The following is a 56,581-nucleotide window of genomic DNA, read 5'->3' on the forward strand; positions in this document are numbered from 1 at the left end:
GCCCAAGGGCAGCGAGCAGAAGGTCATCGGCGACAAGGTGATCAACACCACGCCGCTGACCCAGCGGCGTATCGACAAGGTGCTGGTGCTCAAGTCGAGCCGCCAGTTGCAGCTGATCAGCGAAGGCGAGGCGCTGAAGACCTACCGCATCTCGCTGGGCAAGAACCCCAAGGGCGCCAAGTTGCAGGAAGGCGACAAGCGCACGCCAGAGGGCTTCTACTGGCTCGACTGGCGCAAGCCCAGCAACAAGTACAACCTGTCCATGCACATTTCCTACCCCAACGCCGCCGACAGCGAACGCTCGCGCCGTGAAGGCGTGAAGCCGGGCAGCATGATCATGATCCACGGCACGCCCATCGACGAAGAGTACCCGGAGTGGTACTTCCATACGCTGGACTGGACAGAAGGGTGCATCGCGATGAAGAACAACGACATGCGCGAAGTCTGGGACTTGGTGAAGGACGGGACGCTGATCGAAATCAGACCTTGATGGGGTGATCGCTTGGTTGAAGCGAGATCAATCAAGCACATTCGGACTTTGTTGGAGCGAGCTTGCTCACGAAAAGGCCGAACGATTCACTGAATGTGTGACGAAACCATCGCGAGCAAGCTCGCTGCAACGGACAAACCGATAGTTAGAAGTCTTCCAGGCGCCAGACTTCGTAGGCTGGCGTTTCATACGGGTGGCTGTGCTTGAGGGCCGCCACTGCCGCACGAATCAGCTCGTCGGCGACGACCAGCTCGACCTTCCACTCCTCGACCTGTTCAACCACTCCGCTCTGCCCGATGAACGGCTGGCTGCCGTCCAGCGGGCGGAACTGGCCAAGGCCCAGCACCTGCCACGCACAGTGGTCGTAGTCGCCGATCCGGCCGCCACCGGCGGCGAATACGGCGGCCTTGACCGGCTCCAGGTGGCTGGTCGGGACGAAGAAGGCGAGCTTGTACACCCTGTCAGTCGACCCAGACGCGGGCGTTGCGGAACATGCGCATCCAGGCGCCGTCTTCGTTCCAGTCGTCCGGACGCCAGGAGTTCTGCACGGCACGGAACACCCGCTCTGGGTGCGGCATCATGATGGTCACGCGACCGTCACGAGTCGTCATGCCGCCGATACCGCGTGGCGAACCGTTCGGGTTGGCCGGATAGGTCTCGGTGGTCTTGCCGTGGTTGTCGACGTAACGCAGCGCCACGGTGCCCGAGGCGTCGGCCTGTTGCAGCGCGCTGGCACTGGCGAACTCGGCATGGCCTTCGCCGTGGGCGATGGCGATCGGCATACGCGAACCGGCCATGCCCTGCAGGAAGATCGACGGCGACTCCTGGATCTGCACCAGCGCCACACGGGCCTCGAACTGCTCGGAGCGGTTGCGCACGAAGTGCGGCCACAGCTCGCTGCCTGGAATCAGTTCGTGCAGGTTGGAGAGCATCTGGCAACCGTTGCACACGCCCAGGGTGAAGCTGTCGCTGCGCTCGAAGAAGCCCTGGAAGGCATCACGGGCACGGGCGTTGAACAGCGCCGACTTGGCCCAGCCTTCGCCAGCGCCCAGCACGTCACCGTAGGAGAAGCCGCCACAGGCGACCAGGCCCTTGAAGGTGTTGAGGTCGACACGACCGGCAAGGATATCGCTCATGTGCACGTCGACGGCATTGAAGCCGGCGCGGTCGAAGGCTGCCGCCATCTCGACCTGACCGTTGACGCCCTGCTCGCGCAGTACCGCGACCTGTGGACGCACACCGGTCTTGATGTACGGCGCGGCGATGTCTTCATTGACGTCGAAGCCCAGCTTCACGTTCAGGCCCGGGTTGTCTTCTTCCAGCAGCAGGTCGAATTCCTGGTCGGCGCACTCCGGGTTGTCGCGCAGGCGCTGGATGCGATAGCTAGTTTCAGCCCAACCGCGATGCAGCTGGTGGCGCTGACCGCTGAACACGGCCTGGCCCTGGTAGCTGATGGACACTTCGTCGTTGTTCAGCGGCTTGCCGATCACCGACACGCAGTTGGCCGACAGGCCGGCAGCGCTGAACTGGGCCAGCACACCGGCGGTGGCGTCCTGGCGAACCTGGATCACCGCACCGAGTTCTTCGTTGAACAGGATGCCGGCAACTTCGCTGACGTTCTCGGCCAGACCGTCGAGGCACAGTTGCAGGCCGCAGTGGCCGGCGAAAGCCATTTCCAGCACGGTGACCAGCAGGCCACCGTCGGAACGGTCGTGGTAGGCCAGCAGGTGGCCGTCGGCGTTCAGGCCCTGGATGACCGCGAAGAACGCCTTGAGGTCTTCGGCGTCGTCGACGTCAGGGGCGCTGCGGCCCAGCTTGCCATGCACCTGGGCGAGGATCGAACCGCCCATGCGGTCCTGGCCACGGCCGAGGTCGATGAGGATCAGGTCGGTTTCGCCCTTGTCCATGCGCAGTTGCGGGGTCAGGGTCTGGCGAATGTCGGTGACCGGGGCGAAGCCGCTGACGATCAGCGACATCGGCGAGGTGACGCTCTTGTCGACGCCCTCGTCGCTCCAGCGGGTCTTCATCGACATGGAGTCCTTGCCCACCGGAATGGTCAGGCCCAGCTCGGGGCACAGTTCCATGCCGACGGCCTTGACGGTGTCGTACAGGCGGGCATCTTCACCCGGGTGGCCAGCGGCGGACATCCAGTTGGCCGACAGCTTGATGTCGGACAGCTTGCCGATACGCGCGGCGGCCAGGTTGGTCAGGGTCTCGCCGATGGCCATGCGGCCGGAGGCCGGGGCATCGAGCAGGGCCAGCGGGGTGCGCTCGCCCATGGCCATGGCTTCACCGGTGTTGACGTCGAAGCTGGTGGCGGTCACGGCGCAGTCGGCGACCGGCACCTGCCACGGGCCGACCATCTGGTCACGGGCCACCAGGCCGGTGATCGAACGGTCGCCGATGGTGATCAGGAAGCTCTTGCTGGCTACGGCCGGGTGATGCAGCACGCGCTGCACGCTGTCGGCGATGTCCAGGGTGCTCGGGTCGAAGTCGTCGCCCAGCTCGGCTTCACGCTGCACAGAGCGGTGCATGCGTGGCGGCTTGCCAAGCAGCACTTCCAGCGGCATGTCCACCGGACTGTTGCCGAAGTGGCTGTCGGTGACGGTCAGGTGCGGTTCGGCGGTGGCTTCACCGACCACCGCGAACGGGCAGCGCTCGCGCTCGCAGATGGCCTTGAAGCGCTCGAAGTTTTCGGCGCTGACGGCCAGCACGTAGCGTTCCTGGGATTCGTTGCTCCAGATTTCGTGCGGCGCCATGCCCGGTTCGTCGTTGGGCACGTTACGCAGCTCAAAACGGCCGCCACGGCCACCGTCGTTGACCAGTTCAGGGAAGGCATTGGACAGGCCGCCGGCACCGACGTCGTGGATGAACGCGATCGGGTTGGCGTCGCCCAGTTGCCAGCAGCGGTCGATGACCTCCTGGCAGCGGCGTTCCATTTCCGGGTTCTCGCGCTGCACCGAAGCGAAGTCGAGGTCTGCCGAGCTGCTGCCGGTGTCGACCGACGAAGCCGCGCCGCCGCCCAGGCCGATGAGCATGGCCGGGCCGCCGAGGACGATCAGCTTGGCACCGACTTCGATTTCGCCCTTCTGCACGTGCTCGCCACGGATGTTGCCCAGGCCGCCGGCCAGCATGATCGGCTTGTGGTAGCCGCGTACTTCGCTGCCGCGCGGGGTGTCGATGGACTGCTCGAAGGTCCGGAAGTAGCCGGTCAGCGCCGGACGGCCGAATTCGTTGTTGAACGCCGCGCCGCCCAGCGGGCCTTCGATCATGATGTCCAGGGCGGTGACGATGCGCTCGGGCTTGCCGTAGGGCTTCTCCCAGGGCTGTTCGAAGCCGGGGATCTGCAGGTTGGACACGGTGAAGCCGGTCAGGCCCGCCTTGGGCTTGGAGCCGCGACCGGTGGCGCCTTCATCGCGGATCTCGCCGCCGGAACCGGTGGAAGCACCGGAGAATGGCGAAATGGCGGTCGGGTGGTTGTGGGTCTCGACCTTCATGAGGATGTGCACCGGCTCCTGCACCGCGCCGTACTGGCGGGTCTCAGGATTCGGGAAGAAGCGCCCGGCCACGTTACCGACGATCACCGAGGCGTTGTCCTTGTAAGCGGACAGCACGCCTTCGCTGTGCATCTGGTAGGTGTTCTTGATCATGCCGAACAGGCTCTTTTCCTGGCTTTCGCCATCGATGTCCCAGCTGGCATTGAAGATCTTGTGGCGGCAGTGCTCGGAGTTGGCCTGGGCGAACATCATCAGCTCGATGTCGTTCGGGTTGCGGTTCAGGCCGATGAAGCTCTTCACCAGGTAGTCGACTTCGTCTTCAGCCAAGGCCAGGCCCAGGTCGACGTTGGCCTTTTCCAGGGCCGCACGACCGCCGCCGAGCACGTCGACGCTGGTCAGCGGTTTGGGCTGGGCGTGGCTGAACAGGCCGGCGGCCTGCTCCAGGTCGCTGAGCACCACCTGGGTCATGCGGTCGTGCAGTACGGCGGCGATGGCCTGCTGGTCGGCTTCGGCGAAGTCGCCCTGTACATAGAAGGCAATGCCCCGCTCGATGCGCTGGATCTTGTCCAGGCCGCAGTTGCGGGCAATGTCGCTGGCCTTGCTGGACCACGGCGAAATGGTGCCGAAGCGCGGCATGACCAGGAACAGCCGGCCGACCGGCTCCTGTACCGCAACGCTCGGGCCGTACTTCAGCAGACGGTCGAGGACCTGCTGCTCCTGGTCGCTCAGGGCGCCGGAGACTTCAGCGAAGTGAGCGAATTCGGCGTACAGGCCATGAACAGCTGAAACTTTTTGTTTCAGTTGTTCCAGCAATTTGCTGTGGCGAAAGGCAGAAAGGGCAGGAGCACCACGCAGGATCAACATCGTCGGGACAGCCTCGGGAAGGGGGGTGTACTTTGAGGCCACGCATTCTAGCCTAAAGCAGCCTTTCTAGCATCCAAAACGGCGGCCGGACTGTCGCAGGACGGATGATCGGACACGTAATGCCAATTTGCTTATCAGACGCGGGCTCTGCTGTCGATATATGGCGCTCGTTGTGCTTTGCGTATACTGCACCGATGTTCTCCCGACCTGATTTTCGCACTCGTTGCGTCAGATGGCTCATCGCAACCGCACTCTTCCTGATGCTCGGCGCCTGTGTGGATAAACCCAACACACTGGAGCGAGTCAAGGAGGACGGTGTCCTGCGCGTCATCACCCGCAACAGCCCGGCGACCTACTTTCAGGATCGCAACGGCGAGACCGGCTTCGAATACGAGCTGGTACAGCGCTTCGCGGAAGATCTGGGCGTGAAGCTGGAGATCGAAACCGCCGACAATCTCGACGAGCTGTTCGACCAGTTGCACAAGCAAGGTGGCCCGGTACTGGCCGCCGCCGGCCTGATCGACACGCCGACCCGCCGCCAGCAGGCGCGCTTTTCCCACCCTTATCTCGAAGTGACCCCGCAGGTGGTGTACCGCAACGGCCAGTCCCGCCCTACCGAACCTGCCGATCTGGTCGGCAAGCGCATCATGGTGCTCAAGGGCAGCGTGCATGCCGAGCAACTGGCCGAGATCAAGAAGCAGTATCCGGCGCTGGCGTACGAAGAGTCCGATGCCGTCGAGGTGGTTGACCTGCTGCGCATGGTCGACGAAGGCCAGATCGACCTGACCCTGGTGGACTCCAACGAACTGGCGATGAACCAGGTGTACTTCTCCAACGTGCGCGTGGCCTTCGACCTTGGCCAGGCCCGCGAACAGCGCTGGGCCGTGGCGCCGGGTGAAGACAACAGCCTGCTCAACGAAATCAACGCCTTCCTCGACAAAGCCGAGAAGAACGGCACCCTGCAGCGCCTCAAGGACCGCTATTACGGCCATGTGGACGTACTGGGCTACGTGGGCGCCTACACCTTCGCCCAGCACCTGCAGGAGCGCCTGCCCAAGTACGAGAAGTTCTTCAAGGCCTCGGCCAAGAAGGAAGAAGTCGACTGGCGCCTGCTCGCGGCCATCGGCTACCAGGAATCGATGTGGCAACCTACGGTCACCTCCAAGACCGGCGTGCGCGGCCTGATGATGCTGACCCAGAACACCGCCCAGGCGATGGGCGTGTCCAACCGTCTGGATGCGCGGCAGAGCATCCAGGGCGGTTCCAAGTACTTCGCGCAGATCAAGGAACAGCTCGACAGCGACATCCAGGAGCCGGACCGCACCTGGCTGGCGCTGGCAGCCTACAACGTGGGCAGCGGCCACCTGGACGATGCACGCAAGCTGGCGGCCAACGAGGGGCTCAACCCCAACAAGTGGCTGGACGTGAAGAAGATGCTGCCACGCCTCTCGCAGAAGAAGTGGTACAGCAAGACCCGCTACGGCTATGCCCGGGGCGGCGAGCCGGTGCATTTCGTGGCCAACATCCGCCGCTATTACGACATCCTGACCTGGGTGACCCAGCCGCAGCTGGAGGGCAACCAGGTGACTGACGGCAACATGCACGTGCCCGGCGTCGACAAGAACCCGCCACCCAACCAGCAGCAGCCACAGCCCGGCTCCTGAATCCCCTCTCTCAACACTGCGCCCCTGCAGGACCGGCTTCAGCCGCGAAAAGCTTCCCGGCTGAAGCCGGTCCTACAAGGTGCAGGTGGCAGGACCTCAGCCCCGTGCTGCGGCGACGATCAGGGCTTTCATTTCGGCCACGGCGGCCTTGAAGCCAACGAACAACGCATGGGCCACCAGGGCGTGACCGATGTTCAGTTCATTGATGCCCTTGATCGCCGCCACGGCCTCGACGTTGTGGTAATGCAGGCCATGCCCGGCGTTGACGATCAGCCCCTGCCCCACCCCGAACGCCACGCCATCGGCGATGCGTTGCAGCTCTTCGGCGACTTCGGCAGGGGTTTGCGCATCGGCGTAGCGGCCGGTGTGCAGTTCGATGGCCGGGGCGCCGACCCGCCGGGAGGCTTCGATCTGCCGCTCATCGGCATCGATGAACAGTGACACTTCGCAACCGACCTTGGCCAGGCGCTCCACCGCCGCCTTGATGCGCGCTTCCTGGCCCGCCACGTCCAGACCGCCTTCGGTGGTCAGCTCCTGGCGGGTTTCCGGCACCAGGCACACATGCGCAGGGCGCAGGCGCTCGGCGAATGCCAGCATCTCCTCGGTCACGCCCATCTCGAAGTTCATGCGCGTCTGCAGCACTTCGGCGAGCAGCAGCACGTCACGGTCCTGAATGTGCCGGCGGTCTTCACGCAGGTGCACGGTGATGCCGTCGGCGCCCGCCTCTTCGGCGTCCAGCGCGGCTTTCACCGGGTCCGGGTAGCGGGTGCCACGAGCCTGACGCAGCGTGGCCACATGGTCGATGTTCACGCCAAGAAGGATGCGAGAGCTGTGCGTCACGGGTGTCTCCTGAAAAATAGAGCGAAGCGGGCCGCAGAGCATAAAGCCTGTTCAGCGCTTGCGAAACAGTTCCCGGCTGACCAGCGGGCGCCCACCCAAGTGCACGGCCAGGGCCTGGCGCATCAGGCGCTTGGCGGCAGCCAAAGCGCCCGGCGCGCTCCAGTCGGCTTCGGCCATGGCCAGCAGCTCCGCGCCATGGAACAGCCCCGGTTGCAGCAGCCAGACCCGCTCCAGGCCCGCATCGACCTGCAAGCGATAAAGACCAGCGGCGTCCAGCGGTTCGCCATTGATGTCGGTATCCAGCGCGAAACCGTAGCCGAGATCATCGAGCAGGCGCCATTCGAATGCGCGCAGCAGCGGCTCCAGTGGTCGGCCCTCGGCCAGGGCCAGAAGCGTGGCGGCATAGTGATCGAACACCGCCGGGTGCGGGTCTTCGGCAGGCAGCAGACGAATCAGCAACTCGTTGAGGTACATGCCACTGAACAGCGCTTCACCGACCATCCAGCGAGCCACCCCGGCGCTTTCCATGCGTGCCACCGTCTTGAGTTCGCCACGCCCGCGAAACTCGGCCTCCAGCGGCACGAAGGGCCGTGCCAGGGTGCCGGCCTTGCCACGGGCATTGCGCAGCACCGCCCGTAGACGGCCCTGGGGCGTGAGGAAATCGACCAGTGCGCTGTTTTCGCGATAGGCCCGGCTGTGCAGCACATAGGCAGGTTGAGCGGTTGGCGTGCTCATCGGCGGGGCTCGCAGAACGAAGGATGGCGCCCGGCGCAGAACCGGGCGCCCGTGGCTCAGAGCTCGTTATAGCCCAGCGAACGCAGGGCGCGTTCGTCGTCGGACCAGCCGCCCTTGACCTTGACCCACAGGTTGAGCATCACCTTGGAGTCGAACATCACCTCCATGTCGCGGCGCGCATCGCTGCCGATGCGTTTGATGCGCTCGCCCTTGTCGCCGATGATGATCTTCTTCTGGCCATCGCGCTCGACCAGGATCAACGCGTGGATGTGCAGGGTATGACCCTGCTGCTTGAACTCTTCGATTTCTACGGTGATCTGGTACGGCAGCTCGGCACCCAGCTGACGCATGATCTTCTCGCGTACCAGCTCGGCGGCCAGGAAGCGGCTGCTGCGGTCGGTGATCTGGTCTTCGGGGAAGAAGTGCTCGTTCTCGGGCAGGTTCTTGGCGATCAGGGCTTCGAGTGCTTCGAGGTTGTGGCCGTTCTGCGCCGAGATCGGCACCACCGAGGCGTTGGGCAGCTGCTCTTGCAGCCACGACAGGTGCGGGATCAGCTCGGCCTTGTCTTCCAGACGGTCGGTCTTGTTGATCGCCAGGATCACCGGGCCCTGGATGTACTGCACGCGCTCCAGGACCATCTGGTCTTCGTCGGTCCAGCGGGTGCGATCCACCACGAAGATCACCACGTCGACATCTTTCAACGCCGCCGAGGCGGTCTTGTTCATGTAGCGGTTCAGCGCCTTGTCGCTGTTCTTGTGCATGCCGGGCGTGTCGACGTAGATGGCCTGCACTTCGCCTTCGGTCTTGATGCCCAGCATGGTGTGCCGGGTGGTCTGCGGCTTGCGCGAGGTGATCGCCAGCTTCTGGCCGAGGATGTGGTTGAGCAGCGTGGACTTGCCCACGTTGGGGCGGCCGACGATGGCCACATAGCCGCAGCGGGTTGGGGTTGTTTCAGTCATTGCCATTCTCCACGCCCAAGGCGATAAGGGCCGCAGCAGCGGCGACCTGCTCGGCGATCCGTCGGCTGACACCCTGGCCGCGGCTCTTCTCGTTCAGCAGGGTGACTTCACACTCGACGAAAAAGGTCCGGCAGTGCGGTTCGCCCTGGATATCCACCACTTCGTAGCGTGGCAGTTCGCAGGCCCGGGACTGCAGGAATTCCTGCAGGCGGGTCTTGGGGTCCTTGTTGGTGTCGACCAGGGTCAGACTGTCGAACTCGTTGGTCAGCCAGGCCAGCACGCGCTCACGGGCGGTGTCCATGTCCGAGTCGAGGTAGATGGCCCCGATCAGCGCTTCCAGGGCGTCGGCAAGAATCGACTCGCGACGGAAGCCACCGCTTTTCAGTTCGCCGGAGCCCAGACGCAGGTACTCGCCCAGGGCAAAGCCCTTGGCCAGCCGGGCCAGGGTCTCGCCCTTCACCAGACGCGCACGCAGGCGCGACAGCTGGCCTTCGCGGGCCTGCACGAAACGCTCGTAGAGCGCCTCGCCAGCGACGAAGTTGAGGATGGCGTCACCCAGAAACTCCAGGCGCTCGTTGTTACGCCCCGCGTAACTGCGATGGGTCAACGCCAGGATCATCAGGTCCTGGTCCTTGAAGGTATAGCCGAGCTGGCGCTCGAGGCGGCTCAGGGATGCACTCACGGTTTGGCCACGCTGAATTGCTCGTCGAACGTCATGATCAGATCGACATTGAAAAACAAGTGTTCACGCTGTTCGTAGTTCAAGTGCGCCAGGAACTTGCCGTCCTCGCTGCGCACGGTTAAAGCCTTTTTCAAATCCACGTCCCGGATGTTGTTGACCTGCATGTTCTTACCGACATAACTGTAGAAATCATCGACCGTGTCCACGCCCAATGCCTGGTTGTGTCCGGCGAGCTGGATACTTTGCTTGATTGAAAAGTAGTCCATGTAGTGCGGGATCATCTTGACTGCCAGGGTGATCACCAGGCCGATAGCGCCCAGCAACAGCAGCAGCCCAATCAGCGACATGCCCTTCTGCCTGCGTTCCAATGCCATGGTGTTCCCCAGCAATGGCCGGCGACCCGGGGGTCGGCGACCGTCTCAAATGACATACGGCGCTGCCCGAGCAGCGCCGTATCGATTACTTGATCAGCCCGACCCGCGAAAAGGTCGGGAAATGGCTGAGCTTCGGCTCTGGCCAGCTCATCCACACAGCGAAGGCCTTGCCGACGATATTGCGGTCGGGAACCATGCCCTGCTCGTCCTTGGGAATATTGGGGTCATCCCAGTAACGGCTGTCGTTGGAGTTGTCGCGGTTGTCGCCCATCATGAAATAGTGCTCGGCCGGCACGGTCCACTCGGTATCCGGTGGCGTGCGGTAGCGGCTCATTTCCTGGCGGATCTGGTGCTCGACCTCACCCAGTTTCTCCATGTACAGCTCGGCGCTGCCCAAGGTGCCTGGTTCGCTGCCGACCAGGGTCTTGGCGACCAGTTGGCCGTTGACGAACAGGCGCTTGTCGCTGGTGTAGCGGATGCGGTCACCCGGCAGGCCTACCACGCGCTTGATGTAGTTGACGCTTGGGTCGCTGGGGTAGCGGAATACCATCACATCGCCGCGCTGCGGGTCGCCGACTTCGATGACTTTCTTGTCGAGCACCGGCAGGCGGATGCCGTAGGAGAACTTGTTGACCAGAATGAAATCGCCCACGTCGAGGGTCGGTTTCATCGAGCCTGACGGAATCTGGAACGGTTCGACCAGAAACGAGCGCAGCACCAGCACGATGAACAGCACCGGAAAGAACGACTTGCCGTATTCGACCAGCAGCGGCTCCTTGCTCAGTCGCTCGACGACCGCCATGTCCGGTTGCCCGACGCTGCCCTGATAGCTGGAAATGGCCGCCCGGCGCCGCGGCGCCAGGAATACCAGATCGATCAGGGCCAGCAGACCGCATACGAATACAGCGATGACCAACAACAGCGGGAAATTTAGTGACGACATAGGACCCTGACTATTCCAACCTGAGCACTGCGAGGAAGGCTTCCTGTGGAATCTCCACGTTGCCGACCTGCTTCATGCGTTTCTTACCGGCCTTCTGCTTCTCCAGCAGCTTGCGCTTACGACTGACGTCACCGCCATAACACTTGGCCAATACGTTCTTCCTGAGTGCCTTGACAGTGGTACGCGCGATGACCTGGCCGCCAATGGCTGCCTGGATCGCCACGTCGAACATCTGCCTCGGGATCAGCTCTTTCATCTTCTCGGTCAATGCGCGGCCTTTGTAGGCAGCGTTGTCGCGGTGCACGATCAGCGCCAGGGCATCGACCTTGTCGCCGTTGATCAGCACATCGAGCTTGACCAGGTTGGCCGACTGGTAACGATCGAAATGATAGTCCAGCGAGGCATAGCCGCGGCTGGTGGACTTCAGACGGTCGAAGAAGTCCAGTACCACTTCGTTCATCGGCAGGTCGTAGCGCACTTGCACCTGGCTACCGAGGAACTGCATGTCGCGCTGGATGCCGCGCTTCTCGATGCACAGGGTGATGACGTTGCCCAGGTGCTCTTGCGGTACCAGGATGGTGGCCTGGACGATCGGCTCGCGGAAATCCTCGACCGACGAGACATCGGGGAGCTTGGACGGGTTGTCGACGTAGATGGTTTCGCCATTCTTGAGCTTGAGCTCGAAGATCACGCTGGGCGCGGTGGTGATCAGGTCCAGGTCGTATTCGCGCTCCAGGCGCTCCTGGATGATCTCCATGTGCAACATGCCGAGGAAGCCGCAACGGAAGCCGAAGCCCAGGGCGTCGGAGCTTTCCGGCGCATACTGCAGCGACGAGTCGTTGAGGGTCAGTTTCTGCAGGGCGTCGCGGAAATCCTCGAAGTCGTCGGAACTGACCGGGAACAGGCCGGCATAGACCTGCGGCTGAATACGCTTGAAACCTGGCAGCATGTCGACTTCAGGGGTCGTGCTCAGGGTCAGGGTATCACCCACCGGGGCACCCAGGATTTCCTTGATGCTGGCAATGATGAAGCCCACTTCACCGGCCTTCAGGTCGGCGGTGACCGTATGTTTGGGGTTGAACACGCCAACGCTGTCGACCAGGTGCACCTTGCCGGTGGACTTGACGAGAATCTTGTCGCCTTTCTTGACCCGGCCCTGACGGACACGAACCAGCGACACCACGCCGAGGTAGCTGTCGAACCAGGAGTCGATGATCAGGGCTTGCAGCGGTGCGTCGATATCGCCGGTCGGCGCCGGAATGGTCGTCACCAGACGCTCGAGCACCTCGTCCACGCCCATGCCGCTCTTGGCACTGCAGGCCACGGCATCGGTGGCATCGATACCGATGATCTTCTCGATCTCGTCCTTGACGCGGTCAGGGTCAGCCTGGGGCAGGTCCATCTTGTTGAGGACCGGCATGACCTCCAGGCCCTGCTCGATGGCGGTGTAACAGTTGGCCACGGACTGGGCCTCGACGCCCTGGCCGGCATCGACCACCAGCAGCGCACCTTCGCAGGCCGCCAGCGAGCGGCTGACTTCGTAGGTGAAGTCGACGTGGCCAGGGGTATCGATGAAGTTCAGCTGGTAGGTCTTACCGTCTCTGGCCTTGTAGTACAGCGTGACGCTGTGCGCCTTGATGGTGATACCGCGTTCACGCTCCAGGTCCATGGAGTCGAGCACCTGCGCTTCCATCTCGCGATCAGACAGACCACCGCACATCTGAATGAAGCGGTCGGCCAGGGTCGATTTGCCATGGTCAATGTGGGCGATGATGGAGAAATTGCGGATATGACTCAAATCACTCACGGATCAACACTCGAAAAGGTCGCAGGCACGTCGCCCGCCGAAAAATAGCCGGGAATTGTACCTGAAGCGAAGCCGGGGCGTCACGCTTGCCGCAATGGCCCGGCGTGCCTCACCCGACAGGCACGAAAAAGGGCGGCCATGCCGCCCTTCCCGCTTCAAGCCAGACGGATCACTCCGCCAATTTGAAAGTGATGAAGCTCGCTCGCCCCTGGCGCAGCACGCGCATGGATACCGAGCGGTTCTTCGGCAGGTTCTTGGCCACTTCGGTGAACTGCTTGGCCGAGACGATTTCCTGGTTGTTCAAATGGGTGATGACGTCACCGCTCTGCAGGCCGATCAGCGCCGCCGGGCCACCCTGCACTTCCTTGATGACCACACCACCCTTGAGTTCCAGGGTTTTCTTCTGCTCGCCGGTCAGCTCGGCCACCGAAACACCGAGGCGGTTGCTGCTGCGCTCGGCACCCGCCCCTGGCACACCCGCCTCGTCGCCTTCGTCTGGCAAGGCTCCGACAGTCACGGTGAGCTTCTGGCGCTTACCGTCGCGGATCACTTCCAGCTCGGCCTTGCTGCCATCCTTGAGGTTACCGATCAGGTGCGGCAGGTCGGCGGACATGACGATCGGCTGGCCGTTGGCGCTGAGGATCACGTCACCTACGCGCAGGCCACCTTTGGCTGCCGGGCTGTCTTCCAGTACCTGGGCGACCAGCGCGCCGGCCGGGCGGTCGAGACCGAAGGATTCGGCCAGGTCCTTGTTGACCTCCTGAATGACCACGCCGAGCCAGCCCCGATCGACCTTGCCGTTGGCCTTGAGCTGATTGGCGACATCCATCGCGACATCGATCGGGATGGCAAACGACAGGCCCATGAAGCCGCCGGAACGGGTGAAGATCTGCGAGTTGATCCCCACGACCTCGCCCTTCATGTTGAACAGCGGGCCACCGGAGTTACCGGGGTTGATCGCCACGTCGGTCTGGATAAACGGCACGTAGGTGTCGTTCGGCAGGCTGCGCCCCTTGGCACTGACGATACCCTTGGTCACCGAGTGATCGAAGCCGAACGGCGAACCGATGGCCAGCACCCACTCACCCACCTTGAGCTTGTCGGTGCTGCCCAGCTTGGCGGTCGGCAGGTCTTTGCCGTCGATCTTCAGCAGCGCCACGTCGGTGCGTGGATCGGTGCCGACCAGCTTGGCTTTCAGCTCGCTGCGGTCGGACAGACGCACGATGATCTCGTCGGCACCATCAACCACGTGGTTGTTGGTCAGCACGTAACCATCTGGGGAAATGATGAATCCCGAACCCAGTGACTGGGCTTCGCGCTGGCGGTCACCACGGCCGGGGGCGCGCGAGCTTGGCGGCATGCCGCGCTCGAGAAACTCCCGCAGCATCGGCGGCAGGCCTTCCAGGTCGGGCATCTGGCTGGCGACGGCACGGTCAGGCAGCTTCTGGCGGGTACTGATGTTCACTACCGCTGGCGAAGCCTGCTCGACCAGCCCGGTGAAATCGGGCAGATCCTCGGCCTGGGCCGTCGCGATCTGGCCAAGCATCAGCACGGCAGCCACCAGTGAGAAATAGGATTTCAAGCGTAATATCGACATACGGCTCCCGTTTGTAACGAGCGAAGTTAAGCATTACCAATGCGACCGACCTTTGCACCTGGAAAGTTCATTGGAAGTCTCCAATGGCACCCAATGGCTTCTTGTTTCCAGAAACAACAAAGGTCATAGCTGTCAGGCTGTGACCTATAGAAAAAAAAGCGCGGGCTTGCAACTTTCAAAGCACACCAAAGATTTCAAGATCGGCCGCCGAAGCCAGTAAAACCGGGGCTTTCAGGGCGGCCGCGAACTATATGAAACCTTTTACATTCACCCGTATGGACGTTCTGCCAATCATTTACCGGCAGCGGCACTGACCGGACGCATGGACAGGGCGATGCGCTCGGCAGTCCCGACGGGGATTTCACCCACGACGGTAATCATGGCGTCGTTCTGACCCGTTGCAAGCCGCCTGGACACCACGGCGGTGGGCCCGAACTGGGTGCGGATATCGGATGCTTGGCTTTTGTCCAGCGGCTCGATGAACACCGAGAAGCGGGTCAAGCCATCGCCATACAACTGGCTGGTGATCAGCGCACTGGAGTCATGATCCTTGCGCACTGACTGGTTGGTCAGCTCGAACCCCGAAGGCAGCCAGTCGGAGCGCCAGGTTTGCCCGGCCGGGCTCTTGTCCGCGGGTTTGCTGCGCGAAGCCTGCACCGGCTTGCAATCGGCGCTGGCGCTGAGCAGGCTCTGGTCGGAAGGCGCCGAAGGATCGAAGTCGACGAACTGGAAACGCTCCAGAAGAACGCCCCGCTCGCTGAGCAACAGGGATTTGAGGACCATGCCGGTCTGATCGTCCAGGTGCATTTCCACACCATAACGATGCTGATCCTTGGGAGACATGACCAGAATGGTCGCGGGGCGGCCTGCCACGCGAGACTTGCCCGCGACCTTGAGGTCGTACCAGGCGGAAAGCTTGTGGGCATCAAGTATGCGTCCGGCAGGATCCGGGAGATTGGCCAACCCTTCCACCAGCGTGCCGCTGACACATTGAGTCAGACCATCGACCCGGACAATCTCCTGTGCCGAGCCATCGAGCTGCAGCAGGCGCTCGCGCACCTTGCCGTCGAGGACTTCATGCCAGATCCGGTGAGTGGAGAAACTGCCGTTTCTCTCGTAGATGAACGCACCTTGAAAGCTTTGCTGCTGCTCGGCTTGCGCAAGACGCTTTAGCAGGTCTTGCGCATCGTCAGCATGTGCGGGAACGGCTAGCCATCCACTGAACAACAAAAACCATAGAGGAGTGGCTCGCATACTCGTCCTTTATTAGCGGTTTTCCAAGCTCGCAGCACGTGCGTAAGGCAGTGCGCTTTCGGTTTCTTTCAGCGCAGCCTGCTGGGCATGCTGACGCAGGTAACCGGGCACACGCTGGTCATCGACACCGGCCTGGCCTTGTACGGCGCCACCGGCGGCAGGACCGGCCTCTTCACTGGTGTTGTAACCCGCCAGCACGGCAGGGCCCTGAGGCTGAGCTACCGAGAGGTTGGCGGGCTGCTGGCTTTGCTGGGCCAGCTGGGCGCCGGTGATTTCGTCCTGATTGTACAGGCGCACACCAGCCAGCACTGCCACGGTGACCGAAGCGGCTACCGCCAGGCGACCCAGGGTGCGCCATGGACCACGACCAGGCTTGAGAGGCGAGGCTTCATCAGCAATCGCCGCCGACACAGCAGCAGAGATATCCAGATGAGGAACCAGCAGCTCCTTGTGCATGGCTGCACGCGCTACTTGGTAACGCGCCCAGGTGGCCCGTGTATCGGCGTCGTCGATGGCGTTCAATACACGACGTAATTCCAGTTCGTCCGCTTCGTTATCCATCACCGCGGACAGCGATTCCTGCAGGGCTTCACGACTCATGGCGGGTTCCTCTCTTGGCTATCGCCGCTGTCTCAGGTTTCCTGCAACAACGGCTGCAGGGCTTTATCGATGGCTTCCCGAGCGCGGAAGATCCGAGAGCGCACGGTACCCACCGGACACTGCATGACGCTCGCAATGTCCTCATAACTAAGACCGTCGAATTCGCGCAAAGTTAGGGCCGTGCGCAAATCTTCCGGGAGTAGCTGGATGGTTCGATGGACAGTCCCTTCGATTTCATCCCTCAACAATGACCTCTCCGGAGATTCGATGTCCTTGAGGCCATGGTCGCCGTCGTAGAACTCTGCATCTTCGGACTTGACATCGCTGTCTGGCGGCCGCCTTCCACGGGACACCAGATAGTTTTTCGCCGTGTTGATGGCGATGCGGTACAGCCACGTGTAGAACGCGCTGTCGCCGCGAAAATTGCCGAGTGCGCGGTAGGCCTTGATAAAGGCTTCCTGCGCGACATCCTGAGCTTCATGGGTGTCGTGCACGAAACGCACGATCAACCCGAGAATCTTGTGCTGGTACTTCAGCACCAACAGATCAAATGCTCGCCGGTCACCGCGCTGCACGCGCTCGACCAGCTGCTGATCCTCTTCCTGGGTTAGCATGAACACTCCTCGTTGAGCCTGAAGGAGTGTTGCATCTGCCATCGCTCAGGCTTGCAAACATAGACTCGGGCTTTTGGCAAAAGTTCTCCCCCTTCAGGCAAGTTTCCTGCAGACATTGAACCAGCCTGCACGAAAAACGCAGCTCGAACGAAGCTCGGCTGCGTCAATAGTCTTTTCGTCGGATCGGCCGCCGATGATCGCTGCGTACGGCCGATACGCTCCCTTTATCAGGTATCCCGCTATTGAGTTTTGGGCTTGCTGAAAAGTTCCCGCACCCCTGTATACACAGGCCGAAACTCCCCAGTGGATCCGATCACCGCCCTCCCCGGCACACGCACCGAAAAACGGTAGGCATCATCCCGGTGAGTGGCGCACAATCCGATCCCGCTCCTGGTCTCACAGTGCCACTAACTACGTGGATATTGTGCCGTCCCCCCCTTACTTATACTAGGGGGCCGTCCAGGTTCCGGCGGCGACAAGACTGAACTTCCATGGCACGCGATGCCTGGTCTAAGCGGATTTGATGAATGAGCCTACATTTTCAGCATGATGTCCTGGTTATCGGCAGCGGCGCTGCCGGGTTGAGCCTGGCCCTTACCCTGCCAGGACACCTGCGCATTGCCGTTCTGAGCAAGGGCGACCTGTCGGACGGCTCGACCTTCTGGGCCCAGGGTGGCGTGGCGGCGGTCCTCGATGACAGCGACACCGTGCAATCCCATGTAGAAGACACCCTCAATGCCGGCGGCGGCCTGTGCAACGAAGAAGCCGTACGCTTCACCGTAGAGCACAGTCGCGAAGCCATCCAGTGGCTGATCGACCAGGGCGTGCCCTTCACCCGCGGTGACGAGGACCCCGAACAGGCCCAAGGCTTCGGCTTTCACCTGACCCGCGAGGGCGGCCACAGTCATCGACGCATCATCCACGCCGCCGACGCTACCGGCGCGGCCATCTTCCGCACCCTGCTGGCTCAGGCTCGCCAGCGTCCGAACATCGAGCTGCTGGAGCAGCGCGTGGCCATCGACCTGATCACCGAGCCGCGTCTGGGCCTGCCGGGCCAGCGCTGCCTGGGCGCCTATGTGCTGGACCGACATACCGGCGAAGTCGATACCCACGCCGCGCGCTTCACGCTCCTGGCCTGCGGTGGTGCGGCCAAGGTCTATCTCTACACCAGCAACCCGGACAGCGCCTCCGGCGACGGCATTGCCATGGCCTGGCGCGCCGGTTGTCGGGTCGCCAACCTGGAGTTCAACCAGTTCCACCCCACCTGCCTGTACCACCCGCAGGCCAAGAGCTTTCTGGTCACCGAAGCGCTGCGTGGCGAAGGCGCCGTACTACGCCTGCCCAGCGGCGAGCGCTTCATGCCGCGTTTCGACGAGCGCGCCGAGCTGGCGCCCCGGGACATCGTGGCCCGCGCCATCGACCACGAAATGAAGCGCCTGGGTATCGACTGCGTGTACCTGGACATCAGCCACAAACCGGCCGAGTTCATCAAGGCGCACTTTCCCACCGTCTACGAACGCTGCCTGGAATTTTCCATCGACATCACCCGCGAGCCGATCCCCGTGGTGCCCGCAGCGCACTACACCTGCGGTGGCGTACAGGTCGACAACCACGGTCGCACTGACGTGCCCGGCCTCTATGCCGTGGGCGAAACCAGCTGCACCGGCTTGCACGGGGCGAACCGCATGGCCAGCAACTCGCTGCTGGAATGCTTCGTCTATGCCCGCTCCGCCGCCGCCGACATCGTCGCGCAGCTTGACCAGGTTGACATGCCAAACCACCTGCCCACCTGGGACGCCAGCCAGGTGACCGACTCGGACGAAGACGTGATCATCGCGCACAACTGGGACGAACTGCGGCGCTTCATGTGGGACTACGTCGGCATCGTGCGCACCAACAAACGCCTGCAGCGCGCCCAACACCGGGTACGCCTGCTGCTCGACGAAATCGACGAGTTCTACAGCAACTACAAGGTCAGCCGCGACCTGATCGAACTGCGCAACCTGGCCCAGGTCGCCGAGCTGATGATCCGCTCGGCCATGGAACGCAAGGAATCGCGCGGTCTACACTACACCCTGGACTATCCACAGATGCTGCCCGAGGCCACGGACACCGTACTGACGCCGGAACATCACGCCCGCTGACCACCCCGCAAGCGGTTTCAGCCATGCCGGGCAAAACGCAGGCGCACCCGCAGACGCCGGTGCGCATCGGCCGGCAAGGCGTCGCGGGGGATGCACAGGGAATGGGTGAAGCGAAGAAAACGCCGCTCGTCGGCAAGCTTGAATCGCACCACCACCAGCCAGGGGATGACCAGGCTGTCGGCGCATATGCGGGCGGGTCGCCAGCGGCCATCATCGCCACCGACCTGCCAGCCATCGGGGCCATGACGCAAGGCGCGAAAGGCTTGGTGATGGGTGAACAGAATGCAACGCGGCAATACCCAGGCGGCATGGCCCAGGCACAGCAGCCAGCCAGAAAGGGCCAGCCAGGTGGGAATCGACAGCAGCCCCAAGGCCACCCAGGCCAGGACCTGGGCCGTCAGATAGACCGCCAGCAGCGTCCTGGAGGGCCGCCAGCGGCATTCGAAGGGATCACTTCGGCTGGACACGGTCCAGAATCATGCGAACCATGCGCTGCAGCTCGGCGTCTTCGGATTCGCCACGCTGCATGAACCAGACGAACATGTCCTGGTCTTCACAGTCGAGCAGACGGCGATACAAGGCGCGGTCTGTATCGTTCAGGCTCGGGTAAACCTCCCGCACAAAAGGGACCAGCAGCACGTCCAGCTCCAGCATGCCGCGGCGGCTGTGCCAGAACAGACGATTGAGTTCTACTTCATCGACCATGGATCGCTCCTCGAAATCAGGCGGCGAGTATACAGGCTTTGCCGCCGTGCTCGAATGGCAGGCTGTGACAAAGGCTTGCGTATACCTTTCTTCCCGGTACATCACTATGATGTACGACATTTCTTTCTGATCTTTGCGATGACCATGGCCGACCCAGCTTTCTTCTGCACGTTGTCTCACGAAGGCGTCCTGGCCGTACGCGGCGTAGACGCTGGCAAGTTCCTCCAGGGCCAACTGACCTGCAACATCAACTACCTGAGCGAAACCCGCTCCGGCCTGGGCGCACGCTGCACCCAGAAAGGCCGCATGCAATCGAGCTTCCGCATCCTCTTCGAAACCGACGGCTGCCTGCTGGCCATGGCCAGCGAGCTGATCGAGGCGCAACTGGCCGACCTGCGCAAGTACGCGGTGTTTTCCAAGTCCAAGCTCACCGACGAAAGCGCCGCCTGGGTACGTTTCGGCCTGCAGCAGGGTGACAGCGCACTGGCCACGCTGGGGCTCGACCTGCCAGCGGAAACCAACAGCCTGGTGCGCCACGCCGGGCTGCTCGCCACCCGGGTCAGCGCCGGACGCGCCGAGCTGTGGGTGCCTGCCGCACAGGCCGAAGAAGTGCGCGCCAGGCTGGCCGCACACCTGCCCGAAGCGCCGCTCAACGACTGGCTGCTGGGACAGATCCGTGCCGGCATCGGCCAGGTGCTGGGTCCCACCCGCGAAGAGTTCATCCCGCAGATGATCAACCTGCAGGCCGTGGATGGCGTGAGCTTCAAGAAAGGCTGCTACACCGGCCAGGAAATCGTTGCGCGCATGCAGTACCTGGGCAAGCTCAAGCGCCGCCTGTACCGCCTCAGCCTGGCTGGCGACACCCTGCCCGAGCCAGGTACGCCACTGTTCTCACCGGTGCATACCAGCGCCGTGGGCAATGTGGTGATCGCTGCGCAAGCCGACGACGGCATCGAACTGCTGGCCGTGCTGCAGGACAACGCCATCGAAGATGGCCAGGTACATCTGGGCAGCGCCGAAGGACCGCAGCTGCGCCTAGAGGATCTGCCGTACACCCTGGACAGCAAGCTGGAAATCCAGCGCTGAGCCGAACCGGCAGGCCCATGGCCTGCCGGCCCCTGACAAGAGCCCACAGCTACGAGACTTAACATGAGCAAGATGGCTGCTGAGGTACAAAAAGACCTGATCAAGGCCATTGATCGGGACGCACTGTTTTTGCCTACCCTGCCCGAAGTTGCCCTCAAGATCCGCCAGGCCGCCGAAGACACCGAGATCAGCGTCGCCGCGCTGAGCCGGGTGATCGGTCACGACACCGCCCTGTCCGCACGCCTGATTCGTATCGCCAACAGCCCGATGCTGCGCGGCAGCGTCGAAATCAGCGACGTCGGTTCCGCCATTCGGCGCCTGGGCATCAACTACACCAGCAACCTGGCCATCGGTCTGGTGGTGGAACAGATGTTCCATGCCAAATCGCCGGTGATCGAGCAGAAAATGCGCGAAATCTGGCAGCAGAGCCTGCAAGTGGCGGGCATCAGCTACACCCTGTGCCAACGCTACACCGCGCTCAAGCCTGACCAGGCCACCCTGGCCGGATTGGTCCACCTGATCGGCATCCTGCCGATCCTGACCTACGCCGAAGATCACTTCGACCTGCTGGCCGACCCGATCAGCCTCAATCACGTCATCGACAACATCCACCCGACCATTGGCGAGCGCCTGCTGCACACCTGGGATTTCCCGGAAGCCCTGGCTGCCGTGCCCAGCCAGTTCCAGATACTGGACCGGCCGCTGCGCAAGGCCGACTACGTCGATCTGGTGCAGGTGGCCAGCGCACATATCAACAGGGGCACTCCCCACCCGCTGGGCCAGGTCGACATCATCGACCTGCCGGCCTTCACTCGTCTGGGCCTAGACCCGGCCGGCGGTCAACTGGCCATTGATATGGATGAAGCCAGCCGGCTGTTCTACTAGCGTTCAGCGCTGTTTCCGCATAGCGGCTTCAGCCGGGCGGCTTTCCCAGCGCGGTGACTTGGACACTCAGGAAAACCGCACCCGCACTTTCAGGCCTCGTTCGGCCCCATCATGCAACGAGATCTGCGCCAGGTGAGCGCGACAGATCTCGCCCACGATCGCCAGCCCCAGGCCGGTCCCGGTGCCATGCGGCTGGCGCGTGTAGAAGCGCTCGAAGACCCGCTCGCGGTCCTCGGGCGCAATGCCGGGGCCGTCGTCCTCGACCTCCAGGATGCCCGGCTCCAGCACCCGCAAGACCACGTTTCCGCCAGAAGGGGTGTGGGCCAGGGCATTGTCGACCAGGTTGCTCAACAGCTCGTTGAGCAGCGTCGGTTCGCCGCGCAACCACACCGGCTCGTCAGCCTCAAGCGCCAGGCTGACGCCGCGAGCGTAGGCCAGCGGCGCCATGGCCATGCCCAGGTCGCGGGCCAACTGGCTGAGGTCCAGGCGCTGCGCGCCGCCCTCGGCGATGGCGCGCGCACCGTTCTCGATGCGTGCCAACGACAGCAACTGGTTGGCCAGGTGCGTCAGGCGGTCGGTGCTTTGAGCCACCGACTCCAGGGTGTGTCGCCACTGCAGCGGGTCGCGTTCACGCAGCCCCAGCTCGACCCGCGCCTTGAGCGCCGCCAGCGGCGTACGCAATTCGTGGGCCGCATCGGCGATGAACTGCGCCTGACGTTCGAACTGATGGCGCAGGCGCTCGGTGAAGTGGTTCAGCGCACTGACCAGCGGCCGCAGCTCGTGCTGCACCTCGACCATCGGCAAGGGCCGCAGGTCATCCGGCCGACGTTCTTCCACGGCGCTGCGCAAACGTTCCAGCGGGCGCAGCGCGCCGCTGACGGTAAACCACACCAGCAGCATCGCACCGGCGCCCAGCATGCCCAGGCGCAGCAGGGTGTCGGCCATCAGGCTGCGCGCCATGCCCACCCGCGCATCGTCGGTCTCGGCCACGCGGATCTCGGCAATACCGTTCATGCCCGGTTCGCTGACCGGCTTGAGCAGGCTCACCACGCGCACGTTCTGGCCGCGATAGACGCCGTTGTAGAAGGTCGCCAGGGCTGGGTAGTCATCGGTACGCGCCGTGCCCGGCGGTGGCGAAGGCAGGTTCTCGTAGCCGGATATCAAGCGCTTGTGGATGTCGTTGACCTGGTAATAGATGCGCCCCTCGCTGTCGTAGGCGAAGGTGTCCAGGGCCACGTAGGGAATGTCCGCGCTCAACGTACCGTCGCGTTGCGCCAGGCCCGCGGCGATGGTACGTGCCGAGGCCAGCAGGGTGCGGTCGTAGGCGGTGTCGGCAACCTCGCGGCCATTCCAGTAGGCACTCATGCCACTGGCCAGCATCAGCAGGGTGAGCAACAGGCCGAGGGTCGAAAGCAGGCGCCAGCGCAGGCTGTCATTGCGCATCGCGACTTTCCAGCAGGTAACCCAGGCCACGGAAGGTCACGATGGCCACCGCGTGCCCGTCGAGCTTCTTGCGCAAGCGGTGGATGTAGATCTCGATGGCGTCCGGGCTGGCCTCTTCGTCCATGCCGAACACCTGCCCGGCCAGTTGTTCCTTGCTCATCACCCGTCCGGAGCGGGCGATCAGCACCTCCAGCACCGATTGCTCGCGGGAGGTCAACTGCAGGGGCTCACCCTGCAAGCTGAAACGCCGGGTGTCGAGGTCGTAGACCAGCGCGCCACAACGCTGCTGGCGCTCGCCGCCCAGCACGCTGCGACGCAGCAGCGCCTTGACCCGCGCCTCCAGCTCGGAAAGCTCGAACGGCTTGGCCAGGTAGTCGTCGGCCCCGAGGTTCAGGCCATGCACGCGGTCCTTCACGTCGCTGCGCGCGGTGAGCATCAGCACCGGCAGGTTCTTGCCGCGCCCGCGCAAGCGCGCCAGCACTTCGAAGCCATCCATGCGCGGCAGGCCGACGTCGAGAATGGCCACGGCATACTCTTCGCTGCTCAAGGCCAGGTCGGCGGCGACCCCGTCATGCAGCACATCCACGGTCAGACCGGCGAGCTTGAGCGCCTGGCAGACACTTTCGGCCAGTTGCAGGTGATCTTCGACGAGCAAAACACGCATCTCGGCCTCCGGGCATGGGGGGATGGGGGGGAAGAAACCGCAGAAGTGTTACAGCACACCCAGCCTCTGTGAAGCCCCGAAACAAATTGCCGCCAAACCGTCCCGCGAAGCTTTCAGAACTGAAAGGTTGCTGAAAGGTTGATGTTTTAGCATCGAGCAAACGCCCGAAAACAGGGCTTCTGCCACTGCGCATCAGCGCGCGGGCACACATAACAACAATAAAAGGATTTTCAGCCATGACCGATGCCCATCGGACCGCCTTGCTTTCTCTCTCGCCCCGTCTCGCGAACCACTCCCCTGCCCGAGCGGCCAATGCGCCGTGACCTCGACTGGCCTCGCACACCCATTTTCGCTCCGACGTCGCTGAACGCGCCGGCGAATACGGCTGCCCGATCGCTCATCGGCAGCCCACAGCTTCCAATCAACAAAAATAACGCTCAAAGGAGACTGTCCCATGAAACGATCCCTGCGCCATCTTGCCTTGGCCGCCAGCAGCCTGCTGCTGGCCACCCAGGTCTTCGCCGCCGAACCCAAGCGTCCGGAATGTATCGCTCCGGCCTCGCCGGGCGGCGGCTTCGACCTGACCTGCAAGCTGATCCAGAGCGCGCTGATCAACGAGAAGGTGCTGAGTTCGCCGATGCGCGTCACCTACATGCCGGGCGGCGTGGGCGCAGTGGCGTACAACGCCGTGGTCGCCCAGCGTCCGGCCGATGCCGGCACCCTGGTGGCCTGGTCCAGTGGCTCGCTGCTCAACCTGGCGCAGGGCAAGTTCGGTCGGTTCGACGAGAACGCCGTGCGCTGGCTGGCCGCCGTGGGCACCAGCTATGGCGCCATCGCCGTGAAGAGCGACTCGCCGTACAAGACCCTGGATGACCTGGTCAAGGCACTCAAGGAAGACCCGAGCAAGGTGGTGATCGGTTCCGGCGGCACCGTGGGCAGCCAGGACTGGATGCAGACCGCGCTGATCGCCAAGGCCGCCGGCATCAACCCGCGCGCCCTGCGCTACGTGGCCCTTGAGGGTGGCGGCGAGATCGCTACCGCACTGCTGGGCGGCCACATTCAGGTCGGCAGTACCGACATTTCCGACTCCATGCCGCACATCCTCAGCGGCGACATGCGCCTGTTGGCGGTGTTCGCCGAGAACCGCATCGACGAGCCGGAGATGAAGAACATCCCCACCGCCCGCGAGCAGGGCTATGACATCGTCTGGCCAGTGGTACGCGGTTTCTACCTGGGGCCGAAGGTCAGCGACGAAGACTACAAGTGGTGGAAAGACGCGTTCGACAAGGTGCTGGCCTCGGAAGACTTCGCCAAGCTGCGCGACCAGCGCGAGCTGTTCCCCTTCGCCATGACCGGTGAAGAACTGGACACCTACGTCAAGAAGCAGGTCGTCGAGTACAAGAAGCTGGCCAAGGAATTCGGCCTGATCCAGTGACCGCCACCGCCTGACTGACAAGGGCCGTCGCCTGGCAAAGGGCGCGGTCCGGGAGACTTCCATGGTCTTGCAACGACTCTTCGCCGCCGCGCTGCTGCTGGTCTGCGCCGCGCTGGCAATCATGGCCTGGCCCTACCAGGCACCGTTTTCCTATGAGCCGGTCGGCCCGCGTGCCTTTCCGCTGCTGATGCTCGGCCTGATGGGCGTGGCGCTGCTGTACATGCTGTTTCGTCCTACGCCCATCGTGCACTCCGAAGACGAGCCGCCGCTGGACCGCGAAACCCTGATCAAGATCGGCGCCTGCATCGGCCTGCTGCTGATCTTCGCCGCCACCTTCGAAACCCTGGGGTTCATCCTCAGCAGCATTCTCATCGGCGTGCCCATGGCCCTGCTCTATGGTGGCCGCGCAGTGCCCGGCACCGTGGTAGTAGTGCTGATGAGCATCGCCCTGTACGTGCTGTTCGACAAAACCATGGACGTGCCGCTGCCCATGGGCTGGCTCAGCGTCCTGGAGAATTGACATGGATACTTTCAGCTACCTCGGCCAGGGCTTCGGCGTGGCCATGACCCCCTACAACCTGGTCACTGCCCTGTCGGGCACCCTGATCGGCACCATCGTCGGCCTGCTGCCAGGGCTGGGCCCGATCAACGGCGTGGCGCTGCTGATCCCCATCGCCTTCGCCCTGGGCCTGCCGCCGGAATCGGCGCTGATCCTGCTGGCGGCGGTGTACCTGGGTTGCGAGTACGGCGGGCGGATCAGCTCGATCCTGCTCAACATCCCGGGCGAAGCCTCGACCGTGATGACCACCCTCGACGGCTACCCCATGGCACGCAAGGGCCTGGCAGGCGTCGCCCTGTCGCTGTCGGCCTGGAGTTCGTTCATCGGTGCCTTCATCGCCACCTGCGGCATGGTGCTGTTCGCGCCAATCCTGGCCAAGTGGGCGATCGCCTTCGGACCGGCGGAATACTTCGTGCTCATGGTCTTCGCCATCGTCTGCCTGGGCGGCATGGCCGGCGACCGCCCCCTGAAGACCTTCATCGCGGCGCTGATCGGCCTGTTCCTATCGGCGGTGGGCATCGACGCCAACAGCGGCGTATACCGTTTCACCGGTGACGACGTGCACCTGGCCGATGGCATTCAGTTCGTGGTGCTGGTGCTGGGCCTGTTCTCGATCAGCGAAATCCTCCTGCTGCTGGAGAAGACCCATCGTGGCCAGGAAGCGGTCAAGGCCACCGGGCGCATGTTGTTCAACATGAAGGAAGCGGCGGCGGTGTTCGTCGTCAACCTGCGTTGCGGCCTGATGGGCTTCGTCCTTGGCGTACTGCCGGGTGCCGGCGCGACCCTGGCCAGTGCCGTGGCCTACATGACCGAGAAACGCATCGCCGGCGCCAAGGGCGAGTTCGGCAAGGGTGACATGCGCGGCCTGGCCGCACCGGAAACCGCCATCGGCGCCAGCTGCTGCGGCGCCCTGGTACCGATGCTGACCCTCGGCGTTCCCGGTTCGGGCACCACGGCGGTGATGATCGGCGCACTGACGCTGTACAACATCACCCCCGGCCCGATGCTGTTCCAGCAACAGCCGGATATCGTCTGGGGCCTGATCGCCTCGCTGTTCATCGCCAACGTCATGCTGGTGATCCTGAACATTCCGATGATCCGCATCTTCACCCGCATCCTGGCCGTGCCGAACTGGGCCTTGGTACCGGTGATCGCGATCATCACCGCGATCGGCGTGTACGCCGTGCATGCCACCACCTTCGACCTGTTCCTGATGGTCGGCATCGGCATCTTCGGCTACATCCTGCGCAAGATGGACTTCCCGCTGTCGCCGATCCTGCTCGGTTTCATCCTCGGTGGCCTGATGGAGCAGAACCTGCGCCGCGCGTTGTCGATCTCCAACGGTGAGCTGGGCATCCTGTGGTCCAGTTCCATCTCCGTCGGAGTGTGGTCGCTGACCGTCGTGATGTTGCTGTTCCCTCTGGTACGCATCTGGCGCAAACGTGCCAAGCAGCGCAGCGCCCTGGCCGATGCCTGACGGCACCTGGCGCTCATGGTGGGCGACCCCGCTGGCTGGGCTGGCGGGGGGTTACCTGGCCAGCCTCATCGGCTGGCCTTTGCCATGGATGGTCGGCTCGTTGCTGGCGGTCATCCTGGTGCGCAGCCTGACACCCTGGCAGCTGGCGCAGATCCCCGGTGGCCGCAAATGCGGCCAGCTGATCATCGGCGTGGGGATCGGCCTGCATTTCAATCCCGAGGTGGTCGAGCAGGTGCTCGGCCACTTCGGCCTGATTCTCGGCGGTGCACTGATTACCGGCCTGTCGTGCCTGGCCGGCGTGTGGCTGATGCTGCGCACCGGCGAAGACCGGCCGACGGCGTTCTTCTCCAGCATGCCCGGCGGCTCGCAGGAAATGGTCAACCTCGGCGGGCGCAATGGCGCGGTACTCAGCAGCGTGGCCGCCGCGCAGAGCCTGCGGGTGCTGGCAGTGGTACTGTGCGTACCGGCCCTCTTCAAGTACCTGCTCGGTGACGGCGCCCTCGCCTCCCACACCCTGAACGTCGACTGGCGCTGGCTGGTCGGCCTGACCCTGGCCGGCGCGCTCATGGCGGTGCTCTGGCAGCGCTGCCGGCAACCCAACCCCTGGCTGTTCGGCCCGCTGCTGGTCAGCTCTGCGGCCAGCATTTTCTGCGACCTGCGCCTCGGCCTGCCGGACGGCAGCAGCCAGCTGGGCCAGCTGCTGATCGGCAGCGGCCTGGGTTGCCACTTCAACCGGGCGTTCTTTCGCCGCGCGCCATCGTTCCTGGCTCGCACGCTGCTGGGCACCTCGCTGATGATGCTGGTCGCGGCGCTGGCGGCCTTGATCCTCGGCACCCTCACCCACCTCGACGTGCGCTCGCTGACCCTGGGCATGATGCCAGGCGGCATCGCCGAGATGAGCCTCACCGCCGAGGTGCTGCAGCTGTCGGTGCCGCTGGTCACCGCCATGCAGGTGATGCGTCTGCTGCTGGTGCTGTTCCTGGCCGAGCCGCTGTACAGGCGCTGGGCCAGGGCAAAGGCCTGAGCCTGCTGCCCTGGACCGGTAGCACTGGCTTCAGCCGGGATGCCCGGCGCGGCTGAAGCCGCCTACAGCGGCGGCAAACGCCAGTCGATCGGCGTCAGGCCATGCTGTTCGAGAAACTTGTTGGCACGCCCGAAGTGCCCATTGCCGATGAAGCCCTTGTAGGCCGACAGCGGCGACGGGTGCACCGAGGTGAGGATCAGGTGCTTGGTGGCGTCGATCAGCTTGCGCTTGCCCTGCGCATGGGCGCCCCAGAGCAGGAACACCAGGTTCGGCTGGTGGGCGCTGACCACTTCGATGACCTTATCGGTGAAATGCTGCCAGCCCCGCCCGGCATGGGAGGCAGCGTTGCCGCGCTCCACGGTAAGGGTGGTATTGAGCAGCAGCACCCCCTGGTCGGCCCAGGACTGCAGACAGCCATGGTTGGGGATGTCGATGTTCAGGTCGCGCTGCAATTCCTTGAAGATGTTCACCAGCGACGGTGGCGCCGGCACGCCAGGCTGCACCGAGAAGCACAGACCGTGGGCCTGACCGGGACCGTGGTACGGGTCCTGGCCGAGGATCACCACCTTCACGTCGTCCAGCGGCGTGGAGTTGAGCGCATTGAAGATCAGCGGGCCCGGCGGAAAGATCTGCTTGCCGGCGGCATGTTCCTGGCGCAGGAACTCGCGCAGCTCGCCCATGTAGGGCTTGTCGAACTCTTCGCGCAAGGCCTGCTTCCAACTGGGTTCGAGTTTGATGCGGTCGTCGCTGGTCATGGTCCTGCCCGTGTATGAAGAATGCGCGGACACTAGGAAAGCTGGCCGGCAAAGTCAAATGGCCCGTCCAGCCGCGCTTTACCTGCGGCTGGACGGGCCTTCTCGGGCTCAGTGGCGCCCGTCCCAGCGGTTGTCGTTGCGACCGTCGTTCCAGCGATTGCGGTCACGCTGGTCATTCCAGCGGTTGTCCCAGGCCTGGCCCGGCGGGCGGCCCGGCATGTAGACCCGGGGTGGCAGCGGCTGGCCGTTATAGCGCGGCGGTGGCGGGCCATAGTAGCGCGGCGGTGGAGGCCCGTAATACCGCGGTGGTGGAGGGCCGTAGTAGCGCGGTGGCGGTGGGGGTGGGCCGTAATAACGCGGCGGCGGCGCCACGTAGACACGTCGCTCCTGATAGAAAGTGGGTCCTGCGTAGTAATAGGTCGATGCAGCAGGTCGGGTATAGACATCCGTTTCGTAATAACCGGAGCTTGCATAGCAACCGGTCAGGGATACAGCCATCAGCAGCACACAAAGGGATCGTCGATACATGGGCGGCCTCCTGGACCGCAAGGGTCACGTTTCAGCGACGCTGAACGCGTCCCCCAATACTTTGGGGGACGAGACATAAGACCGGAAAAAGCGCCTTCGGTGCGACACCCGGTCAACGCCTGGTTGTTCGACCACCTCGCTGAAGCGGTTGCGCGCCGACGCGGCGGGGGTTTGCCAACGGTCATCAATATGCAACAAGACATTTCACGCCTCATCACAGTGCGCCTTGCACCAGCACAAGGCATGCCCGGCGCAGCACGGAACCCTAGAATTGCCCGTAAAGCCCGCCAGCCCGCACTTTTGCGCAACTGGCACGCGGCTCGCATAGCGATAAGCGTGCAGGAGTCAACTCAGGTTCGCGGCACCACAATTTGCAATGGCTGACTAGGGTTCCGGCTCGCCGCAAGGCGGGTGGCTGGTCCGAGAGTCAGCGACCTCCAGTGAGGTTACACGGCGGGATAAAAGCCCGGGAGACAGGACACCCATGGTGTCGCGTAGCTCCTGGCCGCCCTTTTCCATACTGGAGGTTTCTCACGATGCCCACGCACAAGTCCAAGTTTCGTCTGGCCGGCCTTCTGGCCGCAGGTCTCTTCGCGGCACTGAGCCTCCCGGCCCAGGCAGCGCCCAAGGATCACTTCAACGTCTGCTGGACCATCTATGCCGGCTGGATGCCCTGGGAATACGCCGGCACCCAGGGCATCGTCGACAAGTGGGCGCAGAAGTACGGCATCAAGATCGACGTCACCCAGCTCAACGACTACGTCGAGTCGATCAACCAATACACTGCCGGCCAGTTCGATGGCTGCACCATGACCAACATGGATGCCTTGACCATCCCGGCTGCCGGTGGCGTGCAAAGCACCGCGCTGGTGGTCAGCGACTTCTCCAACGGCAACGATGGCATCGTGCTCAAGGGCGAAGGCAAGACCGTGAAAGACCTCAAGGGCATGAACGTCAACCTGGTCGAGCTGTCGGTGTCCCACTACCTGCTGGCCCGCGCCCTGGACACCGTCGACCTGACCGAGCGCGACGTCAAGGTGGTCAACACCTCCGACGCGGACATCTCGGCCACCTTCTCCACCCCTGACGTACAGGCAGTGACCACCTGGAACCCGATGCTCGCCGAGATCAAGGCGCGTCCGGGCGTCACCCAGGTCTTCGACTCCAGCAAGATTCCTGGCGAGATCATGGACATGATGGTGGTCAACACCCAGACCCTGAAGGACAACCCGGCGCTGGGCAAAGCCCTGACCGGCGCCTGGTTCGAAGTGGTCGAGCTGATGAACCAGCGCAACGCGGCCAGCAAGGCGGCTCTGGAACACATGGCCAAGGCCTCGGGCACCGACCTGTCCGGCTTCGAAGCGCAGCTGGCCACCACCAAACTGTTCGCCACGCCCAAGCAAGCCCTGGACTTCGTCACCAGCGCCCAGCTGCCCGGCACCATGCGCAAGGTCGCGGCGTTTTCCTTCGAACATGGCCTGCTCGGCGAAGGCGCGCGTGACGCCAGTGCGGTGGGCATGACCTTCGCCAAGGGCGTGACCGAAGGCGACAAGGGCAACCTCAAGCTGCATTTCGACCCGACCTACGTGCAGATGGCCGCCGACGGCACGCTGTAAGCCGCCTCACCGACAAAGGGCTACGTCATGCGCCTGATCAACCGTCACCCGGACCGCGCCGCGCGCCTGTTCCTGGTGCTGCTGCCATTCGCCTTGCTGCTGTTCGCCTACCTGCTGGGTTCGGCCAGCCGCCTGGCGGAAAACCCCACCGACAAGCTGCTGCCCAGCGCGGTGCAGATGCTCGATGCCGTCAAGCGCATGGCCTTCGTGGCCGACGTGCGTACCGGCGACTACTTGCTCTGGCAAGACACCGCGTCGAGCCTGCAGCGCCTGGCGCTGGGGCTGGGCATCAGCGCCCTGCTGGGGTTGTGCCTGGGCATGGCAGCGGGCGTGCTGCCGCTGTTCGGCGCACCGCTGTCGCCGTTGCTTACCGTGCTGTCGATGGTGCCGCCGCTGGCGATCCTGCCGATCCTGTTCATCGTCTTCGGCCTGGGCGAGCTGTCCAAGGTGATGCTGATCGTGATCGGCATCACCCCCATGCTGGCGCGTGACCTGGAACAGCGCGCCCGAGAGATACCCCCGGAACTGCTGATCAAGGCGCAGACCCTCGGCGCCTCGACCTGGACGCTGATCCTGCGCGTGGTGCTGCCACAACTGCTGCCACGCCTGCTCATCGCCCTGCGCCTGGTGCTGGGTTCGGCCTGGCTGTTCCTGATCGCCGCCGAGGCCATCGCCTCCACCGACGGCCTGGGCTACCGGATCTTCCTGGTGCGCCGCTACCTGGCGATGGACGTCATCCTGCCCTACGTGGCCTGGATCACCCTGCTCGCCTGGCTGATGGACCTGGGCCTGCGCAGCCTGGCGCGCAAAGCCTTCCCCTGGTACGAAGGAGCCCGCCCATGAGCTTCATCCAAGTGCGCAACGTGTGGCAGCAGTACGGCGACCAGGTGGTGCTCGAAGGCCTCGACCTGGACGTGGCCGAGGGCGAGTTCTGCGCCCTGGTCGGCGCCTCCGGCTGCGGCAAGTCGACCTTCCTGCGCATGCTGCTGGGCCAGGAATCGCCCAGCCGCGGGCACATCACTCTGGGCGGCGAGGCCCTGGCCCGCGAGCCGGACCCGAGCCGTGGCGTGGTGTTCCAGCGCTACTCGGTGTTCCCGCACCTGTCGGTGCTGGACAACGTCGCCCTGGGCCTGGAACTGCCCCGCGCACGCCTGCTCGGTCGCCTGTTCGGCCAGGCCAGGCGCCAGGCCCGCGAGCAGGCCGCCGAGCTGCTGCGCAAGGTCGGCCTGGGGCATGCCCTGGACAAGTACCCGACGCAGCTCTCCGGCGGCATGCAACAGCGCCTGGCCATCGCCCAGGCACTGATCATGAAGCCCCGCGTGCTGCTGCTCGACGAGCCGTTCGGCGCCCTCGACCCGGGCATCCGCAAGGACATGCACGCGCTGCTGCTGGAGCTGTGGCAGGAAACCCGGCTGACCGTGTTCATGGTCACCCACGACCTGTCCGAAGGCTTCAACCTCGGCACCCGCCTGCTGGTCTTCGACAAGGTGCGCGTCGACCCTCACGAACCGGGGGCCTACGGCGCGCGCATCACCTACGACATTCCGCTCAACACTGACCGCCGCGCCGCGCGCGCGGCGCTGGACGCGCTGCAAGGCGCCTGACAGGAGACCTGCCATGACCGACTCCACCACCCTGTTCCCGGTATTCGCCGAGGAACTGCTGCCCGGCGGCGGGCACCGCTCGTTCGTCCTCAAGCGCGGCGAGCTGCTGCGCCTGACCGACCTCAACGGCCACGCCAACGTCAGCCTGACCCTGCTCAATGCCCATGAAAAGAGCGAGCGCCTGAACCTGCCGGACAGCCTCAAGTGCCAGCACACCGCGCGCCTGAGCCGTGGCCACTGCCTGTACTCGGACATGGGCCGGGTGCTGGCGGCGATCAGCGAAGACACCTGCGGCTGGAACGACAGCATCGGCGGCGTGCTCAACGCCGAGGAAGTCGCGCAGAAATACGGCCAGGGCCGCTACCAGGAACTGCGCAATGGCTTCTTCCGCAACGGCGTCGACAACCTGCTGGTGGAACTGGGCAAATGGGACCTGGGCCTGAGCGAGCTGCTGATGACCCTCAACCTGTTCAGCCGCGTCAGCGTCAGTGCAACCGGCGAACTGAGCTTCGTGCCCGGCAACTCCAAGGCCGGCGACTACATCGAACTGTACGCGCCGATGGACACCCTGGTGGTGCTCACCGCCCTGCAGCACCCCATGGACCCCAATCCCGAATACGCCCCGCAGCCGGTGCAACTGACCTGGATGAAGGCCGACGCCAGCGTCGCCGAACACTGCCGCACCTCGCGCCCGGAGAACGAGCGCGGCTTCATCAACACCGAACGCCTGTACGCCTGAGGAGCCCGCCATGTCCCTGCACGAACACACCTGCTGCAACCCGCTGATCCCGGCCGGCGAGCCGTTCCTGGCCGAGGTCAAGGCCGGCCAGACCGTGCGCATTCTCGACCTGGAAGGCAACCAGGCGGTGGACACGCTGTTCTTCAGCCTGGCCAACCCGCGCGAGCGCTACGACGTGCAGCGCACCCTGCGCAACCAGAAGCGCGTCTACCTGAGCACCGGCAGCGTGCTGTATTCCAACCTCGGCCGGCCGATGCTGACCATCGTCGAAGACACCTGTGGCCGCCACGACACCCTCGGCGGTGCCTGCGCCCAGGAGAGCAACACCGTGCGCTACGCCCTGGACAAGCGCTACATGCACAGCTGCCGCGACAACTACCTGCGCGCCTGCGCCCACGATGGCCGGCTGAGCAAGCGTGACATCGGCCCGAACATCAACTTCTTCATGAACGTACCGGTCACCGCCGAGGGCGGCCTGACCTTCGAAGACGGCATTTCCGCGCCGGGCAAGTACGTCGAGCTGCGCGCCGAGATGGACGTGATCGTGCTGATTTCCAACTGCCCGCAGTTGAACAACCCGTGCAACGGCTACAACCCGACCCCGGCGCAACTGCTGATCCGCGACTGAACCCCGGCCCACGCCAGCCACCCGCAACGGACGACCGTTGCGTGCCAAGACCCATAGCGGGACGGCCCGCTGCCTGCATGAACCGGCCCGAACCGGTTTCCGGGGTAACTGCCATGTTCGACACTCTGCTGATCGCCAACCGCGGCGCCATCGCCTGCCGCATCCTGCGCACCCTCAAGGCCCTCGATGTAAAGGGCGTGGCGGTGTATTCCGAAGCCGACGCCGCCAGCCTGCACCTGCTGCAGGCCGACCAGGCCCACAGCCTGGGTGAAGGCGGTGCAGCGCAGACCTACCTGGACGTGCCGCGCATCCTCGCCATCGCCCGCGCCAGCGGCGCCCAGGCCATCCATCCCGGCTACGGTTTCCTCTCGGAGAACGCCGCCTTCGCCCAGGCCTGTGAAGACGCCGGCATCGCCTTCGTCGGCCCGACCCCGGAACAGCTGCGCGTGTTCGGCCTCAAGCACACCGCCCGCGCCCTGGCCAAGGCCCATGGCGTGCCGATGCTGGAGGGCACCGAGCTGCTCGACAGCCTGGACGCGGCGCTGGCCGCCGCCGAGGCCATCGGCTACCCGGTAATGCTCAAGAGCACCGCCGGCGGTGGCGGCATCGGCATGCGCGTGTGCCGCACGGCGGCCGAGCTGGGCGAGTCGTTCGAAGCGGTCAAGCGTCTGGGGCAGAACAACTTCAGCGATGCCGGGGTGTTCCTGGAGAAATACATCCAGCGCGCCCGGCACCTGGAAGTGCAGGTGTTCGGCGACGGCCAGGGCGAGGTACTGGCCCTGGGCGTGCGTGACTGTTCGGTGCAGCGGCGCAACCAGAAGGTGCTGGAGGAGACCCCGGCGCCGAACCTGCCCGCTGGCATGAGCGAGGCCCTGTGCGAGGCGGCGGTGCGCCTGGCACGGGCGGTGAACTACCGCAGCGCCGGCACGGTGGAATTCGTCTTCGACAGCGACACCCGGCAGTTCTACTTCCTCGAAGTGAACACCCGCCTGCAGGTCGAGCACGGCGTGACCGAACAGGTGTGGGGCGTCGACCTGGTGGCCTGGATGGTGCAACTGGCAGCCGGCGACCTGCCGCCGCTGGCCGAGCTGCAGGCCGGCCTGCGCCCGCAGGGCCATGCCATCCAGGCGCGGCTGTATGCCGAAGACCCGGGCCGCGACTTCCAGCCCAGCCCCGGCCTGCTCACCGCCGTGAGCTTCCCGCCTGCCGATGGCCAGGCGCTGCGTATCGACACCTGGGTCGAGGCCGGCTGCGAGATCCCACCGTTCTTCGACCCGATGATCGCCAAGGTCATCACCTGGGCAGCGAGCCGCGAACAGGCCAGCCAGGCGCTGGAGCAGGCCCTGGCCGACACGCGCCTGTATGGCGTGGAAACCAACCGCGACTACCTGCGGCAGATCATCCAGGACACCCCCTTCGCCAGCGGCCAACCCTGGACCCGCTGCCTAGAAGGCCTGCAGTACCAGGCCGAAACCTTCGAAGTGCTCAGCGGCGGCACCCAGACCACCGTGCAGGACTACCCCGGCCGCCTCGGCTACTGGGCCGTGGGCGTGCCACCGTCCGGGCCGATGGACAGCCTGGCGCTGCGCCAGGGCAACCGCCTGCTGGGCAACCCGGAAGGCTGCGCGGGCCTGGAAATCACCATGAGCGGCCCGCTGCTGCGCTTCAACAGCGAGGCCGTGGTGGCGGTCACGGGGGCGCAAATCCCGCTGACCCTCGACGGCGCCGCACAGCCGATGAACACCGCGCTGTACATTCCGGCTGGCGCCACCCTGGCACTGGGCACCATTGCCGGAGCCGGGGCACGCAGCTACCTGTGCCTGCGTGGCGGCCTGGACGTGCCTGAATACCTGGGCAGCCGCAGCACCTTCACCCTCGGCCAGTTCGGCGGACACGGCGGCCGCGCCCTGCGCGCCGGCGACGTGCTGCACCTCAACCCGCTGAGCGAGCGCAGCGCCGGGCAGCGCATCGCCGACACCGACCTGCCGCAGCTGGGCGCGGTGCGCCACCTGCGGGTGATCTACGGCCCGCATGGCGCGCCGGAGTACTTCACCGCCGCGTACATGGACACCTTCCTGGCCACCGACTGGGAAGTGCATTTCAACTCCAGCCGCACCGGCGTGCGCCTGATCGGCCCGAAACCCGAGTGGGTGCGCGCCGACGGCGGCGAAGCCGGCCTGCACCCGTCGAACATCCACGACAACCCCTACGCCATCGGCGCGGTGGACTTCACCGGCGACATGCCGGTGATTCTCGGCCCCGACGGCCCGAGCCTGGGCGGCTTCGTGTGCCCGGTCACCATCATCGAAGCCGACCTGTGGCAGCTCGGCCAGCTCAAGGCCGGCGACAAGGTGCGCTTCCACCCGGTAGACATCGCCAGCGCCCGCGCGCTGATCGGCAGCACCCCACAGGCCAGCGACCAGGCCCCGCGCCCGGTCAGTGAACTGCCCAGCCCCATCGTGCTGGACATCGGCCACGCCGACACGCGGCTGGTAGCGCGGCTGTCGGGCGACACCCATCTGCTGCTGGAAATCGGCGCCGCCGAGCTGGACCTGGTGCTGCGCTTCCGTGGCCATGCGCTGATGCAGGCCCTGGAAGGCCTGGCGCTGGACGGGGTGATCGACCTGACCCCGGGCATCCGCTCGCTGCAGGTGCACTACCAGCCCGAGCGCCTGCCGCTGGCACGCCTGCTGGAAGTCGTCGCCGGCGAATGGGACGCGGTGTGCGCCGCCGGCGACCTGCAGGTGCCGTCGCGCATCGTGCACCTGCCGCTGTCGTGGGACGACCCGGCCTGCCAGCTGGCCATCGAGAAATACATGACCACGGTGCGCAAGGACGCACCCTGGTGCCCGAGCAACCTGGAGTTCATCCGCCGCATCAACGACCTGCCCAACCTCGATGAAGTGCAGCGCACGGTGTTCGACGCCAGCTACCTGGTGATGGGCCTGGGCGACGTGTACCTCGGCGCGCCGGTGGCTACGCCCCTGGACCCGCGCCACCGCCTGGTGACCACCAAGTACAACCCGGCGCGCACCTGGACCGCCGAGAATTCGGTGGGTATCGGCGGTGCCTATATGTGCGTGTACGGCATGGAAGGCCCCGGCGGCTACCAGTTTGTCGGCCGGACCCTGCAGATGTGGAACCGCTACCGCGAAGTCGCGGCCTTCGAGGGCAAACCCTGGCTGCTGCGCTTCTTCGACCAGATCCGCTTTTTCCCGGTCAGCGCTGAAGAACTGCTGCGCATCCGCCGTGATTTCCCGCTGGGCCGCTACCCGCTGCACATCGAGCAGAGTCACCTGAACCTGGCCGACTACCAGGCCTTCCTGGCCCGCGAAGCCGCTGGTATCGACGCCTTTCGCACCCAGCAGCAGGCGGCCTTCAACGCCGAACGCGAACGCTGGATCGCCAACGGCCAGGCCGACTTCGTCAGCGAGGAGAGCAGCGCGCCGGTCACCGAAGAGGCGCCACTGGCCGAGGGTCATCAGGGGGTCGACAGCCACATCGCCGGCAACCTCTGGCAGGTTCAGGTGCAGCCCGGCGAGCGGGTCGAAGCCGGTGCGGTGCTGGTGATCCTGGAGTCGATGAAGATGGAAATCCCGCTGCTGGCTCCGGTGGCTGGAACCGTACGGGAAGTACGCGTGCAGCCGGGTTCGGCGGTACGTGCCGGACAGCGCGTGGTGGTGCTGGAAGCCGATTGAGGCTAAGCGGCGATACTGTTCGATTAAGCGCTGTGCGGCTTGGTGGGAGCGAGCTTGCTCGCGAAAAACTGGCAAAGTCGCTGAATCAGCTGTGAAGTTGACGCCGCCTTCGCGAGCAAGCTCGCTCCCACGGTCTAAATGATCAGTATTAGGCTAAGGGGCGATACGGGTCAGTCAGGCCGGGGTAGGAGCGGCTTCAGCCGCGAAGCGACCGCCTGTTCACAGCAGATGCAGTGAATTTCCTGGCGCTTTCGCGGCTAAAGCCGCTCCTACCGAGCCACCTGACGCCTGACGCCTGACCGAACGGTATTGGCCAAGGGGCTATACATAAGTAGCCCCGTTGCCCTGCGTGAAGGCGGCATAGTGGCCCGCCCGCCTGTGCGAGCCACTGCCATGATCGAGCCCACCACCGCCCTGCCCCCTGACACGCCCGGCGTGGTCCTGCTGCCGGGCCAGGACCGCGAACGCAGCGACGGGCTGCCGAGCGCCGACGCGTTCGCCCTGTCGCCTTTCCAGTACGTCACCACAGACGCTCGCTTACCGGACCTGCAGCCCGCGCCCCTGGCCGCCCCGCAGATGCCCAGGCGCCTGCGTCGGCTGCGCCAGAGCCTGGCCGGCCGGCTGCTGCATGGCACACCGTTGCTGTTGAACGCCTTGCAACTGGAGATGGACCTGCCCGAACCCTGGCCCACGGTGGCCCGACGCAAGCTCGGTGAGTACTTGCGCGAACTCACCGGCCAGGTGCTGGACCCCACCCTCCTGCGCATGGTGATCAAGGCGCCGCATCCCTGGGTCGATGATCAGGACATCGAACGTGACGACTACGCACTGTCGCTGCTGGAGCTCACCCTCGCCAGCGCCGACCCACGGCAACGGTTGGCCCTGCTCAAGGCGACCCAGACCCATGACGTCGCCATCGACGGCCTGCCGACGCTGACGGCTGGCCGCGCGCTGCGGCAAATCATCAAGCTCGACTGGCAGGGTGAACAACAACGCCGGCTCGAAGCCTTCTGGAAGGCGCATACCGCTACCTGGCGCGAACTGGCGCGCCTGGCGCTGCTCGATGAGCTGGAGCGACACCGGCGTCGGCGCCGGATCAGCCACGACGGCCATCGGCTGACCCTGGATGCCATGGGCTATCGGCAATTACCCGAAGATCTCACCGCCTTCCAGCGCCGCGGGCAGCCTGAACGCTCCCAGTTGTGGCTGCTGTACCTGGAAGATGAAGCGGTGCCCGGCCTGTTCCAGGTGCGCTCGCACAACACCTCGCACTGCTTCATTCACCGACCAGGCTCCGGCCTGCCGCCGATCGAATACATCAGCGATGACCCCGAGCACATGACCCGCCGCCTGATCGATGCCATGAACGCCTCGCCCCGGCACCGAGACTGGCTGGAGCAAACCCAGGCCTGGCTGAATGAACCGCTGCAGAGCCAGGCGCAGGTGGTAAGCGGCGATCTGTTCAACGCCCTGCAGCGCGCCAGCCGAAGCGCAGGCGAAGCGATCTGGTGCGCCGCCGCCCAGGCCATGACGCTGCGCCCGATACACCGTGCGCTGACCCTGGCCGGCGGCATGGACCTGTGGCAACCCTACCCGGCGCTGCTGCAGGACTTGCCCGCGCCTCAGAAGCTCGCCAGCCACTTGATGAAGACTTGGCTGCAGGAGCAGTACGGGCTGGATCTGGACCCCAGGCAGGTGTTCGTGGCCTGGCGCCACGGCAGCCAGGCCACGCCCTTGGGCCATGTACGCCAGGCCGGCAGCGCCATCCGAGTGCCGAGGGCTGAACCGCTCGACCTGCCGCAGGCGTTGATCGAGCGCTTTCAGGCCGTGGAGCCTGGCGGCTACATCGATACGGGCGGGCACTGGGCGGTGTGGCATGACCCGAGCAGCAAGGGACAATGGCAGGCCACGAAGGTACTGCCCATCGAGGCGCGGGCGTTGGAGCGGCATATCGCCAGCATCGACTTCCTGGCCCTGATGACGCAACGCATCGAAGCGTTCTGGGAACACCACCAGCAGGATCTGGAGCGCACCTTGCGCACGGCGCTGGTTCATCAGGCGATCATCTGCCTCAAGCTGGGCCAGTTGAGCAGGCCGGCGTTCGACAGAATCGCCCTGGCGCTCGAGGATCCGCAGGCGCGCTGGGCGGTGCTGGGCGTCCAGGTACAGAGTTCATTGTTCGAGGGCCTGGAGCGCCAGCCCTGTGCCAGCCTGTTGCTGCTGGTGGCGGCAGACGGCCACCCGCTTGTGCTCTACCAGGCAGGCCTGGCCAAGGCGTTCATCGAGTTCAGCGACGAGCCGGCACTGCATCGCTACCTGCGCCAGGCCATGGCCAACGAACAGTGGCGACAGGCGGTGCTGCAATATGTGCCGGGCCGTCACCGACAACGCCTGGGCTACCTGCTGCGCTTCTGGGGTGGCGTGCAGGAGCAGGTGCCGCCAGCCTCGCTGCTGCGCCCCTGGAGTGACCACGTCTACCACCCCGACCATCACCAGCCCCTCGAACACGGGCTGTTCCAGCAGGTCCTGCCGGCCGGCCCGCCCTTTGCCTTCATCTGCGAGACGCTCAAGGCCAATGCCCTTGAAGGAGCCCGGCAGGTGATCGTCACGCCCGCCGAGCAAAGCCTGCGTCAATGGAAGGCATTCTTTCGTCACCTGCAATGGCTGGTCGCGCCCATGTCGCTGGTGCTGGGCCCGGCGGCCCTCGCCTCACTGGCCCTGGAGGTGGGCATGACCGCCCTGGATGTCGCCACCGCCCAACTGCCCGGCCACCGCTATCGGGAAAAGCAACAGGCGCTGCTCGCGCTGCTGAGCCTGGGGCTGTGGCGGATCGGCCCGGCCACCCCGCGCCTGCTCGGTGCGTTGCACAAGATCACCACTGCTGCCCGGCAGCTGCCCGCTGCCAGCGCCGGACGGGGCACCGGGGCCTTGCTCAGCCACATCAGAAGGCCGCGCCCGACCCACCTGGCGCCGTTCTTCCATACCGACAGGCTGCTCAAGCGCTGGACCATCGCCGCCCACCCGCAATTCGGCGGTGTCGCGGTGCACGCCTGGAAACTGGGGCGCAAGTTCCTGCTCTGGACCTCGGAGCGCGGGCAGGCCAGGACTCTGGTGGTCAGCACCCATGGCTACTACCTGCCGTGGACCAGGACCGTCGCCATTCCCAACGGCACCGAGATCCGCACCTTCGCACCGCATCAGCATGTTCTGCTCGATCCAGGCCTGCATCAGGTGGTCCGCCAGCGCAGCAGCGCTTTTGCATTGTCCACGACAGCCGGCAACACCCCACTGGCGACGCTGCCGCCCTTGGTCATGACCGACAGGCTGATGGCCGGCACCTCGAAGCTCGGGCGCTTGAAGAACTACACCCTGAGCAAATACCAGGGCTCGGGCAGCGAGACCTATGTCGATGTCAGTCACAGCGTACGCAACAGCCATGCCGGGACTTTTCCCGGCCAGCCCGCGGCCACGCCCATGGATGTGCTGACCGTGCGCAACCGCTTCGGCACCCGGCCACCGAACCTGGAGGAACTCTTCGACACGCTGGCCGACCAGGGCATTCACTACGACCGGATTCTTCTGGTGCACTGCCGCTGCGCGGCCATCGATGCGCTGTTGAAGCGGGCGCCGGTGTATTCCGTGCCGATTCAGCCGACAGACATGCCAATCACGCCGTAAAGTGAACCCGGCGCGATAGTGGCCCCATGGACTTTTCGTCTACTATGCCGCTCCTTGGAGCCGTTCAGTCTGGAAGACGCATGCCTTTTGCTTCTGCTGTCACCTCGCAACGTCGCGTGCTACTGGCGGTGGTCATACTGCTGGCAGCAGGCTTTCTGGCGACCTCGCTGCTGAGCTACCACGCCTCGCGCGAGTCGATCCGCAACGGCATCATCGACACCGAGCTGCCGCTGACCTCCGACACGGTGTATTCCGAGATCCAGAAAGACCTGATCCGCCCGGTGCTGATCGCCTCGATGATGTCCCGCGACACCTTCATGCGTGACTGGGTCGTGGACGGCGAGCGCGATACCGGGCGCATGATTCGTTACCTGCGCGAAGTCATGGATCACTACGGCGCCTTCACCTCGTTCTTCATCTCCGACGCCACCCAGACCTACTACCAGGCCAAGGGCGTGCTGAAGAAGATCAATCCTCAGGAACCCCGCGACGCCTGGTATTACCGGGTGCGCGACATGCAGGAACCCTACGAGATCAGCTTCGACCCGGACATGGCCAATCAGGACAAGCCGACCTTCTTCATCAACTACAAGGTGTTCGACTACCAGAACCGCTTCATCGGTGCCGCCGGTGTGGGCCTGACGGTGGATGCAGCGGTCAAGCTGATCGACCACTACCAGAAGCGCTACGATCGCAGCGTGTACTTCGTCGACACCAAGGGGCTGGTGGTGCTCACCGGCACCCGCACTGAAACCGAAGGCCCCAGGGTCGGCCAGACGCTGCTGGACTTGCCGGTACTCAACGATCACCAGCAGGTCCTGACCGAAGCGAAACAGGGCACTTTCGAATACAACGTCCAAGGCACCGGACATTTCGTCAACGTGCGCTTCATTCCGGAACTGAACTGGTTCCTGTTCGTCGACAAGCGCGAAACCATGGCCCTGAGCGGCATCCGCCACTCGCTGTACCTGAACCTGTTCATCTGCCTGGTGGTGACCGCCCTGGTCGTGGTGCTTCTGAATCGCACCCTGCGCCGCTACCAGAAGCGCCTGGAGGCCCAGGCCACCCTCGACAGCCTGACCGGCCTGCCCAACCGCCGCGGCTTCAACCTGCTGGCCGGCCATGCTTTGAGCGGCAACGGCCCGGTGACCGCCCTGCTGCTGGACCTGGACCATTTCAAGCGCCTCAACGACACCCACGGTCACCTGGCCGGCGATGCGGTGCTGGCCGGTTTCGCCCAGGATCTCAAGAGCTGCCTGCGACAATCCGACGTGATCTGCCGCTGGGGCGGCGAGGAGTTCATCGTGCTGCTCAAGGACAGCGACCTGGCCGGCGCGCAGCGGGTCGCCGAGCAGATTCGCCAGCTGGCCGAGCGCCACGAATATTCGTTCGCCGGCCTCATCCAGCAGGTCACGGTCAGCGTCGGCCTGACCCAGCGCTACCCGCAGGACAGCCTGCAGGACCTGATCGCCCGCGCCGACCGGGCGCTGTACCGCGCCAAGCTCAATGGGCGTAACCAGGTGTGCATCGAAAGGCCCGAACCGGCATGACCGACCTCGACCCGAACCTGTGCCCCGTGTGTGGGCAAAGCAACCGTTGCAGCCTGGCCGAGCCGCGTACTGCAACCCGCCCCTGCTGGTGCTTCGAGGTGACCATCGACCCGGCGCGCCTGGCCATGCTGCCAGACGAGCTGCGCAATCAGGCCTGCCTGTGTCCGCGCTGCGCCGGCCTGGCGAATGCCGCTGACGCCGGCGACGACTGAACCATGCGCCTGGACCGTTTTCTCGGCAACCTGCCGCGCTTCAACCGCCAGCAGGTGCGCCTGCTGCTGGTCGCCGGACGGGTGCGGGTCGATGGCCAGGTGGCCCGCGACCCGTTGCACGAAGTGCGCGAGTTCAGCCGCGTGGAACTGGACGACGAACTGCTGCAGGCAGGACGGCCGGCGCGTTACTACATGCTGCACAAGCCCAAGGGCTGCGTCAGTGCCACGGTCGACCCGCAACACCCCACGGTACTGGACCTGCTGGACGTGCCGCAGCGTGATGAACTGCACATCGCCGGGCGCCTGGACTTCAACACCACCGGGCTGATGCTGCTGACCAACGACGGCCAATGGTCGCGCCGCTTGACCCAGCCGCAGACCAAACTGCCCAAGGTGTATTACGTGGAAACCGAACGCCTGATCGACGAAGGTTACGTGGCGCGCTTCGCCGAGGGCTTCTACTTCGCCTTCGAAGGCATCACCACGCAACCCGCGCAGCTCGTTCTGCTGGGTCCGCGCCAGGCGCGGCTGAGCATCGTCGAAGGCCGCTACCACCAGGTCAAGCGCATGTTCGGCCACTTCGACAACAAGGTGCTGGTGCTGCACCGCGAAAGCATGGGGCCGTTAAGCCTGGATAACAGCCTGGCCCCAGGCCAGTTCCGTGCCCTGACAGCCCAGGAAATCCGCGCCATCTGACCGTCAGTCGGACGCCTTGCCCCTGAATGTGACTTCATACGAACGGCACTTGCGGGTTCCGGGATCGGCTGCTTGAATCCAAACGTCGGTCCACATGTGACCGGCGAGTCATACCCGCATTCTAAGAAACCTTTTTGCCGTACCGGGCCCCTCGGGCCCACGACAAATCGCCCGCCTAAAAACAATACCTGTCGGACAGATGGTTCGGATCGACATGGGCTTTTGACCGAGGCATATGCCTACCTGTCACGAAACCCGTGCAAATTGATTTGCGCGCACCCTTGTCTACGCCAGGAGAAGACATATGAGGCCAGAAACAGCTGTGCTCGATATACAGGGACAGTTCAGGGTTTACACGGAGTGTTATCGCGCAGATGCCGCAGAGAAGACCATCGTCATGGTCAACGGCTCACTGGCCACTACGGCATCTTTCGCGCAGACCGTTCGCAACCTTTACCCGCAGTTCAACGTGGTGCTCTACGACCAGCCCTATGCGGGCAAGTCCAAGCCGCACAACCGCCACGAGACACCGCTGACGCGCGAGATGGAAGGCCAGATCCTGCTGGAGCTGATCGACCACTTCAATGCCGAGTACGTGATGTCGTTCTCGTGGGGCGGCGCACCGACCCTGGTGGCCCTCGCACAGCGGCCCAAACGCATCGAGAAGGCGGTGATCAGCTCGTTCTCTCCGGTCATCAACGAAGCGATGCTCGATTACCTGCTGCGCGGTGTGAAACACCTTGGCGAGCACAATCGCTACGAGATCGGCCAGTTGATCAACAGCACCATCGGCAAATACCTGCCGTCGCTGTTCAAGCGCTTCAACTACCGGCACGTCAGCAGCCTTGACCTGCACGAGTACGACCAGATGCACTATCACGTCAGCCAGGTGCTGGAAATCGATCCGCAGAACTACCTGACTGCGGCCAGGAACATCAACGTACCCGTACTGTTCATGAACGGCTCGCTCGACGAGTACACCAGCGCTGCCGACGCACCGCGCTTCGCCGAACACGTGCAGCACAGTCATTTCATCACCATCCAGGGCGCCGGCCACTTTCTGGACATGGAAAACAAGGCCGCCTGTCGCGACTCGAAAAATGCCGTGCAGGCGTTCCTCACCCCGCAGCCTTCGGCCAGCCGCGCAGCGCGTTACGCTTACGAACCCATCCAGGGCAACCATGCATTCGCCTTTTGAATCGTCACTACCCGCAACCCGGTTGCAAGCGCATTCGCCGATGTCCATCCCCTCCACCGGCCAATGCGGCTTGCAGCCAGGATTGAAATCAGTGCTTCAATTCACCCGCCCGATCTGATACAAAGTCAGCCGCTTAGCGCGGGTGTCGTATAATGGCATTACACCAGCTTCCCAAGCTGATTACGCGGGTTCGATTCCCGCCACCCGCTCCAGCCTCCTGCCGATCCTTACCTCTTCCCCGATAGTCCCGAAGCCATGCAGTAACGGCTTTGGCTATTCGCCCCGGCCGCAGCGAAGCGCAATGCAGGGCGAAACGAACAGCTCGCCGCGCCACGCGCCCTTCAGGGTCCTGCAGCCGACCACCGCCCACATCACCACCAGCATGGCCACCAGCCCCGTGCCCAGGTCCTGGAAGAATGCCGAGTGCAACTCGTACCCCAGTTTCAACGTGGTGAGCGCATAGACGCCCAGCGGAAAGGTGTAGCCCCACCAGCCCAGGTTGAACGCAATGCCCTCGCGCAGGTAGCGCGCGGTGATCAACATGGCCAGGATCATCCACCAGGCGCCCAGGCCCCAGAACAGCACGCCGGCGATCAGGCCCAGGCCGGCGGCGACGGTGGCCACGGCGGGCAAGCCCTGGGCGGCGAACACGCTCGGTGCGTGGCTGCCCAGCAACAGCATGCCCAACGCCGCCGTACCCACCGGGCCCAGGGCCAGCCAGCTCGACGCGGCCATGCTCTGGTGGGGCAGTTTGTGCAGGGCCAGGCGCAGCAGCAAAATCACCAGCACGCTCAGCGCCACCGGCACCGAATAGGCCCATAGCACGTAGCTGGTGATGACTGCCTGCAACTGCACGGCCGGGTTGTCCAGATGCGGCACCAGCAGCGCACCGCTGGCAGCCGCCACTTCGGCGGCCACCACCGGCAGCAGCCACACGGCGGTCATCTGTTCGATGCTGTGCTGCTGGCGGGTGAACATCATGTACGGCACCAGCACACCACAGGCCAGGGCCATGACCACATCGACCCACCACAGCCCATACGCCAGCGAGACCATCTCGGCCCCCCAGCGCGGCACGCCGTACTGCAGACAGCCGTTGACCAGTGTCGCCAGGCCCATGGGAATGGTGCCGAGGAACATCGACACGGTCGGGTGCGCGAAAATGCGCCGCGCCTCGTTGCCATACAGCCACCAGCGGCTGGCGTACACCAGACTGAACAGCACGAACAGCGCGGCATTGAACAACCACAGGCACTCGCCGAGCTGGCGCAGCAACGGTGTGCTCACCGGTACCTGCCCCAGTGCAAGCGACAGGATGCCGGTGCCCATGGTCACCGCGAACCAGTTGGGAGTGAATTGCCGCACCACTTCGCGCGGGTGCGGCAAGGCCTGAAATGGCCGTGGCAGGCCGAAGGGCAATGGGGTCTGGAACGGCGTCATGGACGAATCCTCGCAGGAACGAGGCTTCAGGCTAAGATTGATCGATCAACCTTAAAAACGAATAATTTCTCTATCTTCTAGCGAATTAACGGGTAAGCACTGTGCGCCTCAATCTTCGTCAGTTGCAGATTTTCTGCGCCATCCATGACACCGGCAGCACCACGGCGGCTGCCGCCCTCGTGGCGCTTTCGCAATCGGCCACCAGTGCCGCCCTCAACGAGCTGGAACAAAGCCTGGAAACCCGGCTGTTCGACCGGGTCGGCAAGCGCCTGGTGCTCAATGACAACGGCCGCGCCCTGCTGCCCCAGGCGCGGCAGATGCTCGACATGGCGCGGCACATCGAAAGCGACTTGCGGCCTGCGGCTGCAAGCCCCCGACGCTATCTGCGCATCGGCGCCAGCAGCACCATCGGCAATTACGTGCTGCCGCGCCTGGTGCGCCGCCTGCGCGATGCCATGCCGAACCTGCGCCTGGAGGTGCGTATAGGCAACAGCCGGGAAATCGCCAGCCTGGTCGCCGGTTTCCAGCTCGACGCCGGGCTGATCGAAGCGCCGTGCCACGAAGCGCAACTGAACGCCGAACCCTGGCTGGTGGACGAACTGCTGCTGGTGGCGGGTGCCGACCACCCCCTGGCGCAGCAGGCCGAGGTTGGCCTCGGCGCCTTGAGCCGCACCGAGTGGCTGCTGCGCGAACCCGGTTCGGGCACCCGCGAAGAGGTCGAACACCTGCTGCTGCGGCACCTGCACGACCTGGGCGAGATGCACGAAGTCGGCAGTTCGGAAGCGATCAAGAACACCCTGGTGCAGGGCATCGGCGTCAGTTGCCTGTCACGCTGGGTGGTGGGCGACATGCTCGATGACGGGCGCCTTCGCGTACTGTCTACCGAACTGCCACCGCTGACCCGGCGCTTCTTCATGCTGCGCCACCAGGACAAGTTCGTGTCGGCGGCGCTGGAGAGCTTCTGGCGGTTGTGCCAGGGCTTTGCCCACTGACCGCGGCGGCAGGGCCACCTGCCGCGTCGCCCTTCGACAACCTGAAGTCAGTGATGCGGCAATGCCGTGGCCGAGCCCGCCGCGCGTGCCGAATCGCTGGCCGGGCGTGACAGCATGGCGGCGATGCCCGCTATCAGGGCCAGGCCCCCGATGAAGCAGGCCACCGGCAACCAGCCGCCGTCCTGGCGCAGCAGCGCGTAGCACAGGCTGGGGGAGAAGCCGGAGACGATGAAGCTCAGTTGCGTAGCCAGGCCAACCCCGGTATAGCGCACGCGGATGCTGAACATCTCGGCATAGAACGATGGCCACAAGGCATTCGGTGCGCTGTACAGAATGCCCTTGAGCAACACGGTGGCGAGAACGATCAACGCAATGTGCCCGGTGGTGATCGACCACAGGAACAGGAACACCCCGGCGCAGCAAGCCAGCGAACCGATGACGAAGATGCGCTTCTTGCCGATACGGTCGGCAAGCAGGCCGAACAGCGGCTGACAGATCAGGGCCGCCACCTGGCTCGCGGCGATCGCCGAGAGCATCGAGGCGCGGTCTACGCCATTGTTGTTGGAGGCCCAGGACAAGCCGAAGATCATCACCAGCGACGACACGGCGCAGATCAGCGCACAACAGAACACCGTGATGAACGCCCGTGATTCCTTGCTGAACATTTCCACCACGGGCGCATGCTGCGGCTCGCTCTTCTGAGCCGCGAATTCCGGGCTTTCATCCACACCCCGGCGGATGATCCAGGTGCCCGCGACCATCAGCGCACTGAGCAGGAAGGGGATCCTCCAGCCCCAGGCCAACAGTTGCTCTTCCGACAGCAGCGACAGCGGGATGAACACCGATGTGGCGAGGATCGAGCCCATCGAAGCACCGTTGATCAGCCAACTGGTGTAGAAGGCTTTTTTCTGGCCCGGTGCGTGCTCCATGGTCAGCAGGCTGGCGCCGACCTGTTCCCCGCCCGCCGACAGGCCCTGCAGCAGACGGCACAGCACCAGCAGGGCCGGAGCCCATGCACCGATGCTGGCATGGGTGGGCAGCAGGCCGATCAGGGTGGTTGCCAGGCCCATCAGCAGCAGGGTCATCATCAACACCTGCTTGCGGCCGATCCGGTCTCCCAGGTGGCCGAACAGCAAGGCCCCGACCGGCCGGGCGATGTAGCCCACACCGAAAGTCGCCAGGGCCGCCAGGGTTCCGGCCATCGGGTCGGTGGACGGGAAGAACAGCTTGCTGAACACCAGCGCGGCGGCCGATCCGTAGATGAAGAAGTCGTAGTACTCCACCACGCTGCCGAGGAAACTGCCGAAGGCAGCCCGACGGGCCATGCGGGGGTCTCTGGGTTGTGTGTCGTTCATGGGTCAACCTTTTCTTGTCTTTGTGATGGTTGCGAATCAGCACGGATACTCAGCGACCGAAGGGCGCCAACTGGCTACCGCCGCACACATGGATGACCTCGGCGGTGATGAAGGCTGCGTCCGGGCTGGCCAGGAACGCCGTGGTTCCGGCGATGTCCTCGGGGGTGGTCAGGCGCTTGAGCGGGGTACTGGCGATGCTGCCTTCAGCCATCAGCTCGAAGCTCGCCGCATCCCGGCCATCGAGCGTGAAGGCCGACGGCAACAAGCCCGGCGCGATGGCATTCACCGTGACCTGCAGCGGCGCCAGTTCACGGGCCATGGACCGGGTCAGGCCGACCAGGCCGGCCTTGCAGGCCACATAGGCCGGAGGACCGCCGGCGACCCAGCAGCGCGATACCATGTTGATCACCCGCCCACCCGCACCGCTGGCCTTCCAGTAAGGCGCGACCCGCTGGCACAACAGTGCCGGGCCGCGCAGGTTGACGGCCATCATGTGATCCCAGCGAGCCGCGTCGAAGTCGAAGATCGAGCCTCGATGGTTGACCGCCGCATTGTTGACCAGCACATCGATACGCCCGAAGGCCGCACCGGCCTCCTCGACCATGGCGGCGATGCAAGCTGCGTCGCCCATATCGGCGTACAACGGCAGCGCACGCTGGCCAGGCAGGGCCGGCAACGCGCCCGCCAGTTGCCGGGCAGCAGGCAGGTCGATGTCCACCGCCACCACATGCAGGCCGTCACGCCACAGGCGCTGGCAGATCGCTCGCCCCAGCTCGCCTGCGGCCCCGGTGACCAGCGCGACACGGCGCTCAGAAGGAGAAGTGTTCATGGGCGCGAGGCCTCCCGTTGTCGATGAGGGCGTTGGTAGCAGGCAGGGCATCGAGGCCCAGGTAGCGCATGAGCAGATCGCGATTGCGCAGCAGCTTGCTGTGGTCGTCGTACTGGCAGGAAAAGTCTTCGATGCTGACCCAGTCAGCGAAGCCATTGCGCGCCAGGGTGGCCAGCATGTCGTGCAGCGGCAGCACCCCTGCATCGGGCGGGCACCATTCCCATTTCCAGCCGCAGCCAGGTGCCTGGGGGCTGTAGGCGACATTCTTCACCTGCACATGAGCCAAGTGTTCGCCCATCAGGTCGAGGGACAGTTGCACGTCTTCGCGGCCTTCGATGGCCAGGTTGCCCATGTCGTAGATGATGCCCAGGTGGCGGGCCGGATAGTGCTCGGCGATGCGCATGGCCAGAGACGGGCTGGAGCAGATGGTGCGCTGGTGGACTTCCAGCGCCAGCTGTACGCCCTGCTCGGCCGCACGCGGCACCAGGCGGTCGAGAAAACGGCGCATGCGCGCCAGTGCATCGGCATAGCGCTGTTCTTCGTAGCTGGGGGCCCACAGCCGCAGCCGGGCATGACCGGCCAGTTCGGCAAGGTCGATGAGCCGCCAGGCCTGCTCCAGATCGCCTACCGGCAGGTACGGGCTGAGACCGAAGATCTGCAGGCCCAGCGCCTGGCAGCGCCGGCTGATGCGCTCGACTGCAACGGCATCGGGCGCGATGGTGCAACGATTGTTGAGCCGAGCATCCCATGGGCGGCTGGGGTCGAGCTGAGCGGTGTCGGCGACACGCCACTCGACGCCCTGATAACCCAGGCGGGCCAGTTCATCGGCCAGGGCCTCGGGCGCGAGGCTGGGCAGCGATGCACTGGAAGCCCCGAGACGCAGTGCGGGCGGATGCATGGGGAAAGTCCTTGGTTCGTTGTTGTAGCCGGGATACTAAGTCAAACCAAGGGTTGATTAAATTGATATAAAGTCCGTCATAACTCAACCTGCAGCTCAACCAAAGTCAGGACTTCTGCGCGTGAATCTCTCTTCGATCAACCTGCGTCACTTCCGCGTGTTTCTCGCCGTGGTGAACAGCGGCAGCCTGGCTACTGCGGCCGGCCTGCTGCACATCACCCTCTCGGCCGTTTCCAAAAGCCTCAAGGAACTGGAACAGCAATTGGGTGTGCAATTGCTGGTGCGCGGGCGCAAGGGGGTGCGGCTGACGCAGGCTGGCGAGCGCTTCCACCAGCATGCCGCACAGACCCTGAGCAGCTTCAGCCAGGCCTTGGAACAACCTCTGAGCAGCCCCGAGGCCCCGCCCCTGCTACGTATCGGCGCCCTGCCCACCGCCGCCGGCTACATGTTGGCGCCGGTGGTGGCACAGATGCGCCAGCATTACCCGCACGTCAGGGTGCAGGTGCTGTCCGGCGTCTACGACTATCTGGTGGGTAAACTGCGCACCGCCGACATCGACCTGATCGTCGGCCGCCTGATCGGCCGTGACATGCTCGGCGTGGTATTCGAGGCACTCTACGAAGAGGAACTGCTGATGGTGGTGCGCACCGATCATCCGCTGGCCAGCCGTGATCGACTGCGCCTGGACGACCTGCGCCCCTACGTGCTGCTGGCCTCGCCGCAAGGCACCCTGGTGCGCATCAGCGTCGACAATTTCCTGCTTTCGGAAAACGCCGGCGAAGGCCTGCAGCTCTTCGAGTCGCTGAGCGAAACCTTCTCACGGGTGTACGTGCACGACCACGACGCGGTGTGGTTCGTACAACGCGGCGTGGTCGACCTCGATCTGCGCCAGGGCCTGGTCAAGGCCCTGCCCTTCGCCAGCCCGCTGCTGCGCGCGCCGGTGGGTTTGACCACCCCCACCGACCGGCCGCTGTCCGACGTGGCGCGGCACTTTACCGAGCTGTTGCGCAGCTGGGCACGCGAGCAGGCTGCCAGGCCTTGAGCCCGCTCAGATCCACACGTCATTCTGTGCGGTGCGCTCACCACCTTCGTGCCCGGTGTTGAGCACCCCGCGTGGCTCGATGAGCATCAGCTGTACCTCCTGTTCGGCAAAGGGCTTGTGCTCCACGCCACGGGGCACCACATAGAGTTCGCCGGGCTTGACCAGCACATGACCGTCGCGCAGGTCGATGCGCAGAGTGCCGTCCAGCACCAGGAAGGTTTCGTCGGTATCGGCATGGCTGTGCCAGATGAAGTCGCCCAGTACTCGCACGACCTTGAACTGGTAGTCGTTCATCTCGGCGACCACGCGGGGCGTCCAGAAGCCGTCGATCAGAGAGACCTTGTGCTGCAGGTTGATGGCGGACGATGGGGTTGCATTCATGACAGCGACACTCCTTTGGGATCAAGTGTCGCCAGCCTAAGGCAGCGGTGTGCCCGGCTTCTTGTACGATCCTGCACGTTCCGCCCGGCCGGCTCAGCCCTGCATCTTCAACCAGCGCGCCGGTGACAGGCCGTAGCACTGCACGAACTGGCGGGTCATGTGGCTCTGATCGAAGAAGCCTGCCGCCAGCGCGGCCTCGACCAGATTGAACCCCGTCCTGAGCAGTTGCCGGCACAGGTCCAGACGCCGCAGCGTCACGTAGCGGTAGGGGCTGGTGCCGAACAGCGCGCGGAAATCCCGCGACAGGCTCCAGCGCTCCCGACCGCTGACCTGCTCCAGGTCTTCCAGGGTGATGCTCGCGCCCAACTGCGCATGGATGTATTCCCGTGCGCGCTGCGCGGCGCGCCAGTCGAAGCTGCGCCGCCCGCGCGGCTTACCGGCCACCGCCTGCAGGGCATGGGCCAGTTCGAACAGCGCGTCCTGTTCTTCCAGCGCCTCCAGGGGACGATCCAGGGCCTGCACGAAGGCCTCGCTGGCACGGTACAGACGCGGGTCTGCGCTGAGGCCGCCTTCGATGAACGGCAGCGGCTGGCCGCCCAGCACTTGCTGGATCAGTGCCGGCTCGACGTAGATCATCCGGTAGTGAAAGCCGGCTTCGGTGCCGGCCATGCCGTCATGCAGCTCATCGGGGTGCAGCACCATGGTGCCGCCCGGCAGGCTGTGGCGCAGACTCTTGCGGTACAGGAAGCTCTGTACCCCGTTCAGGGTGCGGCCAATGGCGTAGGTGTCGTGACGGTGTGGATCATAGCCGTGGCCACCGAAGTACGCCTCGATGCGCTCGATGCGCGACGGGTGGCGGCTGTGCCGCACCCAGTCAGCGGGGCGTGCCATTGATCAACTGCGCAATGGGCTCGACCACGCCATTGGCCAGCGGCAGGTCGGGGTTGCCGTAGGCGGCGACGTTGGCGTCATGATCGCCGGGCGGCACGGCCTTGAGCACATGGTTGACGCCGGGCAGGATGCGCAGCAGCGACCCGGGCCGGGCAGCGTTCAGCGCCTTGGCGTCCTGCACCGAAACCTGCAGGTCGTTGTCGCCCTGGATGATCAGCACCGGCTTGTTGATCCGCGACACCAGCAGCGCCGGGTCCTGGGCAAAACCGCTGATCAGGAAGCCCTGCACCTCGGGGCGCAACAGCGGTTGCAGCGACGCCGGCACGTCCTTGACCGGCACCCCGCGCTGCAGCGAATCGATGATCGCCAGGGCGGCATCCAGCTGGCCACGATCCACCGGGTTGCGCTGCAACTGGCTGCGCAGCACCTGGCCCATCGGTCGCCCTGGCGTGGCGAGCAGGATCAGGCCGCACAGGTCGGGGTTGTTCTGCGCCGCCATCAGCGCCACCAGCCCACCTTCGCTGTGCCCCGCCAGCCACACGCAGCGGTAGCGGTCGCGCTGGGTCAGAAAGCTCATCCACAGGCGCACGTCGCTGGCGTAGTCCTGCATCGTGACCTGATTGAGGTTGGCGATGGCGGCGCGGCTGGCGAACAGCCCGCGCTTGTCGATGCGCAGGCTGCCGATGCCCTGCGCGGCGAGGCCCTGGGCGAGCAGGCGGTAGGCGCCTGCACGAATGCCCAGCGGGTTGTTGCCGTCATGGTCGGTAGGGCCGGAGCCAGGCACGATCAGCACCATGGGCGCCTGCGGGTCGCTCACCGCCAGCAGGCTGCCCACCAGCGGCCCTTGAGGGCCGGGTACTTCCAAGGTCTGCTCGGCGAACACCATCGGCGAAAGCAACGCCAGTTGCAGCAACAGCACCCTAGTCCACTTCATGCAGGTCTCTCGTACTCGAACCGGGCCCTGAGTATCGGCCCTGCCGCGCATGCTGCCTGCTGGCCGGGAGAATGGCAAATACCCTGACTGCCCTCTCTTCAGCGTTGCGAGGTACGCAACAGCCTGTGTGCCAGGCCGGCGACCCAGAGCACCGACACACCGTAGTTGAGCCGCTGGTAAAGGCCGAACAGCCTGCCGGCCTCCATCGCCTGGGCCATCAGCACCACGGTGGCCACCGCCAGCAGCGTGCACAGCAGGCTGAACCTGGCAAAGCCTGGTGAACCGAGCAGACGCCTGCCCAGCAGGCTCCACAGCGCGCTGGCCAGGGTCAGGGACAGGAACATCACCAGCCCGGCCAGGTTGTGCAGTTGCTGGGACAGCGACGGCTGAGCCGGGGCACAGCCTTGGTCACACGGAAAGTAGCCGGTGGCGAAACTGGCCAGGCCATGCAACGCGATCAGTCCAGCACTGACCAGGGCCAAGCGTGACGTGGCGAACGCGCGGCCCACACCCAGCGCGAAGAGCAGGAACAGCACGCCCAAAGGAAAGTTGTTCAGCCACGGCGAATAGCTCTGGGTCGGCGCGCCCTGCGCCCCCAGCTGGCTCATGGCATGGTCGAGGTGGCTGTAGCCGGGGTAGCCCATGGCAGTGAGCAGCACCCCGAAAAACAGCCAGGCGGGAATCACCCGTCCCATGTTCAGCAGTGTCCGTTGCATCGTCTTGTCCTTGGTACGAATGTGCCTTGCTTTGCAATGATATGGCGTAAGTTGGCCGCTCAGTGTGTAGCGCCACGCTGTTTTTCGTAGCGCACATCGCGCGCATCGACGCGCTCGGTCTGCACCCAGCCGTGTCGCTGATAGAAACCGTTGGCGCGAATGTCCGCACCGCCATCGGTAATCAGGTAGATCGTCTCGAAATGCCCGAACAGGCTTTTTTCGGCCTGACGCAGCAGGCTCCTGCCGACCCCGCGCCCTTCGAACTCGGGCCTGACGAACAGGGCGAACAACTCGCCTTCGATGTCGTCGATCATCGAAAAGCCTGCCGCCACGTAATCGATCTCGGCCAGCCAGATGCTCGACTGACGCTGTGCAAGACCACGCAACAGATCGGCGGTGATGCCCTGTTCGGCCAGTTGCTCGCGACTCAGGTGGTTCTGGGTCACGCTGGTGCGGATGTCGAACAGGGTTTCGACGTCGTCGGCCGTCGCCAGGCGCAGAAGGGTGGTCATTGTCTATTCCTCCCTGAATCGGGTGGGCGCTCAGCGCAGATAGGAACGCAGCAGCCTGGCGACCTGGTCGATCTCGACCTGACGCTGCTCGGCGCTCACTTCATTGCCGCCCAGATGATCGCGGATATGCCCCTCCATGACTTCCGCCATCAGGCCATTGACCGCGCCACGAATCGCGGCGATCTGCTGCAGGATCGCCAGGCAGTCCTTTTCGCCTTCCAGTGCGGTTTCCAGCGCGGTGGCCTGGCCGCGGATCTTGCGGACCCGGGTCAGCAGTTGCTTCTTGCCGGTGATGGTGTGTGCCATTGTCTTTCCTCAAAACTATACTGGGGTATAGTATATGCCTTTCTGTTTCGGAACCCCTCGCCATGTCCGCCCCCGCTCGTCACTGCCTGCACGTTCATGGTTTCCACCAGGCCAATCTGTCGGCCGAACGCAAGACCCGCCTCGCGGTATGGATCACGGCGGTGATGATGCTCGTGGAAATCGTGGGTGGTTGGCAATTCAATTCCATGGCCTTGCTCGCCGATGGCTGGCACATGAGCTCGCACACCCTGGCCCTGGGCCTGTCATTGTTCGCCTATGCCGCCGCGCGACGCTTGGCCGGCGACCCGCGCTTCACCTTCGGAACCTGGAAGCTTGAGATCCTCGGCGGCTACACCAGCGCCATCCTGCTGCTGGGTGTCGCCGGGCTGATGGCCTTCCAGTCGGTGCAGCGCCTGCTGCAACCAGGCCCCATCCATTATGACGAGGCCATCGCGATTGCCGTGGTCGGGCTGGGCGTGAACCTGCTGTGCGCCTGGCTGCTGCGTGACGAGCATCACCACCACGGTCATGGCCACGATCACCACGCCCATGACCACGATCATCACGCTAACGATCATCAACATCATGACCTGAACCTGCGCTCGGCCTACCTGCATGTCATCGCCGATGCCGCGACCTCCGTACTGGCGATCATCGCCCTGCTGGCCGGCAAGTTCTGGGCCGCCGCCTGGCTCGACCCGGTGATGGGCCTGGTCGGCGCGATACTGGTGGGGGTATGGGCCAAGGGCCTGCTGCGCGACACCGGCCGGGTCCTGCTGGATGCGGAGATGGACGCGCCGGTGGTGCAGGAAGTACGCGAGGTGATCGATCAATTGCCGGTGGCGGCGACCCTCACCGACCTGCATGTCTGGCGGGTCGGCAAGGACCGTTATGCCTGCATGCTGAGCCTGGTCAGTGACGAGACATTGAGTGCCGACACCGTACGCGAAGCGTTGGCCGTGCATGAAGAGCTGGTGCATGTCACGGTGGAAATCGAGCGGCTTGCCGACACCTGAGCCGCCCGGCAGATACCGCTCAAGC

The 56,581-nt window shown here is 64.5% G+C and carries 53 protein-coding genes, 1 tRNA gene and 1 riboswitch (2 of these 55 only partly in view); of the genes, 24 read left to right on the top strand and 30 right to left on the bottom strand.

The window, feature by feature from the left end; all coding sequences use genetic code 11:
• Positions 1–490, top strand: partial view of a L,D-transpeptidase family protein gene (locus tag QZ497_RS09810; protein WP_295473674.1) — the 3' portion only. It extends 74 nt beyond the left edge of the window; only the last 490 of its 564 coding nucleotides appear in the window; its start codon lies beyond the left edge, outside the window; it ends in the stop codon at positions 488–490.
• 145 nt (positions 491–635) lie between these two features.
• Here the strand turns inward: QZ497_RS09810 and QZ497_RS09815 are convergent, their stop codons facing one another.
• Positions 636–947: a YqfO family protein gene (locus QZ497_RS09815; protein WP_295473677.1), complete on the bottom strand. Its 312-nt coding sequence runs from the start codon at positions 945–947 to the stop codon at positions 636–638.
• 4 nt (positions 948–951) lie between these two features.
• Positions 952–4,851, bottom strand: a complete 3,900-nt coding sequence (purL, locus tag QZ497_RS09820; protein ID WP_295473680.1) for a phosphoribosylformylglycinamidine synthase — start codon at positions 4,849–4,851, stop codon at positions 952–954.
• 194 nt (positions 4,852–5,045) lie between these two features.
• Here purL and mltF point away from each other — a divergent pair, with 194 nt between their 5' ends.
• Positions 5,046–6,515, top strand: coding sequence for a membrane-bound lytic murein transglycosylase MltF (gene mltF / locus QZ497_RS09825; protein ID WP_295473683.1), 1,470 nt, complete (start codon positions 5,046–5,048; stop codon positions 6,513–6,515).
• A gap of 96 nt (positions 6,516–6,611) precedes the next feature.
• Here the strand turns inward: mltF and pdxJ are convergent, their stop codons facing one another.
• The 11 genes from pdxJ to rpoE form a co-directional block, all read right to left on the bottom strand.
• Positions 6,612–7,355, bottom strand: coding sequence for a pyridoxine 5'-phosphate synthase (pdxJ, locus tag QZ497_RS09830; RefSeq protein WP_295473685.1), 744 nt, complete (start codon positions 7,353–7,355; stop codon positions 6,612–6,614).
• Positions 7,356–7,406: 51 nt separating this feature from the next.
• Positions 7,407–8,090 (bottom strand): DNA repair protein RecO, encoded by a 684-nt coding sequence (gene recO / locus QZ497_RS09835; RefSeq protein ID WP_295473687.1) that lies wholly within the window; start codon positions 8,088–8,090, stop codon positions 7,407–7,409.
• A 56-nt stretch (positions 8,091–8,146) separates the two neighbouring features.
• Positions 8,147–9,049 carry a GTPase Era gene (gene era / locus QZ497_RS09840; protein ID WP_295473690.1) on the bottom strand — a complete coding sequence of 301 codons (903 nt, stop codon included), beginning with the start codon at positions 9,047–9,049 and terminating at the stop codon, positions 8,147–8,149.
• Complete coding sequence (gene rnc / locus QZ497_RS09845) at positions 9,042–9,731, bottom strand: ribonuclease III (protein WP_295473693.1); 690 nt, start codon at positions 9,729–9,731, stop codon at positions 9,042–9,044. The genes era and rnc overlap by 8 nt, the downstream gene beginning before the upstream one ends.
• A complete protein-coding gene (locus QZ497_RS09850) occupies positions 9,728–10,105 on the bottom strand; it encodes a DUF4845 domain-containing protein (RefSeq protein ID WP_295473695.1) in 378 nt (125 codons plus the stop codon). The genes rnc and QZ497_RS09850 overlap by 4 nt, the downstream gene beginning before the upstream one ends.
• 85 nt (positions 10,106–10,190) lie before the next feature.
• Complete coding sequence (gene lepB, locus QZ497_RS09855) at positions 10,191–11,048, bottom strand: signal peptidase I (protein WP_295473697.1); 858 nt, start codon at positions 11,046–11,048, stop codon at positions 10,191–10,193.
• Positions 11,049–11,058: 10 nt separating this feature from the next.
• Complete coding sequence (gene lepA, locus QZ497_RS09860) at positions 11,059–12,855, bottom strand: translation elongation factor 4 (protein ID WP_295473700.1); 1,797 nt, start codon at positions 12,853–12,855, stop codon at positions 11,059–11,061.
• A 169-nt stretch (positions 12,856–13,024) separates the two neighbouring features.
• Entirely contained in the window at positions 13,025–14,401 is a 1,377-nt protein-coding gene (locus tag QZ497_RS09865) for a DegQ family serine endoprotease (RefSeq protein WP_295474300.1), read from the bottom strand.
• Between the two features lie 342 nt (positions 14,402–14,743).
• A complete protein-coding gene (locus QZ497_RS09870; RefSeq protein ID WP_295473703.1) occupies positions 14,744–15,706 on the bottom strand; it encodes a MucB/RseB C-terminal domain-containing protein in 963 nt (320 codons plus the stop codon).
• A gap of 12 nt (positions 15,707–15,718) precedes the next feature.
• Positions 15,719–16,306 carry an RseA family anti-sigma factor gene (locus QZ497_RS09875; protein ID WP_295473706.1) on the bottom strand — a complete coding sequence of 196 codons (588 nt, stop codon included), beginning with the start codon at positions 16,304–16,306 and terminating at the stop codon, positions 15,719–15,721.
• Between the two features lie 32 nt (positions 16,307–16,338).
• Entirely contained in the window at positions 16,339–16,920 is a 582-nt protein-coding gene (rpoE, locus tag QZ497_RS09880; protein WP_295473708.1) for an RNA polymerase sigma factor RpoE, read from the bottom strand.
• Between the two features lie 527 nt (positions 16,921–17,447).
• Between rpoE and nadB the strand changes: the two genes are divergently transcribed.
• Complete coding sequence (gene nadB / locus QZ497_RS09885; RefSeq protein WP_295473711.1) at positions 17,448–19,064, top strand: L-aspartate oxidase; 1,617 nt, start codon at positions 17,448–17,450, stop codon at positions 19,062–19,064.
• Between the two features lie 17 nt (positions 19,065–19,081).
• On the opposite strand, the gene QZ497_RS09890 is transcribed toward nadB, so the two are convergent.
• Both QZ497_RS09890 and QZ497_RS09895 read right to left on the bottom strand, forming a co-directional pair.
• A complete protein-coding gene (locus QZ497_RS09890) occupies positions 19,082–19,531 on the bottom strand; it encodes a protein YgfX (RefSeq protein WP_295473714.1) in 450 nt (149 codons plus the stop codon).
• A complete protein-coding gene (locus tag QZ497_RS09895; RefSeq protein WP_295473717.1) occupies positions 19,515–19,769 on the bottom strand; it encodes a succinate dehydrogenase assembly factor 2 in 255 nt (84 codons plus the stop codon). The genes QZ497_RS09890 and QZ497_RS09895 overlap by 17 nt, the downstream gene beginning before the upstream one ends.
• Before the next feature lie 144 nt (positions 19,770–19,913).
• Here QZ497_RS09895 and QZ497_RS09900 point away from each other — a divergent pair, with 144 nt between their 5' ends.
• Positions 19,914–20,855 (top strand): folate-binding protein YgfZ, encoded by a 942-nt coding sequence (locus QZ497_RS09900; protein WP_295473720.1) that lies wholly within the window; start codon positions 19,914–19,916, stop codon positions 20,853–20,855.
• A 63-nt stretch (positions 20,856–20,918) separates the two neighbouring features.
• On the top strand, positions 20,919–21,740 hold the full coding sequence (locus QZ497_RS09905; protein ID WP_295473723.1) for an HDOD domain-containing protein: 822 nt from the start codon (positions 20,919–20,921) through the stop codon (positions 21,738–21,740).
• 66 nt (positions 21,741–21,806) lie between these two features.
• On the opposite strand, the gene QZ497_RS09910 is transcribed toward QZ497_RS09905, so the two are convergent.
• Both QZ497_RS09910 and QZ497_RS09915 read right to left on the bottom strand, forming a co-directional pair.
• The gene (locus tag QZ497_RS09910) at positions 21,807–23,183 is read right to left on the bottom strand and encodes a sensor histidine kinase (RefSeq protein ID WP_295473726.1); all 1,377 of its coding nucleotides are present in this window, start codon (positions 23,181–23,183) and stop codon (positions 21,807–21,809) included.
• Positions 23,173–23,847 (bottom strand): response regulator, encoded by a 675-nt coding sequence (locus tag QZ497_RS09915; protein WP_295473729.1) that lies wholly within the window; start codon positions 23,845–23,847, stop codon positions 23,173–23,175. The genes QZ497_RS09910 and QZ497_RS09915 overlap by 11 nt, the downstream gene beginning before the upstream one ends.
• 454 nt (positions 23,848–24,301) lie before the next feature.
• Here QZ497_RS09915 and QZ497_RS09920 point away from each other — a divergent pair, with 454 nt between their 5' ends.
• The 4 genes from QZ497_RS09920 (at position 24,302) to QZ497_RS09935 (ending at position 28,342) form a co-directional block, all read left to right on the top strand.
• A complete protein-coding gene (locus QZ497_RS09920; protein ID WP_295473732.1) occupies positions 24,302–25,282 on the top strand; it encodes a tripartite tricarboxylate transporter substrate binding protein in 981 nt (326 codons plus the stop codon).
• A gap of 61 nt (positions 25,283–25,343) precedes the next feature.
• On the top strand, positions 25,344–25,802 hold the full coding sequence (locus QZ497_RS09925; protein ID WP_295473736.1) for a tripartite tricarboxylate transporter TctB family protein: 459 nt from the start codon (positions 25,344–25,346) through the stop codon (positions 25,800–25,802).
• Position 25,803: 1 nt separating this feature from the next.
• Entirely contained in the window at positions 25,804–27,318 is a 1,515-nt protein-coding gene (locus QZ497_RS09930) for a tripartite tricarboxylate transporter permease (protein ID WP_295473738.1), read from the top strand.
• Positions 27,311–28,342, top strand: coding sequence for an AbrB family transcriptional regulator (locus QZ497_RS09935; RefSeq protein ID WP_295474302.1), 1,032 nt, complete (start codon positions 27,311–27,313; stop codon positions 28,340–28,342). The genes QZ497_RS09930 and QZ497_RS09935 overlap by 8 nt, the downstream gene beginning before the upstream one ends.
• Positions 28,343–28,404: 62 nt before the next feature.
• On the opposite strand, the gene ung is transcribed toward QZ497_RS09935, so the two are convergent.
• Together ung and QZ497_RS09945 are read right to left on the bottom strand one after the other, a co-directional pair.
• Positions 28,405–29,097: a uracil-DNA glycosylase gene (gene ung / locus QZ497_RS09940; protein WP_295473741.1), complete on the bottom strand. Its 693-nt coding sequence runs from the start codon at positions 29,095–29,097 to the stop codon at positions 28,405–28,407.
• 108 nt (positions 29,098–29,205) lie between these two features.
• A complete protein-coding gene (locus QZ497_RS09945; RefSeq protein WP_295473744.1) occupies positions 29,206–29,625 on the bottom strand; it encodes a hypothetical protein in 420 nt (139 codons plus the stop codon).
• A 373-nt stretch (positions 29,626–29,998) separates the two neighbouring features.
• Positions 29,999–30,100: riboswitch (guanidine-I (ykkC/yxkD leader) on the top strand.
• Positions 30,101–30,161: 61 nt separating this feature from the next.
• Between QZ497_RS09945 and QZ497_RS09950 the strand changes: the two genes are divergently transcribed.
• The 12 genes from QZ497_RS09950 (at position 30,162) to QZ497_RS10005 (ending at position 45,456) form a co-directional block, all read left to right on the top strand.
• A complete protein-coding gene (locus QZ497_RS09950; protein WP_295473747.1) occupies positions 30,162–31,241 on the top strand; it encodes a putative urea ABC transporter substrate-binding protein in 1,080 nt (359 codons plus the stop codon).
• 27 nt (positions 31,242–31,268) lie between these two features.
• Positions 31,269–32,084, top strand: a complete 816-nt coding sequence (locus tag QZ497_RS09955) for an ABC transporter permease (RefSeq protein WP_295473750.1) — start codon at positions 31,269–31,271, stop codon at positions 32,082–32,084.
• Positions 32,081–32,845: an ABC transporter ATP-binding protein gene (locus tag QZ497_RS09960; protein WP_295473753.1), complete on the top strand. Its 765-nt coding sequence runs from the start codon at positions 32,081–32,083 to the stop codon at positions 32,843–32,845. Before QZ497_RS09955 ends, QZ497_RS09960 begins: the two co-directional genes overlap by 4 nt.
• A 13-nt stretch (positions 32,846–32,858) precedes the next feature.
• Positions 32,859–33,584 (top strand): urea amidolyase associated protein UAAP1, encoded by a 726-nt coding sequence (locus QZ497_RS09965; RefSeq protein WP_295473756.1) that lies wholly within the window; start codon positions 32,859–32,861, stop codon positions 33,582–33,584.
• A gap of 10 nt (positions 33,585–33,594) precedes the next feature.
• On the top strand, positions 33,595–34,212 hold the full coding sequence (locus QZ497_RS09970) for an urea amidolyase associated protein UAAP2 (protein ID WP_295473758.1): 618 nt from the start codon (positions 33,595–33,597) through the stop codon (positions 34,210–34,212).
• Between the two features lie 113 nt (positions 34,213–34,325).
• Positions 34,326–37,910, top strand: a complete 3,585-nt coding sequence (gene uca / locus QZ497_RS09975) for an urea carboxylase (RefSeq protein ID WP_295473761.1) — start codon at positions 34,326–34,328, stop codon at positions 37,908–37,910.
• Between the two features lie 393 nt (positions 37,911–38,303).
• The gene (locus QZ497_RS09980; RefSeq protein WP_295473764.1) at positions 38,304–41,588 is read left to right on the top strand and encodes a DUF6543 domain-containing protein; all 3,285 of its coding nucleotides are present in this window, start codon (positions 38,304–38,306) and stop codon (positions 41,586–41,588) included.
• Between the two features lie 80 nt (positions 41,589–41,668).
• The gene (locus QZ497_RS09985) at positions 41,669–43,138 is read left to right on the top strand and encodes a sensor domain-containing diguanylate cyclase (protein WP_295473766.1); all 1,470 of its coding nucleotides are present in this window, start codon (positions 41,669–41,671) and stop codon (positions 43,136–43,138) included.
• Positions 43,135–43,350, top strand: coding sequence for a cysteine-rich CWC family protein (locus QZ497_RS09990; RefSeq protein ID WP_295473769.1), 216 nt, complete (start codon positions 43,135–43,137; stop codon positions 43,348–43,350). Before QZ497_RS09985 ends, QZ497_RS09990 begins: the two co-directional genes overlap by 4 nt.
• A 3-nt stretch (positions 43,351–43,353) precedes the next feature.
• Positions 43,354–44,046, top strand: coding sequence for a pseudouridine synthase (locus QZ497_RS09995; RefSeq protein ID WP_295473771.1), 693 nt, complete (start codon positions 43,354–43,356; stop codon positions 44,044–44,046).
• Between the two features lie 304 nt (positions 44,047–44,350).
• The gene (locus tag QZ497_RS10000; protein ID WP_295473774.1) at positions 44,351–45,244 is read left to right on the top strand and encodes an alpha/beta hydrolase; all 894 of its coding nucleotides are present in this window, start codon (positions 44,351–44,353) and stop codon (positions 45,242–45,244) included.
• A gap of 138 nt (positions 45,245–45,382) precedes the next feature.
• A tRNA-Gly gene (locus tag QZ497_RS10005) sits at positions 45,383–45,456 on the top strand.
• Positions 45,457–45,517: 61 nt separating this feature from the next.
• Here the strand turns inward: QZ497_RS10005 and QZ497_RS10010 are convergent.
• Positions 45,518–46,684, bottom strand: a complete 1,167-nt coding sequence (locus QZ497_RS10010; RefSeq protein WP_295473777.1) for a TDT family transporter — start codon at positions 46,682–46,684, stop codon at positions 45,518–45,520.
• A gap of 101 nt (positions 46,685–46,785) precedes the next feature.
• Between QZ497_RS10010 and QZ497_RS10015 the strand changes: the two genes are divergently transcribed.
• The gene (locus QZ497_RS10015) at positions 46,786–47,676 is read left to right on the top strand and encodes a LysR family transcriptional regulator (protein ID WP_295473780.1); all 891 of its coding nucleotides are present in this window, start codon (positions 46,786–46,788) and stop codon (positions 47,674–47,676) included.
• A 47-nt stretch (positions 47,677–47,723) separates the two neighbouring features.
• Here QZ497_RS10015 and QZ497_RS10020 read toward each other — a convergent pair whose 3' ends face one another.
• The 3 genes from QZ497_RS10020 to QZ497_RS10030 are packed head-to-tail and all read right to left on the bottom strand — an operon-like array spanning position 47,724 to position 50,758.
• Positions 47,724–49,031 carry an MFS transporter gene (locus QZ497_RS10020; protein WP_295473783.1) on the bottom strand — a complete coding sequence of 436 codons (1,308 nt, stop codon included), beginning with the start codon at positions 49,029–49,031 and terminating at the stop codon, positions 47,724–47,726.
• 49 nt (positions 49,032–49,080) lie between these two features.
• Positions 49,081–49,860, bottom strand: coding sequence for an SDR family oxidoreductase (locus tag QZ497_RS10025; protein ID WP_295473786.1), 780 nt, complete (start codon positions 49,858–49,860; stop codon positions 49,081–49,083).
• The gene (locus QZ497_RS10030) at positions 49,841–50,758 is read right to left on the bottom strand and encodes a sugar phosphate isomerase/epimerase (protein ID WP_295473790.1); all 918 of its coding nucleotides are present in this window, start codon (positions 50,756–50,758) and stop codon (positions 49,841–49,843) included. Before QZ497_RS10030 ends, QZ497_RS10025 begins: the two co-directional genes overlap by 20 nt.
• Positions 50,759–50,879: 121 nt before the next feature.
• Between QZ497_RS10030 and QZ497_RS10035 the strand changes: the two genes are divergently transcribed.
• Entirely contained in the window at positions 50,880–51,800 is a 921-nt protein-coding gene (locus QZ497_RS10035) for a LysR substrate-binding domain-containing protein (protein WP_295473793.1), read from the top strand.
• 6 nt (positions 51,801–51,806) lie between these two features.
• Here the strand turns inward: QZ497_RS10035 and QZ497_RS10040 are convergent, their stop codons facing one another.
• The 6 genes from QZ497_RS10040 to QZ497_RS10065 all read right to left on the bottom strand — a co-directional run bounded on the left by QZ497_RS10040 (position 51,807) and on the right by QZ497_RS10065 (position 55,540).
• Entirely contained in the window at positions 51,807–52,181 is a 375-nt protein-coding gene (locus tag QZ497_RS10040) for a cupin domain-containing protein (RefSeq protein ID WP_295473795.1), read from the bottom strand.
• Between the two features lie 93 nt (positions 52,182–52,274).
• The gene (locus tag QZ497_RS10045) at positions 52,275–53,072 is read right to left on the bottom strand and encodes an AraC family transcriptional regulator (RefSeq protein WP_295473797.1); all 798 of its coding nucleotides are present in this window, start codon (positions 53,070–53,072) and stop codon (positions 52,275–52,277) included.
• Entirely contained in the window at positions 53,056–54,006 is a 951-nt protein-coding gene (locus tag QZ497_RS10050) for an alpha/beta fold hydrolase (RefSeq protein ID WP_295473800.1), read from the bottom strand. Before QZ497_RS10050 ends, QZ497_RS10045 begins: the two co-directional genes overlap by 17 nt.
• Positions 54,007–54,104: 98 nt before the next feature.
• Positions 54,105–54,722: a DUF998 domain-containing protein gene (locus QZ497_RS10055; RefSeq protein ID WP_295473803.1), complete on the bottom strand. Its 618-nt coding sequence runs from the start codon at positions 54,720–54,722 to the stop codon at positions 54,105–54,107.
• A 59-nt stretch (positions 54,723–54,781) separates the two neighbouring features.
• The gene (locus QZ497_RS10060; protein WP_295473804.1) at positions 54,782–55,234 is read right to left on the bottom strand and encodes a GNAT family N-acetyltransferase; all 453 of its coding nucleotides are present in this window, start codon (positions 55,232–55,234) and stop codon (positions 54,782–54,784) included.
• A gap of 30 nt (positions 55,235–55,264) precedes the next feature.
• Complete coding sequence (locus QZ497_RS10065; RefSeq protein ID WP_295473807.1) at positions 55,265–55,540, bottom strand: metal/formaldehyde-sensitive transcriptional repressor; 276 nt, start codon at positions 55,538–55,540, stop codon at positions 55,265–55,267.
• Positions 55,541–55,602: 62 nt separating this feature from the next.
• Here QZ497_RS10065 and dmeF point away from each other — a divergent pair, with 62 nt between their 5' ends.
• Positions 55,603–56,556 carry a CDF family Co(II)/Ni(II) efflux transporter DmeF gene (gene dmeF / locus QZ497_RS10070; RefSeq protein WP_295473810.1) on the top strand — a complete coding sequence of 318 codons (954 nt, stop codon included), beginning with the start codon at positions 55,603–55,605 and terminating at the stop codon, positions 56,554–56,556.
• Between the two features lie 19 nt (positions 56,557–56,575).
• Here dmeF and QZ497_RS10075 read toward each other — a convergent pair whose 3' ends face one another.
• Positions 56,576–56,581, bottom strand: the final stretch of a protein-coding gene (locus QZ497_RS10075) for a RidA family protein (RefSeq protein WP_295473813.1). The gene runs 435 nt beyond the window's last position; the window shows 6 of its 441 coding nt (coding positions 436–441); the start codon falls outside the window, past its right edge — the gene reads right to left on this strand; the stop codon is at positions 56,576–56,578.

The organism is uncultured Pseudomonas sp., assembly GCF_913777995.1.
In the GTDB taxonomy this organism is placed as follows: domain Bacteria; phylum Pseudomonadota; class Gammaproteobacteria; order Pseudomonadales; family Pseudomonadaceae; genus Aquipseudomonas.

What these genes read in the sequence shown, in the direction of transcription:
- purL (WP_295473680.1), bottom strand. Translation starts at nt 4,851, where the DNA reads ATGTTGATCCTGCGTGGTGCTCCTGCCCTTTCTGCCTTTCGCCACAGC.
- mltF (WP_295473683.1), top strand. Translation starts at nt 5,046, where the DNA reads ATGTTCTCCCGACCTGATTTTCGCACTCGTTGCGTCAGATGGCTCATC.
- recO (WP_295473687.1), bottom strand. Translation starts at nt 8,090, where the DNA reads ATGAGCACGCCAACCGCTCAACCTGCCTATGTGCTGCACAGCCGGGCC.
- era (WP_295473690.1), bottom strand. Translation starts at nt 9,049, where the DNA reads ATGACTGAAACAACCCCAACCCGCTGCGGCTATGTGGCCATCGTCGGC.
- QZ497_RS09850 (WP_295473695.1), bottom strand. Translation starts at nt 10,105, where the DNA reads ATGGCATTGGAACGCAGGCAGAAGGGCATGTCGCTGATTGGGCTGCTG.
- lepB (WP_295473697.1), bottom strand. Translation starts at nt 11,048, where the DNA reads ATGTCGTCACTAAATTTCCCGCTGTTGTTGGTCATCGCTGTATTCGTA.
- QZ497_RS09865 (WP_295474300.1), bottom strand. Translation starts at nt 14,401, where the DNA reads ATGCTTGGCCAGATCGCGACGGCCCAGGCCGAGGATCTGCCCGATTTC.
- QZ497_RS09870 (WP_295473703.1), bottom strand. Translation starts at nt 15,706, where the DNA reads ATGCGAGCCACTCCTCTATGGTTTTTGTTGTTCAGTGGATGGCTAGCC.
- QZ497_RS09875 (WP_295473706.1), bottom strand. Translation starts at nt 16,306, where the DNA reads ATGAGTCGTGAAGCCCTGCAGGAATCGCTGTCCGCGGTGATGGATAAC.
- rpoE (WP_295473708.1), bottom strand. Translation starts at nt 16,920, where the DNA reads ATGCTAACCCAGGAAGAGGATCAGCAGCTGGTCGAGCGCGTGCAGCGC.
- nadB (WP_295473711.1), top strand. Translation starts at nt 17,448, where the DNA reads ATGAGCCTACATTTTCAGCATGATGTCCTGGTTATCGGCAGCGGCGCT.
- QZ497_RS09895 (WP_295473717.1), bottom strand. Translation starts at nt 19,769, where the DNA reads ATGGTCGATGAAGTAGAACTCAATCGTCTGTTCTGGCACAGCCGCCGC.
- QZ497_RS09900 (WP_295473720.1), top strand. Translation starts at nt 19,914, where the DNA reads ATGGCCGACCCAGCTTTCTTCTGCACGTTGTCTCACGAAGGCGTCCTG.
- QZ497_RS09905 (WP_295473723.1), top strand. Translation starts at nt 20,919, where the DNA reads ATGAGCAAGATGGCTGCTGAGGTACAAAAAGACCTGATCAAGGCCATT.
- QZ497_RS09910 (WP_295473726.1), bottom strand. Translation starts at nt 23,183, where the DNA reads ATGCGCAATGACAGCCTGCGCTGGCGCCTGCTTTCGACCCTCGGCCTG.
- QZ497_RS09915 (WP_295473729.1), bottom strand. Translation starts at nt 23,847, where the DNA reads ATGCGTGTTTTGCTCGTCGAAGATCACCTGCAACTGGCCGAAAGTGTC.
- QZ497_RS09920 (WP_295473732.1), top strand. Translation starts at nt 24,302, where the DNA reads ATGAAACGATCCCTGCGCCATCTTGCCTTGGCCGCCAGCAGCCTGCTG.
- QZ497_RS09925 (WP_295473736.1), top strand. Translation starts at nt 25,344, where the DNA reads ATGGTCTTGCAACGACTCTTCGCCGCCGCGCTGCTGCTGGTCTGCGCC.
- QZ497_RS09930 (WP_295473738.1), top strand. Translation starts at nt 25,804, where the DNA reads ATGGATACTTTCAGCTACCTCGGCCAGGGCTTCGGCGTGGCCATGACC.
- QZ497_RS09935 (WP_295474302.1), top strand. Translation starts at nt 27,311, where the DNA reads ATGCCTGACGGCACCTGGCGCTCATGGTGGGCGACCCCGCTGGCTGGG.
- ung (WP_295473741.1), bottom strand. Translation starts at nt 29,097, where the DNA reads ATGACCAGCGACGACCGCATCAAACTCGAACCCAGTTGGAAGCAGGCC.
- QZ497_RS09945 (WP_295473744.1), bottom strand. Translation starts at nt 29,625, where the DNA reads ATGTATCGACGATCCCTTTGTGTGCTGCTGATGGCTGTATCCCTGACC.
- QZ497_RS09950 (WP_295473747.1), top strand. Translation starts at nt 30,162, where the DNA reads ATGCCCACGCACAAGTCCAAGTTTCGTCTGGCCGGCCTTCTGGCCGCA.
- QZ497_RS09955 (WP_295473750.1), top strand. Translation starts at nt 31,269, where the DNA reads ATGCGCCTGATCAACCGTCACCCGGACCGCGCCGCGCGCCTGTTCCTG.
- QZ497_RS09960 (WP_295473753.1), top strand. Translation starts at nt 32,081, where the DNA reads ATGAGCTTCATCCAAGTGCGCAACGTGTGGCAGCAGTACGGCGACCAG.
- QZ497_RS09965 (WP_295473756.1), top strand. Translation starts at nt 32,859, where the DNA reads ATGACCGACTCCACCACCCTGTTCCCGGTATTCGCCGAGGAACTGCTG.
- QZ497_RS09970 (WP_295473758.1), top strand. Translation starts at nt 33,595, where the DNA reads ATGTCCCTGCACGAACACACCTGCTGCAACCCGCTGATCCCGGCCGGC.
- uca (WP_295473761.1), top strand. Translation starts at nt 34,326, where the DNA reads ATGTTCGACACTCTGCTGATCGCCAACCGCGGCGCCATCGCCTGCCGC.
- QZ497_RS09980 (WP_295473764.1), top strand. Translation starts at nt 38,304, where the DNA reads ATGATCGAGCCCACCACCGCCCTGCCCCCTGACACGCCCGGCGTGGTC.
- QZ497_RS09985 (WP_295473766.1), top strand. Translation starts at nt 41,669, where the DNA reads ATGCCTTTTGCTTCTGCTGTCACCTCGCAACGTCGCGTGCTACTGGCG.
- QZ497_RS09990 (WP_295473769.1), top strand. Translation starts at nt 43,135, where the DNA reads ATGACCGACCTCGACCCGAACCTGTGCCCCGTGTGTGGGCAAAGCAAC.
- QZ497_RS09995 (WP_295473771.1), top strand. Translation starts at nt 43,354, where the DNA reads ATGCGCCTGGACCGTTTTCTCGGCAACCTGCCGCGCTTCAACCGCCAG.
- QZ497_RS10000 (WP_295473774.1), top strand. Translation starts at nt 44,351, where the DNA reads ATGAGGCCAGAAACAGCTGTGCTCGATATACAGGGACAGTTCAGGGTT.
- QZ497_RS10010 (WP_295473777.1), bottom strand. Translation starts at nt 46,684, where the DNA reads ATGACGCCGTTCCAGACCCCATTGCCCTTCGGCCTGCCACGGCCATTT.
- QZ497_RS10020 (WP_295473783.1), bottom strand. Translation starts at nt 49,031, where the DNA reads ATGAACGACACACAACCCAGAGACCCCCGCATGGCCCGTCGGGCTGCC.
- QZ497_RS10025 (WP_295473786.1), bottom strand. Translation starts at nt 49,860, where the DNA reads ATGAACACTTCTCCTTCTGAGCGCCGTGTCGCGCTGGTCACCGGGGCC.
- QZ497_RS10030 (WP_295473790.1), bottom strand. Translation starts at nt 50,758, where the DNA reads ATGCATCCGCCCGCACTGCGTCTCGGGGCTTCCAGTGCATCGCTGCCC.
- QZ497_RS10040 (WP_295473795.1), bottom strand. Translation starts at nt 52,181, where the DNA reads ATGAATGCAACCCCATCGTCCGCCATCAACCTGCAGCACAAGGTCTCT.
- QZ497_RS10045 (WP_295473797.1), bottom strand. Translation starts at nt 53,072, where the DNA reads ATGGCACGCCCCGCTGACTGGGTGCGGCACAGCCGCCACCCGTCGCGC.
- QZ497_RS10050 (WP_295473800.1), bottom strand. Translation starts at nt 54,006, where the DNA reads ATGAAGTGGACTAGGGTGCTGTTGCTGCAACTGGCGTTGCTTTCGCCG.
- QZ497_RS10055 (WP_295473803.1), bottom strand. Translation starts at nt 54,722, where the DNA reads ATGCAACGGACACTGCTGAACATGGGACGGGTGATTCCCGCCTGGCTG.
- QZ497_RS10060 (WP_295473804.1), bottom strand. Translation starts at nt 55,234, where the DNA reads ATGACCACCCTTCTGCGCCTGGCGACGGCCGACGACGTCGAAACCCTG.
- QZ497_RS10065 (WP_295473807.1), bottom strand. Translation starts at nt 55,540, where the DNA reads ATGGCACACACCATCACCGGCAAGAAGCAACTGCTGACCCGGGTCCGC.
- dmeF (WP_295473810.1), top strand. Translation starts at nt 55,603, where the DNA reads ATGTCCGCCCCCGCTCGTCACTGCCTGCACGTTCATGGTTTCCACCAG.